This window comes from Streptomyces sp. NPDC007189, from assembly GCF_040703635.1.
Lineage (GTDB): Bacteria > Actinomycetota > Actinomycetes > Streptomycetales > Streptomycetaceae > Streptomyces.
The window spans coordinates 55,654-112,497 of the sequence record NZ_JBEYEY010000008.1; the positions used below are offsets into that span (position 1 = coordinate 55,654).

At 70.8% G+C, this 56,844-nt stretch carries 50 protein-coding genes and 5 pseudogenes (2 of these 55 cut by a window edge); 19 read left to right on the forward strand and 36 right to left on the reverse strand.

Annotated features, from left to right (window positions below):
- The 6 genes from AB0950_RS18205 to AB0950_RS18230 all read right to left on the reverse strand — a co-directional run.
- A protein-coding gene (locus AB0950_RS18205) for an FAD-binding oxidoreductase (protein WP_366778915.1) crosses the window boundary here: on the reverse strand, positions 1-1,112 show its 5' portion. 13 nt of this gene lie to the left of the window's left edge; 1,112 of the gene's 1,125 nt are visible here — the first part of the coding sequence; its start codon is at positions 1,110-1,112; its stop codon lies off the left edge, out of view.
- A gap of 145 nt (positions 1,113-1,257) precedes the next feature.
- On the reverse strand, positions 1,258-2,331 hold the full coding sequence (locus tag AB0950_RS18210) for a LacI family DNA-binding transcriptional regulator (RefSeq protein WP_366778916.1): 1,074 nt from the start codon (positions 2,329-2,331) through the stop codon (positions 1,258-1,260).
- Between the two features lie 53 nt (positions 2,332-2,384).
- Entirely contained in the window at positions 2,385-3,155 is a 771-nt protein-coding gene (locus AB0950_RS18215) for an amino acid ABC transporter ATP-binding protein (protein WP_360571911.1), read from the reverse strand.
- Positions 3,152-3,901: an amino acid ABC transporter permease gene (locus AB0950_RS18220; RefSeq protein ID WP_360160659.1), complete on the reverse strand. Its 750-nt coding sequence runs from the start codon at positions 3,899-3,901 to the stop codon at positions 3,152-3,154. Before AB0950_RS18220 ends, AB0950_RS18215 begins: the two co-directional genes overlap by 4 nt.
- A 2-nt stretch (positions 3,902-3,903) precedes the next feature.
- Positions 3,904-4,716, reverse strand: a complete 813-nt coding sequence (locus AB0950_RS18225; protein ID WP_360571913.1) for an ABC transporter substrate-binding protein — start codon at positions 4,714-4,716, stop codon at positions 3,904-3,906.
- A gap of 318 nt (positions 4,717-5,034) precedes the next feature.
- Positions 5,035-5,415 (reverse strand): hypothetical protein, encoded by a 381-nt coding sequence (locus tag AB0950_RS18230; RefSeq protein WP_366778917.1) that lies wholly within the window; start codon positions 5,413-5,415, stop codon positions 5,035-5,037.
- A gap of 631 nt (positions 5,416-6,046) precedes the next feature.
- On the opposite strand from AB0950_RS18230, the pseudogene AB0950_RS18235 reads away from it, so the two are divergent.
- Positions 6,047-6,320: pseudogene (locus AB0950_RS18235) on the forward strand (transposase); the annotation flags it as partial.
- Positions 6,321-6,335: 15 nt separating this feature from the next.
- Here the strand turns inward: AB0950_RS18235 and AB0950_RS18240 are convergent.
- The 13 genes from AB0950_RS18240 to AB0950_RS18300 form a co-directional block, all read right to left on the reverse strand.
- A complete protein-coding gene (locus AB0950_RS18240; protein WP_366778918.1) occupies positions 6,336-7,253 on the reverse strand; it encodes a hypothetical protein in 918 nt (305 codons plus the stop codon).
- Positions 7,254-7,426: 173 nt separating this feature from the next.
- Positions 7,427-8,467, reverse strand: a complete 1,041-nt coding sequence (locus AB0950_RS18245) for a sugar kinase (RefSeq protein ID WP_366778919.1) — start codon at positions 8,465-8,467, stop codon at positions 7,427-7,429.
- Positions 8,464-9,351: an SMP-30/gluconolactonase/LRE family protein gene (locus tag AB0950_RS18250; protein ID WP_366778920.1), complete on the reverse strand. Its 888-nt coding sequence runs from the start codon at positions 9,349-9,351 to the stop codon at positions 8,464-8,466. The genes AB0950_RS18245 and AB0950_RS18250 overlap by 4 nt, the downstream gene beginning before the upstream one ends.
- On the reverse strand, positions 9,348-9,980 hold the full coding sequence (locus AB0950_RS18255) for a bifunctional 4-hydroxy-2-oxoglutarate aldolase/2-dehydro-3-deoxy-phosphogluconate aldolase (RefSeq protein ID WP_366778921.1): 633 nt from the start codon (positions 9,978-9,980) through the stop codon (positions 9,348-9,350). Before AB0950_RS18255 ends, AB0950_RS18250 begins: the two co-directional genes overlap by 4 nt.
- Before the next feature lie 90 nt (positions 9,981-10,070).
- Entirely contained in the window at positions 10,071-10,889 is an 819-nt protein-coding gene (locus AB0950_RS18260; RefSeq protein WP_360160672.1) for a hypothetical protein, read from the reverse strand.
- A complete protein-coding gene (dgoD, locus tag AB0950_RS18265; protein ID WP_366778922.1) occupies positions 10,886-12,031 on the reverse strand; it encodes a galactonate dehydratase in 1,146 nt (381 codons plus the stop codon). Before dgoD ends, AB0950_RS18260 begins: the two co-directional genes overlap by 4 nt.
- A complete protein-coding gene (locus tag AB0950_RS18270; protein ID WP_360571925.1) occupies positions 12,028-12,765 on the reverse strand; it encodes a FadR/GntR family transcriptional regulator in 738 nt (245 codons plus the stop codon). Before AB0950_RS18270 ends, dgoD begins: the two co-directional genes overlap by 4 nt.
- A gap of 40 nt (positions 12,766-12,805) precedes the next feature.
- A complete protein-coding gene (locus AB0950_RS18275) occupies positions 12,806-13,579 on the reverse strand; it encodes an SDR family oxidoreductase (protein WP_360160678.1) in 774 nt (257 codons plus the stop codon).
- A gap of 57 nt (positions 13,580-13,636) precedes the next feature.
- Complete coding sequence (locus AB0950_RS18280) at positions 13,637-15,736, reverse strand: alpha-galactosidase (protein ID WP_366778923.1); 2,100 nt, start codon at positions 15,734-15,736, stop codon at positions 13,637-13,639.
- The gene (locus tag AB0950_RS18285) at positions 15,733-16,581 is read right to left on the reverse strand and encodes a carbohydrate ABC transporter permease (RefSeq protein WP_366778924.1); all 849 of its coding nucleotides are present in this window, start codon (positions 16,579-16,581) and stop codon (positions 15,733-15,735) included. The genes AB0950_RS18280 and AB0950_RS18285 overlap by 4 nt, the downstream gene beginning before the upstream one ends.
- The gene (locus tag AB0950_RS18290; RefSeq protein WP_366779064.1) at positions 16,581-17,519 is read right to left on the reverse strand and encodes a sugar ABC transporter permease; all 939 of its coding nucleotides are present in this window, start codon (positions 17,517-17,519) and stop codon (positions 16,581-16,583) included. Before AB0950_RS18290 ends, AB0950_RS18285 begins: the two co-directional genes overlap by 1 nt.
- Position 17,520: 1 nt before the next feature.
- Positions 17,521-18,810: an extracellular solute-binding protein gene (locus AB0950_RS18295; RefSeq protein WP_366778925.1), complete on the reverse strand. Its 1,290-nt coding sequence runs from the start codon at positions 18,808-18,810 to the stop codon at positions 17,521-17,523.
- A gap of 116 nt (positions 18,811-18,926) precedes the next feature.
- Entirely contained in the window at positions 18,927-21,068 is a 2,142-nt protein-coding gene (locus AB0950_RS18300; protein WP_366778926.1) for a glycoside hydrolase family 27 protein, read from the reverse strand.
- A gap of 279 nt (positions 21,069-21,347) precedes the next feature.
- Between AB0950_RS18300 and AB0950_RS18305 the strand changes: the two genes are divergently transcribed.
- Positions 21,348-25,424 carry a discoidin domain-containing protein gene (locus tag AB0950_RS18305; protein WP_366778927.1) on the forward strand — a complete coding sequence of 1,359 codons (4,077 nt, stop codon included), beginning with the start codon at positions 21,348-21,350 and terminating at the stop codon, positions 25,422-25,424.
- A gap of 482 nt (positions 25,425-25,906) precedes the next feature.
- On the opposite strand, the gene AB0950_RS18310 is transcribed toward AB0950_RS18305, so the two are convergent.
- Complete coding sequence (locus AB0950_RS18310; RefSeq protein WP_366778928.1) at positions 25,907-26,551, reverse strand: dihydrofolate reductase family protein; 645 nt, start codon at positions 26,549-26,551, stop codon at positions 25,907-25,909.
- A gap of 464 nt (positions 26,552-27,015) precedes the next feature.
- Between AB0950_RS18310 and AB0950_RS18315 the strand changes: the two genes are divergently transcribed.
- From AB0950_RS18315 to AB0950_RS18330, 4 genes are all read left to right on the forward strand, one after another.
- Positions 27,016-27,957 (forward strand): DMT family transporter, encoded by a 942-nt coding sequence (locus tag AB0950_RS18315; RefSeq protein WP_366778929.1) that lies wholly within the window; start codon positions 27,016-27,018, stop codon positions 27,955-27,957.
- Positions 27,958-28,724: 767 nt separating this feature from the next.
- The gene (locus AB0950_RS18320; RefSeq protein WP_366778930.1) at positions 28,725-30,191 is read left to right on the forward strand and encodes a serine/threonine-protein kinase; all 1,467 of its coding nucleotides are present in this window, start codon (positions 28,725-28,727) and stop codon (positions 30,189-30,191) included.
- A 277-nt stretch (positions 30,192-30,468) separates the two neighbouring features.
- Positions 30,469-30,669 carry a hypothetical protein gene (locus AB0950_RS18325; RefSeq protein WP_366778931.1) on the forward strand — a complete coding sequence of 67 codons (201 nt, stop codon included), beginning with the start codon at positions 30,469-30,471 and terminating at the stop codon, positions 30,667-30,669.
- Positions 30,670-30,902: 233 nt separating this feature from the next.
- Positions 30,903-31,691: an AAA family ATPase gene (locus AB0950_RS18330; protein ID WP_366778932.1), complete on the forward strand. Its 789-nt coding sequence runs from the start codon at positions 30,903-30,905 to the stop codon at positions 31,689-31,691.
- Positions 31,692-31,941: 250 nt separating this feature from the next.
- Here AB0950_RS18330 and AB0950_RS18335 read toward each other — a convergent pair.
- Positions 31,942-32,225 (reverse strand): annotated as a pseudogene (locus AB0950_RS18335) (ATP-binding protein); the annotation flags it as partial.
- 87 nt (positions 32,226-32,312) lie between these two features.
- On the opposite strand from AB0950_RS18335, the pseudogene AB0950_RS18340 reads away from it, so the two are divergent.
- A pseudogene (locus tag AB0950_RS18340) lies at positions 32,313-32,864 on the forward strand (epoxide hydrolase); the annotation flags it as partial.
- Between the two features lie 953 nt (positions 32,865-33,817).
- On the opposite strand, the gene AB0950_RS18345 reads toward AB0950_RS18340, so the two are convergent.
- A complete protein-coding gene (locus AB0950_RS18345) occupies positions 33,818-34,639 on the reverse strand; it encodes an alpha/beta hydrolase (RefSeq protein ID WP_366778933.1) in 822 nt (273 codons plus the stop codon).
- Between the two features lie 112 nt (positions 34,640-34,751).
- On the opposite strand from AB0950_RS18345, the gene AB0950_RS18350 reads away from it, so the two are divergent.
- Positions 34,752-35,177: a MarR family transcriptional regulator gene (locus AB0950_RS18350; protein ID WP_366778934.1), complete on the forward strand. Its 426-nt coding sequence runs from the start codon at positions 34,752-34,754 to the stop codon at positions 35,175-35,177.
- Between the two features lie 118 nt (positions 35,178-35,295).
- Here the strand turns inward: AB0950_RS18350 and AB0950_RS18355 are convergent, their stop codons facing one another.
- On the reverse strand, positions 35,296-36,258 hold the full coding sequence (locus tag AB0950_RS18355) for a zinc-dependent alcohol dehydrogenase family protein (RefSeq protein ID WP_366778935.1): 963 nt from the start codon (positions 36,256-36,258) through the stop codon (positions 35,296-35,298).
- A gap of 168 nt (positions 36,259-36,426) precedes the next feature.
- Here AB0950_RS18355 and AB0950_RS18360 point away from each other — a divergent pair, with 168 nt between their 5' ends.
- The 3 genes from AB0950_RS18360 (at position 36,427) to AB0950_RS18370 (ending at position 38,517) form a co-directional block, all read left to right on the forward strand.
- The gene (locus AB0950_RS18360; protein WP_360160702.1) at positions 36,427-37,071 is read left to right on the forward strand and encodes a helix-turn-helix domain-containing protein; all 645 of its coding nucleotides are present in this window, start codon (positions 36,427-36,429) and stop codon (positions 37,069-37,071) included.
- A gap of 213 nt (positions 37,072-37,284) precedes the next feature.
- On the forward strand, positions 37,285-37,878 hold the full coding sequence (locus tag AB0950_RS18365; RefSeq protein WP_366778936.1) for a hypothetical protein: 594 nt from the start codon (positions 37,285-37,287) through the stop codon (positions 37,876-37,878).
- Positions 37,879-38,166: 288 nt separating this feature from the next.
- Positions 38,167-38,517: a hypothetical protein gene (locus tag AB0950_RS18370; RefSeq protein ID WP_366778937.1), complete on the forward strand. Its 351-nt coding sequence runs from the start codon at positions 38,167-38,169 to the stop codon at positions 38,515-38,517.
- Between the two features lie 506 nt (positions 38,518-39,023).
- Here AB0950_RS18370 and AB0950_RS18375 read toward each other — a convergent pair.
- From AB0950_RS18375 to AB0950_RS18390, 4 genes are all read right to left on the reverse strand, one after another.
- On the reverse strand, positions 39,024-39,758 hold the full coding sequence (locus AB0950_RS18375) for a dienelactone hydrolase family protein (RefSeq protein WP_360571945.1): 735 nt from the start codon (positions 39,756-39,758) through the stop codon (positions 39,024-39,026).
- A gap of 326 nt (positions 39,759-40,084) precedes the next feature.
- On the reverse strand, positions 40,085-40,312 hold the full coding sequence (locus AB0950_RS18380; RefSeq protein ID WP_366778938.1) for a phosphatase PAP2 family protein: 228 nt from the start codon (positions 40,310-40,312) through the stop codon (positions 40,085-40,087).
- 10 nt (positions 40,313-40,322) lie between these two features.
- A complete protein-coding gene (locus tag AB0950_RS18385; RefSeq protein ID WP_366778939.1) occupies positions 40,323-40,541 on the reverse strand; it encodes a hypothetical protein in 219 nt (72 codons plus the stop codon).
- 527 nt (positions 40,542-41,068) lie between these two features.
- Positions 41,069-41,530, reverse strand: coding sequence for a pyridoxamine 5'-phosphate oxidase family protein (locus AB0950_RS18390; protein ID WP_360158266.1), 462 nt, complete (start codon positions 41,528-41,530; stop codon positions 41,069-41,071).
- A gap of 333 nt (positions 41,531-41,863) precedes the next feature.
- On the opposite strand from AB0950_RS18390, the gene AB0950_RS18395 reads away from it, so the two are divergent.
- Positions 41,864-42,283 (forward strand): hypothetical protein, encoded by a 420-nt coding sequence (locus tag AB0950_RS18395; protein WP_366778940.1) that lies wholly within the window; start codon positions 41,864-41,866, stop codon positions 42,281-42,283.
- Between the two features lie 354 nt (positions 42,284-42,637).
- On the opposite strand, the gene AB0950_RS18400 is transcribed toward AB0950_RS18395, so the two are convergent.
- On the reverse strand, positions 42,638-43,090 hold the full coding sequence (locus tag AB0950_RS18400) for a phage holin family protein (RefSeq protein ID WP_366778941.1): 453 nt from the start codon (positions 43,088-43,090) through the stop codon (positions 42,638-42,640).
- Between the two features lie 165 nt (positions 43,091-43,255).
- Here AB0950_RS18400 and AB0950_RS18405 point away from each other — a divergent pair, with 165 nt between their 5' ends.
- Positions 43,256-44,869: a right-handed parallel beta-helix repeat-containing protein gene (locus AB0950_RS18405; protein WP_366778942.1), complete on the forward strand. Its 1,614-nt coding sequence runs from the start codon at positions 43,256-43,258 to the stop codon at positions 44,867-44,869.
- A gap of 148 nt (positions 44,870-45,017) precedes the next feature.
- Here the strand turns inward: AB0950_RS18405 and AB0950_RS18410 are convergent, their stop codons facing one another.
- Positions 45,018-45,971 carry a LysR family transcriptional regulator gene (locus AB0950_RS18410; RefSeq protein WP_366778943.1) on the reverse strand — a complete coding sequence of 318 codons (954 nt, stop codon included), beginning with the start codon at positions 45,969-45,971 and terminating at the stop codon, positions 45,018-45,020.
- Positions 45,972-46,072: 101 nt separating this feature from the next.
- Between AB0950_RS18410 and AB0950_RS18415 the strand changes: the two genes are divergently transcribed.
- Positions 46,073-47,161, forward strand: coding sequence for a zinc-binding alcohol dehydrogenase family protein (locus AB0950_RS18415; protein ID WP_366778944.1), 1,089 nt, complete (start codon positions 46,073-46,075; stop codon positions 47,159-47,161).
- A 95-nt stretch (positions 47,162-47,256) separates the two neighbouring features.
- Here AB0950_RS18415 and AB0950_RS18420 read toward each other — a convergent pair.
- Positions 47,257-47,631: pseudogene (locus AB0950_RS18420) on the reverse strand (IS982 family transposase); the annotation flags it as partial.
- Between the two features lie 70 nt (positions 47,632-47,701).
- On the opposite strand from AB0950_RS18420, the gene AB0950_RS18425 reads away from it, so the two are divergent.
- The gene (locus tag AB0950_RS18425) at positions 47,702-48,091 is read left to right on the forward strand and encodes a hypothetical protein (protein WP_366778945.1); all 390 of its coding nucleotides are present in this window, start codon (positions 47,702-47,704) and stop codon (positions 48,089-48,091) included.
- 359 nt (positions 48,092-48,450) lie between these two features.
- Here AB0950_RS18425 and AB0950_RS18430 read toward each other — a convergent pair whose 3' ends face one another.
- A complete protein-coding gene (locus AB0950_RS18430; protein WP_366778947.1) occupies positions 48,451-49,017 on the reverse strand; it encodes a phosphatase PAP2 family protein in 567 nt (188 codons plus the stop codon).
- A 290-nt stretch (positions 49,018-49,307) separates the two neighbouring features.
- Here AB0950_RS18430 and AB0950_RS18435 point away from each other — a divergent pair, with 290 nt between their 5' ends.
- Entirely contained in the window at positions 49,308-49,925 is a 618-nt protein-coding gene (locus AB0950_RS18435) for a hypothetical protein (protein WP_360571962.1), read from the forward strand.
- A gap of 191 nt (positions 49,926-50,116) precedes the next feature.
- Here AB0950_RS18435 and AB0950_RS18440 read toward each other — a convergent pair.
- Positions 50,117-50,263: pseudogene (locus AB0950_RS18440) on the reverse strand (NADPH:quinone reductase); the annotation flags it as partial.
- A gap of 150 nt (positions 50,264-50,413) precedes the next feature.
- Here AB0950_RS18440 and AB0950_RS18445 point away from each other — a divergent pair.
- From AB0950_RS18445 to AB0950_RS18455, 3 genes are all read left to right on the forward strand, one after another.
- Positions 50,414-51,193 (forward strand): DUF1206 domain-containing protein, encoded by a 780-nt coding sequence (locus AB0950_RS18445; protein WP_360571964.1) that lies wholly within the window; start codon positions 50,414-50,416, stop codon positions 51,191-51,193.
- Positions 51,194-51,451: 258 nt separating this feature from the next.
- Positions 51,452-52,450 (forward strand): aldo/keto reductase family protein, encoded by a 999-nt coding sequence (locus AB0950_RS18450; RefSeq protein ID WP_366778948.1) that lies wholly within the window; start codon positions 51,452-51,454, stop codon positions 52,448-52,450.
- A 655-nt stretch (positions 52,451-53,105) separates the two neighbouring features.
- A complete protein-coding gene (locus tag AB0950_RS18455) occupies positions 53,106-53,558 on the forward strand; it encodes an SRPBCC family protein (protein WP_360158299.1) in 453 nt (150 codons plus the stop codon).
- A 182-nt stretch (positions 53,559-53,740) separates the two neighbouring features.
- On the opposite strand, the gene AB0950_RS18460 is transcribed toward AB0950_RS18455, so the two are convergent.
- The 4 genes in view from AB0950_RS18460 to AB0950_RS18475 are tightly spaced (at most 57 nt apart) and all read right to left on the reverse strand, a layout consistent with a single transcriptional unit that may run on beyond the window.
- Positions 53,741-54,883, reverse strand: a complete 1,143-nt coding sequence (locus AB0950_RS18460) for an LLM class flavin-dependent oxidoreductase (RefSeq protein WP_361987160.1) — start codon at positions 54,881-54,883, stop codon at positions 53,741-53,743.
- A 36-nt stretch (positions 54,884-54,919) separates the two neighbouring features.
- Positions 54,920-56,104 carry an SfnB family sulfur acquisition oxidoreductase gene (locus AB0950_RS18465; RefSeq protein WP_360571970.1) on the reverse strand — a complete coding sequence of 395 codons (1,185 nt, stop codon included), beginning with the start codon at positions 56,102-56,104 and terminating at the stop codon, positions 54,920-54,922.
- A gap of 4 nt (positions 56,105-56,108) precedes the next feature.
- Positions 56,109-56,663 carry an NADPH-dependent FMN reductase gene (gene ssuE / locus AB0950_RS18470; protein WP_360158308.1) on the reverse strand — a complete coding sequence of 185 codons (555 nt, stop codon included), beginning with the start codon at positions 56,661-56,663 and terminating at the stop codon, positions 56,109-56,111.
- Between the two features lie 57 nt (positions 56,664-56,720).
- Positions 56,721-56,844 carry the end of an acyl-CoA dehydrogenase family protein gene (locus AB0950_RS18475; RefSeq protein ID WP_366778949.1) on the reverse strand. 1,094 nt of this gene lie beyond the right edge of the window, so only the last 124 of its 1,218 coding nucleotides appear in the window; the start codon falls outside the window, past its right edge; its stop codon occupies positions 56,721-56,723.

Below are 56,844 nucleotides of genomic sequence, written 5' to 3' on the forward strand. Positions count from 1 at the left end.
CTGGGCCGGAACGCCGCCAGCAGCGGGCTGCGCTCGCCGGTGGTGATCTCCTCGGCCAGCAACTCGCCGGCGATGAGGGCGAGCGTCGCGCCGCTGTGCGTGAACGCGATGAACAAACCCGCAACCTCGTCGAGTTCGCCGAAGACCGGCTCGCCGTCGCCCGGGATCGGCTTGCGACCGACGCCGTAGGAGTCCAGTTCCAGCTGCGGACCACCGGCCAGCACCGCCGTCGCCTCGCGCAGCAACTGCTCGACGGTGGAGTGCTTGACCTCGTAGCTGCCGTCCGCGTGGCCGATCACCTCGGCCGCCGAGGCATCGGAGTCCATCACCAGCGCCCCGCCCGGGGCGGGCCGCAGCGCCACACGCGGGGTGTTCAGCGTGACGCGCAGGGCCGTGTCGACCGGCTTGGTCCGCACCAGCAGCGCCTGCGGCGTCGCATCCGGGATCTCCACCCCGAAGGGGCGCACCATGCCCGGCACGTCGGCGCCCGTCGCCAGCAGGACCGCGTCGACATCGATCCGCTCCCCCGCGCCCGTGCGCACGGCGACCGCCCGGCCCCCCTCGACCACCACACCGGCGGCGCCGCCACCAGCGAGGACCACGCCGCCGGCCTCGGTGAACTCACCGGCCAGGTGCTGGACGAGTGCGACCAGATCCACCCAGCCCTCGCCGGGGTTGAAGATGGCACCCTCGTCGGGAATCGCGGCCGGGTTCACGCCGGGCGCCCACTGCGGGACCTCGTCGCGGCTCAGCCACACGGCGTCGTAGCCGTTGCGCCGCATGTGCTCGAACGCCACGCGGTGCGACTCCTCCCCCGGCGCCGCCCAGGTCAGTCCGCCGTCGAACTTCAGGCAGTCGAAGGACGGGGTCCGGGCGGCGAACGTGCGGTAGCGGTCGATGCCCAGGAGCCGCAGATGATGGTAGGCCTCGGAACGCATGCCGCCGAAGGAGTTCAGCCAGGACAAAGAGCGGCCCGATGCCCCGTCGGCCAGTCCGGCCTCGGTGACCAGGACCACCTGTGCTCCACGGCGGGCGAGCTGCGTCGCGGTCGCCACCCCGATGACACCACCGCCCAGGACAGCAACACGGGGACGGGAAAGGGAAGTACGCATGGAAAACCTCTCGATGTTCCGATGGAGGGCATGGACAGGGCGCCCGTGCAGGCGCAGCGCTTGCCGTGGGTCGACTGCGGTGCCCCGAAGGCTCCGGCCGAAGATTCGGGTGCGGTGGATCAGCCGCCGACTCGGGTGCGGTGGATCACAGGGAATGCCGGCCCGCGCCGGGGCTGTGCACGGCAGTGCTGGAGCGGACGATCAGCTCCGTCGGCAGCACGATCCGCTCGGCCGGGGCGTCATCGCCCTTGATCCGCTCGAAGAGCCGCACCGCAGCGGCGCGGCCCATGTCCAGCGGAGACTGAGCCACCACGCTGAGCGGCGGGTCGACGAGCGTGGTCCAGTCCAGGTCGTCGAAGCCGACCAGGGAGACGTCTGCGGGGATCGCCAGCCCGCGCCGGCGTGCCGCCATGAACAGGCCCTGCGTGGTGACGTTGTCGGTGGCGAAGACCGCCGTGGGCGGCTGCGGCTGTGCCAGCAGGTCCTCCGCCTCGCGCTGGGCCCGTGCCGCGTCGCTGAGCGGTGTGTACTGGATCAGCTCTGCCGACGAGGTCGCCTGGTAGTCGTCCACGGCTGACAGGTAGCCCCGGATACGGTCGATGGACGGGCGGGCCGCGCCCCGTACAGTGAGCCGTCCCGTGCTGGTCCGCGCCACCAGCTCGGGACTCTCCGCGGGGTCGACGCAAGCGAGCAGACCGACCCGCCGGTGGCCGAGCTGGAGCAGGTGCGAAACCGCCTCGTAAGCGGCCGCCTCGTTGTCGATCACGACGCTGTCGGCTTCGAGCGCACCGATGTGCCGGTCGAGCAGGACGATGGGCACGCCCAGCTCCTTCGCCCGCTTAAGGTGGGCGACGTCGGTGACCGAGGTCGGCGCGACGACGATGCCCTCGACCTGCTTGTCCAGCAGGACGTTGACCGCGGCGCGCTCCACCTCGAGCCGGTCGTCGCTGTTGGCCAGGATCGGCTCGTAGCCCTGTTCGCGGGCCACGTCGCAGATGCCGCGCATCGCGGTGGCGAAGTAGGGGTTGGAGATGTCGGCGCCGACGAAGCCGATGCTGCGCGTACCGCCGGAGCGCATGCTGCGCGCCACGGCGTTGGGCGAGTAGCCGAGCCGTTGTGCGGCCGCTTGCACCTGCTCCCGCAGATCGTCCCTGACCCGGCCGTAGCTGCCCAGCGCCCGGCCGGCCGTGGCCACCGAGACGCCCGCCTCACGGGCCACGTCGGCCACCGTCGGACGCCGGCGCCCACGCGCGGCCCCTGTGCCGGCCGGCATCACAGCACCTGCGACAAGAAGGTCTTCAGCCGCGGGGACGCGGGCGCGTCGAAGATCTGCTCGGGCGGCCCGGACTCCACCACGACTCCCGCGTCCATGAACACCACCGTGTCGGCGACCTTCCGGGCGAACCCCATCTCGTGGGTCACGACCACCATGGTCATGCCGCCCCGGGCCAAGTCTGCCATCAACTGCAGGATGCCTTTGACCAGTTCCGGGTCGAGCGCGCTGGTGACCTCGTCGAAGAGCATCACCTGCGGCTCCATGGCCAGAGCCCGCGCGATGGCGACCCGCTGCTGCTGACCGCCGGACAGCTGGGTCGGGCGGTGTCCTGCGCGGTCGCCCAGTCCCACGTCCCGCAGCCGCTGCCGGGCCATGGCCTCCGCCTGCTCCTGGGGCATCTTCTTCACATGACGCAGGGCGAGCGTGATGTTCTGCGCCGCCGTCTTGTGCGGAAACAGGTTGAAGTGCTGGAAGACCATGCCGACCCGTTGGCGCAGCACGTTGACGTCCATCGTCGAGGTGTCCTCGCCGCCCAGCAGGACCTGGCCCGCCGAACGGGTCTCCAGCCCGTTAAGGCAGCGCAGCAGCGTCGACTTCCCCGAACCGGAGGGGCCGATGACGCACACCACCTCGCCGGCCGGGGCGAGAAGGTCCGCGCCGCGCAGGACCTCGACCGGCCCGAACCTCATCCGCACATCGCGGGCTTCCAGGGAAGCGCCTTCGTAACGCTGCCAGTCGGAGGGGACTGTCACATCCGGCGTCGTCATACCAGCGCCTCTTTCGGGTCGACGAGCGACGGCTGCTCGGCCGCCGTGGCGGGGCGGGACCCGTCTCGCAGCCGCCGGTCGATGTGGTTGACCAAGTGGGTCAGCGGGACGGTCAGCAGCAGGTAGCACAGACCCGTGGCCAGCAGCGGGGAGAGGTTGCCGGTCGTCATCGCGTCGTCCTGACCGATGCGGAACAGCTCCCGCTGGCTGGTGACCAGGCCCAGGAAGTACACCAGGCTGGAGTCCTTGATGATGGCGATGAACTGGTTGACCATGGCGGGCAGGACCCTGCGGACACCCTGGGGAACCACCACCAGACGCAGCGCCTGGCCGTGGGTGAGCCCCAGGGCCCGGCATGCCTCGCCCTGCCCCTTGTCCACGCTCTGGATGCCCGAGCGGAAGATCTCGCCGATGTACGCACCCGACATCAGGCTCATCGCCAAGATGGCCACCGGGTACGGCGAGGTCAGCCAGCTGACCTGCGCGGAGAACACTCCCTCGCCGACGATCAGGATGGTCACAGCCGCGGGCAGACCCCGGAAGAGGTCGGTGTAGATCCGGGCGGGCAGACGCAGCCACCAACGAGGCGACAGACCCATGATCGCCAGCACCATGCCGATGACGCTGCCCAGCACAGCGGAGGCCACCGCGAGAACCAGGGTGTTGCGCAGCCCGTAGGTGAGCAGGTCCGGCAGCACCTGGCCGATCAGTTGCCAGTCGAAGAAATTGTGCAGGAATGCGTTCATGGCTATCCCTTGGCGGTGTACGGGGGCAGCTGGCTGCCGGTGGGCACCGGGTCCTGCGGGAAGTACTTCTTGTACAGCTTCAGCCAGGTGCCGTCGCCGACCAACTGCTTGAGCGCGCTGTTGAGCTCGCCGGCCAGCTCCGTGTTGCCCTTGCGCACCGCCCACCCGGCGGGGAAGGCGGTGGCGGGGAGGGTGATCGGCTGCTTCAGGTGCAGGTCCGCGTACTTCTTGACGATGCCGAGGTTCGGTTCGAAATCGTTGAAGAACCCGGCGACTCGGTTGTCCTTCAGCGCGAGGTCGGCGGAGTTGTCATCGGGGAACCGGACGATGTCCGCCCCCGGCAGGAACGTGGCCGCGTTGGCGTCCTCGATGGAGCCCTGCAGCACGGCGATCCGCTTGCCCTTCACGCTCGCGACAGAGGAGGTGATCCCGCTGTCCGGCCTGGTGAGGACGCCGAAGTAGCCGGCGAGATAGCCGTCGGAGAAGTCGACCATCTTCTTGCGCGGCGCAGTGATGCCGATCGCCGCGGCGGCCACGTCGAACTGCCGGTTGCCGACCGCCGGCAGCAGCGCCGAGAAGTCCAGGGACACGATCTGCGGCGCGAGCTTCAGCTTGCGCGCGGCTGCCGAGATGAGGTCGACCTCGAAGCCGGTGAGTCTGCCGTTCTCCTCGTACGCGTAGGGCTTCATGTTGTTCGAGGTGCCGATCTTCAGTACGCCCGCTCGGCCGACCCCTTGCGCCTGCCCGGCAGAGCCCGCCCCGCCGGACTTCCCCCCGGAACCACAACCGGTCACCGCGAGCAGCAGCACGGCCACCGCGGCAACCCCTCTCTTCGCTGGACGGGCCTTCCCCATAACTCCTCCATGCATGCCGGGACACTCTCGCGTGTGCTGGGGTCCGGATCCGACTGATCGACCCGGACGAGAGGACAGGTGGGACAGATGCCGACGAGGCCGAAGGGGGCCACGCCCGGCGGTGGATGTGGGCCAGGGACTCTCCCGGCAGCACCCCAGGCGAAGTGACGCACGTGCATCACTCCCGCCCGCCGGAGAGAGAACGTTCTCTCCAACGGATTGAGAGAACGTTCTCACCGGGATCGTCGAGCGTCAATACCTTCAACCGCGGATGCCGGCTCATGGCCGGGGACGATGGGGGTTCAGCGGGACGATGACGATCGCGTCGTCCCAGGCGGTCACGAACTCGGCTGATGCGCGTTCGGCGGTGGTCTCCCGGAGGAGCAAGGCTGTTCGGTCATGTGACTTCCTCATAGCGTCGCGCTCGGTGTGGCCCCAGGACGGCACGGGACGTCGGCGGGCGGCGACCGGTGCGGCCGGGCGTACGGCGGCGCGGCGCACGGCGCGGCGTACGGTGCGGGCGCCGGGCGCGATGAGCAGGCCGAGGGCGACCGCGACCACCCACAGCACGAACGCAGCCGCGGCGGCGAGCAGTTGCACGGCGAGGACCGCCCGGTCGATCAGGGTGATGAACAGGGTGGCGGCGTCGTAGAGGATCATGCGCCCGGCTCCAGGTGCTCGCAGTCCCCGACCGCCTGGCGCTGGGAACCGGGCGCCTGGCCCGGCCAGTGCATCTGCCATTTGCGCCTCGGCGTGCCGCCGTCCGGCGGATGTAGCGGTCAACCACTGCACAACGCCGCCGGCCGTCTGCGGAGTTGTGCCCGACCCTTGCGGTCTCTCCCGTCACCACCCCGGGGACCGCATCCTCCTCCCGCTCGCTGGAGGGCGGTCAGCCGGGCCCGTCGGCGCATCTCCTGATCGATCCGCACCACCTCGTCGGCGGCTGCCTGGTCCCGCCTCATCCGCCCCTCGAGATCGCCTGGCCACGCCTGGCCCCGGGAGGCAGCCGCGGCAACGCCCTCTGACTCACGGTGCGGCCCCGGGCCTTCGCCACGACTTGGCCACGCACCGTGCTCAGCTGCGGATAGTCGAGCAGCGCCAGCCGTCCCCCGCCGGCCACCCGTTTCAATGACTCCTGCCCTTGCGGCCGAGTCGTGGCCTCGCTCTGACCTCCGCGCTCAGACCAGGAACGGGCCGAATAGATCGGACCGCAGGCCGGTGAACGTCTTCACCGCCAGCAGATCCACCCCACGAGCTCGTAACAGGCCGACCACGCCATCGGTCGGTCCCGTCGCGGACGATCCGCGACCACCTGCGCAAGCGCGGTATCCGAGCGGTGATTCCCATCCCGGCGGACCGGCGAGGCCACCGGATGCGACGCGGCAGCCGGGGCGGTAGGCCACCGGCCTTCGATCGCGAGGCCTACAAGCAGCGCACCACTGTCGAGCGGTGCATCAACCGCCTGAAGCAATGGCGCGGTATCGCGACCCGCTGGGAGAAGACCGCGACCATCTACCCGGCCGGACTCCACAATCGCCGGCATCTTCCTCTGGTCCGCCCGCTGATCCAAACGAAGGCCCCTAGCCGATCAGGCGGCGGCGCCAGTCCAGGGGGGTGACGGTGATGGCCCGGCCGGGGTCATGGTCCCACTCGGCGTGGAGACCGACCGCTTCGAGTGCGGCCACGACCTCGTGGCCGATGGCTGCAGTGGTCTCGGACGAGCCATCGAAGCCGCCGTAGAGGAGCATCAGTCCGTGGCCGGCGGCGGCAGAGTCCGTGCACTGGGTGTGAAAGTAGACGAAGCCGCGGGCGTCGGGCCCGCCTTCACCACCGATCTCGGACTGGCCACAGTTACGGCAGCAGGTGAAGTTCTCACGGGCCGTGATACCGGCGTCCTGCAGCGCGGTGAACGCGCGGGTCAGCCGCTCAGGGTCTGTCTCGCCCTGCCACTCGGCCTGCTCCGCGACCCGCTCGAGCCACAACCGGTCGGCCAGCGCCTGTGCCTGCTCGCGCGAGACGGGCCGGCGGTCATCGGTGACCAAATACTCCTCGGCGAGCTCGGCCAGTTCGGCGCGAGAGGCGTAGCCGCCAACCAGCACCTCACGGACGCGCTTCTCCAACTCCTTGTGCTCGTCTTCGCCGAGGTCGAGCGGCGGCACCTCGCGGGCGGGGCCCATGTCCAGCAGCGACCAATCCAGACCACCGTCCCATCCGGCCTCCTGGCGTGCCCAGCCGGTAATCGCCGCAATCACGACCTCGGGCCCGTCGACGATCGTCTGGAACTGCCGGTCAGCGGCACCGTCGCGGTACTCCAGCGTGTAGTCACCACCGGCCTTGTGCCACACCTGGGCGAAGACGTCAGGCAGGTCGGGTATCCGCTGGACCACCAGGAACCGGTCACCGTCACCACCGATCCGCCGGACCAGCCCTGCGAGCTCCTCGGCGGACACACGGACGTGCCGTTCCCAGTTCTCCGTCTTCACCACGATCTCGAGCATGCGAAGACTCTGACATACCCCGATGACTGCGGACCTCCTGGGACCCGCGACGCAACTGCACTTCCTGCTCCGCATCTCAGGGGAGACTGCGCGCTTTCCGTCCTGGCGATGGGACGCCGCCGGAGCAAGATTGATCCCCCCGCACGACAATGGGCGACGGTGATCCGGCTGTGCTAGGCCAACGCCGGTCCTCCCCATGGCCCACACCTGGCCCCGTCCGACGCGGACCTCGGTGTCTCCTCGTACGCCTGCCATTCCTCGTCCGAAAGTCCGAGGAGTCGGTCGAGGCAGCGGTGCGGCGGGAGCGGGCCGCGGTCTCCGGTCACCTTCAGGGCGGAGACCGCGGTGATGTGGCCGAGGCGCAGGGCGCGGTCCACGGGTTCACCGCGCAGCAGGCCGGTGAGGAAGCCGGCCGCGAACGCGTCGCCCGCGCCGACGGGTTCGACGACGGCGGCACGCAGCGCCGGCACGGTGACGGCGCGGGACGCCGTGTAGGCCGTCACCTCGCGGGAGCCGTCCTTGACGACGAGGACGCGCGGGCCGGGCAGTAGTTCGCGTACGGCCGCCGGGGTCAGGTCCGCGCCCCACAGGTCCTGGGCCTCGTCCAGTCCGACGAGGACGATGTCGGCGCGTCCGGCGAGGTCGCGCAGCACGTCCGGGGCGGTGCCCCGCGGCCAGAGCGGGGCGCGGTGGTTGACGTCGAAGCTGATGGCGTACCGCCGTTCGGCGGCAGGGACGGCGAGCGCGTGGGTGACCAGTTCTTGGCAGGACGCGGACAGGGCCGGGGTGATGCCGGTGAAGTGCACGAGAGCGGCCGTGCGCAGCGCCTCGTGGTCGAGCAGGTCGGGGCCGAGGGCGGAGGCCGCCGAGCCCTTGCGGTAGTAGTGCACGCGGGTGCCGGTGGGTGTCGGGTCCTTCAGCATCAGGCCCGTCGGCCGGTCGGGGTCGGTGCGCACGTGGGCGACGTCCACCCCGGCGGCGGCGACGGCCGACCGCACCCGCGCGCCCAGCGGGTCGTCACCGAGCGCCGAGAGCCAGGTCGCCGGGATGCCGTGGTCCGCCAGGTACATCGCCACGTTGGACTCGGCTCCCGCGACCGACAGCCGCACATGGCCGGCGTCGGCCAGTGGCCGGGGCGGGTCGGGAGCGAGGGCGGCCATGGTCTCGCCGACGCAGACCACGCGTCCCGGTGCCGGGCGCCAGGTGTCCGTCACGCGAGGTCTCCGGCCACCGGTGCGGAGGGGGCGAGCCGGAAGGCGGGCGTGGGTGTGCCGGGCACGTCGACGGGCACCGTGAAGACCGCGCCGTCGTACGGTCCGGGCGCGTCGAGGCCCACCGTGGCGGTGGTGACGTGCAGCAGCGTGCCTTCGAGGCAGACGCCGGCGGGCTGTCCGGCGGGGAGGCGGACGACCCGGCCGAGGGTGCCGTCCGGGAGGTACCGGCGGACCGTTCCGGTGCCCCAGACGGCGCACCACAGGGCGCCCTCGGCGTCGACCGTCATGCCGTCGGGGGCGCCCTCGTCCACGGTGAGGAAGTCCTCGGGGGTGCCGACGCGGCCGGTGTCGGGGTCGACCGGGTAGCGGCGGACGATGGCGTGGGCGCTGTCGGCCAGGTACATGGTGCGGCCGTCGGCGGTGAAGGCGGGTCCGTTGGGGATGGTGATGCCCTCGACGGCGAGGGTGACGGTGCCGTCGTGGTCGACGCGGTAAAGGGTGCCGGCGCCCTCGGTGTTGTCGTAGGCCATGCTGCCCGCCCAGAAGCGGCCCGAGGGGTCCGCGACACCGTCGTTCATGCGCATCTCCGGTCCGGGGCGGTCCTCGGGTGTGGCGAGCCAGGTGAGTGCGCCGTCGGGGCCGAGGAGGCAGATGCCGGTGCCGGCGGCGGCGATCCACGTGCCTGCGCGGCCGGCGACGGGCGCCACCGCGCCCAGCGGGACCGGCAGTCGGAGTATTTCGCGCAGCGCGGCCCCGGGGTCGTCGGGGGTGGCGAGCAGGCGTCCCTGGAGGATGTCCACGAGGACGACGCCGTCGCCGGTCCAGCGGATGCCCTCGCCGAGTTGGAGGCGGTCGGGACGGGTGGGCAGGAGCGGCTCGGTCATGCCGTGGTCTCCTCGGCGGCGGCGCGGAAGGCGCGGGCGCGCTCGCGCAGGCCGGGCAGGCTTCCGCCGTCGGCGGCGTCCGCGACGAGCGGGGAACCGACGCCGACGGCGGTGGCGCCGGCGACGAGGTAGGCGCGGGCGGCGTCCAGGTCCACGCCACCGACGGGCACGAAAACGGTGTCGGGGAAGGGGGCCCGCAGGGCCTTGAGGTAGGCCGGTCCGCCGGCGTCGGCTGCAGGGAACAGCTTGAGCGCGTCGGCGCCCTGGGCGCGGGCGGCGATGATCTCGGTGGGGGTCATGACGCCGGTGAGGACCGGCAGGCCGAGGTCGCGGGCGGTGTCGGCGCCGGCGCCGAGGCCGGGAGTGACGGCGAAGGCGGCGCCGGCGTCCCGCGCGGCGCGCGCCTCGTCGGCGGTCAGGACGGTGCCCGCGCCGATCGGCCGGTCGGGCCCGAGTTCCGTGGCGGCCCGTGCGATGACGCCGAGTGCGTCGGCGCCGCTGAGGGACACCTCGATCAGGTCGATGCCCTCCTCCGCGAGCACCAGTACGGTGCGCAGGGCGGCGTCCGGGTCACCTCCGCGCACGATGGCGAGGAGGCGGCGGTCGGCCAGGGCGGCTCGTAGGTCCACGGACAGGGGCTCCTTCTGTGTCGGTTCGGTGCTGCGGCGCCCTCTCGGTGGGTGCGCCCGGGGCCGCTGGGCGGGGCGGCGGTCGAGGGGTCAGGGGCAGCGGCAGCCGGCGATCAGGGTGAGCCGCCAGCGGACCTCGCCGGAGGCGGGGACGCGGGCCGCGTCGTCGGGGCCGGCGTCGGCGAGGTCGAAGGCGCGGCCCAGCATCGGTTCCACCCCGGTGCTGCGGTAGGGGTCCTGCTCGGGGAAGCCGCCCAGGTTGCGCCACAGGGCGACGGACACCGGCTGCCCTGCGGCCTCGACGGCGAGGGCGAGCCGGTCGGGCCCGTCGTGGACGCAGACCCGGCCGTCCGCCAGGACGGCGCCGGCCGCGGTGCCGTCGTCGGGGCCGAACCGGTCCAGGCGCAGTCCGCGCGGTGCGGGCCAGTCGCCCTCCACCCAGGGGGCGCCGTCCGGCCAGAGGCCGTCGAGCAGAGGTGCCGCCTCCGGGAAGACGCGGGTGGCTGTTCCCGTAGCGGCCCGGAGTTCGGCCCGCTCGGAGAGGTCGAACAGGGCGTGGGCGGCCCAGATGAAGCGGTAGCCGGGGTCGGCGGTGAGCGTGTAGTCGGCCTCGACGCCGTCGGCGGTGGTCCGGACGGTGCGGGTGAGGGTGAACGCGTCGCAGTCGACGCGTTCGGTCCCGCCGTCGCGGGTCCAGGGCCGGGACCAGGCGTCACCGTGGTCGGGGGTGCCGCGCACGGTGGGGACGCACTCCTCCAGGCCGCCCGCGTCCACGAAGGCGTCGCCGGGTGCGACGCCGTTGCGCGCGGGGTCCGGTCGGTGCCACAGCCATTCGCGGTCGCCGGCGCGCAGCGAGGTCCAGCGTCCGCCGTGCGCGGGGTCGGTGGTGAACGCGAGGGGCACGCTCACCACTCCGTGAAGGAGCCGTCGGCGTGCCGCCACACCGGGTTGCGCCAGGCGTGCCCGGTGCGGTCGGCGGCGCGTACGGCCTTCTCGTCCACGGTGATGCCGAGGCCGGGGGCGTCGCCCCGGTGGGCCTGTCCGGCGGTGAAGCGGAACGGCTCGGGGTCGACGACGTAGGAGAGCACGTCGGCGTCCTTGTTGTAGTGGATGCCGCGGCTCTGTTCCTGGATGAGGAAGTTGGGCGTGGCGAAGGCCACTTGGAGGCTGGCGGCGAGCGCGATGGGGCCGAGCGGGCAGTGCGGGGCGAGCAGGGCGCCGTACGTCTCGGCGAGGGAGGCGATGCGGGTGACCTCGGAGATGCCGCCGGCATGAGAAAGGTCGGGCTGGGCGACGGCGATGCCGGCGTTCAGCGCGGGCAGGAACTCGGCGCGGGAGAAGAGGCGTTCGCCAGTGGCGAGGGGGACGGAACTGACGGCGACCAGGCCGGGCAGCAGGTGGCCCTGCTCGGGCAGGACGGGCTCCTCCACGAACAGCGGGTGCAGCGGGGCGAGTTCGGTGAGGGCACGGCGGGCCGAGGCGGCGCCGAAGCGCCCGTGGAAGTCGACGGCGACGTCCCGGTCGGGGCCGAGTACGTCACGGGCGGCGGCCACGCGGGCGACGACGGCCGCGGTCTCGGCGACGGTGGCGACGGGCGAGGTCGGTCCGGCCGCGTTCATCTTGACGGCGGTGAAGCCCGCCTCGACCTGTTCGGTGACCTGCTCGGTGAGCTGGGCGGGCTCGTCGCCGCCGACCCAGGCGTAGACGCGGACGCTGTCTCGGACGGGGCCGCCGAGCAACGCGTGCACGGGGGCGCCGTACGTCTTGCCGGCGATGTCCCACAGGGCCTGGTCGAGTCCGGCGACGGCGCTGGACAGGACGGGGCCGCCCCGGTAGAAGCCGCCCTTGGTGAGGACCTGCCAGTGGTCCTGGATGCGCAGCGGGTCCTGGCCGACGAGGTACTCGGAGAAGACCTCGACGGCGCTTCTGACGACCTCGGCGCGGCCCTCGACCACGGGTTCGCCCCAGCCGACCACGCCGTCGTCGGTCTCGACGCGGCAGAACAGCCAGCGCGGAGGGACCAGGAAGGTTTCGATGCGAGCGATCTTCACTTGCCGCCGCTGCCTTTCGTGTCGTCGGGGGCGTCGACCCGGTCCAGGTCGCGGCCGGCCTGGTCGAGCAGGGCGCGCATGGCGGCCTCGGCGGCCTGCGGGTCACGGTCCCGTACGGCGTCCAGGACGGCGCGGTGGGCGGGGACGGGGTCCTCGCTGTGCGGGGAGCTGTGCACGATCCGGTCGCGATGGGCGAGGCCGGACTCGATGACCATCTCCATGCGTTCGAGGAGCTCGTTGTGGGTGGCGGCGAGCAGCGCCCGGTGGAAGGCGAGGTCGGCGTCGACGGCGTGCGCCGGGTCGGGCTCGGCGCGGTCCATCGCGGCGAGCGCGTCGTCCAGGGCGGCGAGGTCGGCGTCGGTGCGCCGTTCGGCGGCGAGCCGTACGGCGGCGGGTTCGATGATGGCGCGGACCTCGGCGAGGTTGCGCAGCAGGAGCCGGTCGGTGTCGCCGGTGCTGCCGCCCTCGAACTGCCAGCGCAGCACGTCGGCGTCGAGCAGGTTCCAGTCGGCGCGGGGGCGTACGAAGGTGCCGCGTTTCTGGCGAGCGTCGACCATGCCCTTGGCGGCGAGCACCTTCAACGACTCGCGCAGGGCGGTGAGGCTGACGTCGAGTTCGCTCTGCAGCGCCACGAGGTCGAGTGTGGCCCCTTCGGGGATCTCCCCGCCCAGGATGCGGCGCGCCAGTGCCTCCACGGTCTGGCCGTGGACACCTCGGCGGGCGTAGGGCGTCATGTCGTAGACCCTTTCTTGGTTCGCGGGCGGTCGGCGGTGCTCACGCGGAGGACTTGACGACGCTCCAGCCGCCGTCCACGAGGAGGTGGGACCCGGTGATGTAGCCGGCCTCGTCGGCGCTGAGGAAGGCGATGGCGGCGGCCACCTCCTCGGGGGCGCCGAAACGGCCGGCGGCGGTCTCCGCGACGCTGCGGGCGCGGTCGGCCTCGGAGACCCGGTCCCAGGCGGCGGTCAGGATCGGTCCGGGCAGGACGGCGTTGACCCGGACCTCGGGGCCGTACTCGACGGCGAGCTGCCCGCACAGGGAGAGCAGCGCGCCCTTGGTGGCCGCGTAGGCGGGGTGACCGGGGATGCCCTTGTGGGCGTGAACGGACGAGGTGAACACGACGGCACCCCGACGCTCGCGCAGGTCGGGCAGCGCGGCGCGAAAGCCGAAGAAGCCGCCGGTGACGTTGACGGCGAGCTGCCGCTGCCAGGACTCGGGCGTCATCTCGTGGGCGGGGCGGACATCGACGGTGTAGGCGTTGGAGATCAGGACGTCGACCGGACCGAAGGCGTGGGCCGCGTCGACGACGCGGGTCCAGTCGCCCTCGCTGGAGACGTCGGCGTGGACGTAGGCGGCCCGACCGCCGTCCTTGGTGATGCGTTCGGCCACGGCCTCGCCCCGCTCGTCCGCGATGTCGGCGAGCACGACGGCGGCTCCCTCCTGCGCGAGGCGTTCGGCGGTGGCCGCTCCGATGCCGGAGGCGGCTCCGGTCACCACGGCTGTGCGGCCGGTGAAGCGTGCACCGTACCTTCGTGCGGGCTGGTACATCGTGGGGTTCGGCTCCTTCGTGGGTGGTGGGGGGCTTCGGAGCGGGCCGGCGCCTGCCTAGCCGCGGGTCAGTATGACGAGCCGGGCGTCGTGGTCGGCGGTCCAGGCGAACGGCAGACCGTAGTGCAGCAGGTGGGCGCCGCTGTAGTCGGTTCCGGTCTCCTCGTCCCGGTAGGCGGCGGCCGGGTCGAGTCCGCGCAGCCGGAGCCGGGCGGGGCGGCCGGGGACGCGCGGGGCGCCGTCGAGGACGCCGGTGCTGAACGCGGCGACGACGGTGCGCGGGCCGCATGCCTCGGTGTACTGGACGCCGCAGCTCGCCTCCTCGGGGCTGCCGAGGAGGCGGGCCTCACCGTGGTGGACGACGTCCCGGATCTGCTTGTAGCGGTCGATCCAGCGAGCGGCTTCGGCGCGCTGTTCCGGGTTCCAGGAGCGCAGGTCGGCACCGATGCCGAGGACGCCGCACATCGCCAGCACGAACCGGAAGGCGAGCGAGCGGGGCCGGGGGTCGAACACGCCGGGCGAGTCGGTGACCCAGGAACTCATCACGTGCGGGGCATGCGCGTGCAGGAAGCCGTACTGGATGCGGAGCCGGTCCAGGGGTGCGGTGTTGTCGCTGGGCCAGACCACGTCGGTGCGGGCCAGGGTGGCGTGCTCGATGCGTGCGCCGCCGCCGGCGCAGCCCTCGACGGTGACGTGCGGGTGGGCGTTGCGCAGGTGGTCCAGGACGCGGAGGTAGCCGGCGACGTGTCCGGCGTCCAGGTCGAGCCGGTCGGCGGGTCCGGCGCCGGGCCGGCCTCGCTCGGTGGGCGGTCGGTTCATGTCCCACTTGAGGTACTCGATCGGGTACTCGGTGAGCAGCCGGTCGAAGGTGCCGATCACGAAGTCCTGCACGTCGGTGCGGCCGAGGTCGAGCAGGAGCTGGTTGCGGACAAGGCGGCTGGGGCGGTCCTCGACGCGGTAGACCCAGTCGGGGTGTTCGGCGTGCAGGCGGCTGTTCGGGCTGACGGCCTCGGGTTCGACCCACAGTCCGAAGCCGAGGCCGAGGGCGCGCACGTCGTCCACGAACCGGCCGAATCCCTGCGGGAACTTCGCCGGGTCGGGGTACCAGTCGCCGAGGCCGCCGGTGTCGTCGGCGCGGCCGGTGAACCAGCCGTCGTCCACGACGAACAGTTCGGCGCCGATCTCGGCGGCCGCCTTGGCGAGTTCGAGCTGGTCGGCCGCGTCGACGTCGAAGCCGGTGGCCTCCCAGGAGTTGTAGAGGACCTTGCGGGTGCGGTGCAGGCGGTCGCCACCGAGGTGCCGCTCGTAGCGGTGCCAGACGCGGGCGAGGCCGTCGCGTCCCTCGGGGCTGAACGCGCAGGCCAGGCGTGGGGTGGTGAGGGTCTCGCCAGGCGCCAGGACGACGGCGCCCTCGTGCGGGACGCGGCCGGCGCGGACGCGGACGGCGCCGCCGGGTTCTGCCTCGGCGGTGATGTGCCAGTTGCCCGACCACTCCAGGGCGATGCCGTAGGTCGGGGCGGTGCCGTCGTCGGGCAGGGCCGCGTCCTGGACGGCGAGCCAGGGGGCGTAGGCATGGCCGGCGACGCCCTGGGTGCTGCCCATGGTGAATGTGCCGCGCCTGAGGTGGAGTTGCGTGTGCGTGAACTCCTGCGACCACTGTCCGGTGAGGCAGGTCAGCCGGGCGCCGTCGGCGACGGGCACGGTGATCGCGCCCGAGTCGAGGCGTTCCAGGCGGAGTTCGCCGTCGCCGGTGCAGGTCAGCTCCGTCCAGCGCAGGATGACGTCGGTGCCGGGCACGGTGGCGTAGCACAGGGTGGTGCGCAGTCCGGCGACGTCGTCGGTGAACGCCAGGCGCAGGCCGTCCGCGTCATGTTCGGCCCCGGCGAACTCCCACCACACGCCGCGCTGGTCCCCGGAGTGCCCGACGACGAGGTCGGCGCCGGTGAAGGGGCGCTGGCCCTGCGGCAGGTACTCGGCGGGGGCGGCGTCGGCCGGGGTGACGAAGTGGGTGCGCCGGGACCAGTCGAGCGCGGACGGGCCGTCCTCCGCGCCCAGGGGTCCCCAGGCGTCGAGTTCGGCCCAGGGGCCGTCCGGGGAGAGCCGCACCGTGTAGCTGGTGCGTTCCGTGCGGAGAGTCCAGCGTTCGTAGGGGGTCATTTCACCGCTCCGAGGTTGAGGCCGGCCACGAAGTGACGCTGGAACCGCAGGAACACGGCGACCGTGGGGGCGGCGGCGATGACGGATCCGGCCGCGATCACGTTCCACATGGAGACGTACTGTCCCTGCAGGCCGATCAGCGCGGCCGTGATGGGCATCTTCGTGTCGCTGCGCAGGACGGTGATGGCCCAGAGCAGGTCGTTGAAGATCCAGGTGAAGGCGAGTGCGCCGAGGGCGGCGAGCGCGGGGCGGGTGAGCGGGAGGATGATCCGCCAGAAGATCTGCCAGGGGCCGGCGCCGTCGACGACGGCGGCCTGCTGGATCTCGTTGGGGATGGCCCGCATGAAGCCGTGCAGGACGAAGACGTAGAAGCCGACGCCGAAGCCGATCTGCACGCCGATGAGGGCGGGCAGGGTGTCGTAGACGCCCATGATCTCGCTGAGCTTGGACACCGGGATCAGCAGGATCTGCGGGGGCAGCAGGTTGCCGCCGAGCATGAGCAGCAGCAGGGTGCGGCGCAGCGGCATCTCGTAGCGGCTGAGGGCGAACGCGGCCATGGCGGCGAGTGCGAGGGTGATCAGCACGCAGGGGACGGTGACGATCAGGCTGTTGATCAGCGCGCGCTGCTGGCCGCCGTCGACCCAGGCCTGGCGGAAGTTGCCGAGGGTGAAGGAGTGCGGGAGGCTGCCGAGCCCGTTGGAGGCGATGTCGTCGAACGAGCGGAGGCTGGTGACGAGGACCAGGGCGATGGGCAGCAGCCAGAGCACGGACAGCAGTCCGGCGCTGAGGTGGAATCCGGCGGTGGCGGCCCGCCTGCGCTTCAGGGCGGTGGAGTTGGCGGACATCAGTCGGCTTCCCGGAACGCGCGGACGAGGTAGGAGCAGATGACGCCGAAGGCCAGCACGAAGATGACGACGGCGAGGGCGGAGCCGTAGCCGAGCCGCAGGGACTGGAAGGCTGTGGAGTACATGTAGGTGCTCAGCAGTTCGGACGAGTGGTAAGGGCCGCCGCGGGTGAGTGACCAGACGACGTCGAAGGAGCGCAGCGAGTCGATGACGATGACGGACAGCACGACGGCGTTGACGCTGCGGAGCTGTGGAAGCGTCACGTGCCGGAAGCGCTGCCAGTGTCCGGCGCCGTCCATCTTGGCCGCCTCGTACAGCGAGGGGTCGATGCCCTTGAGGCCGGCCAGGTAGAGCACCATGACGTAGCCGATCTGGCGCCACAGGGCAGGCACGATCACCGCGTACAGGGCGGTGTCCTGGTCGGCGAGCCAGGCGTGGCGGAGGCTGCCGAGGCCGACGCCCTGGAGGATCTCGTTGAGCACGCCGTCGGGCTGGTAGATCGCCTGCCAGACGAGGGCGGTCGCCACCAGGGAGAAGACGACGGGCAGGAAGAGGGCGGCGCGGTAGAAGCCGACGCCGCGGCGTTCCTGCTGGAGCAGCAGGGCGGCGCCGAGGCCGAGGATCGCGGAGAGTCCGCCGAACAGCACCAGCCACAGGACGGTGTCGATCGCGGCGGTCCGGAAGACCTCGTCGTGCACCATCTCCTGGAAGTTGCCGAGGCCGACGAACCGGGGCGGGGAGACGCCGTCCCATGAGGTGAGGGCTAGGTAGAAGCCCTGGAGGGCGGGCCAGAAGACCCAGAGGGCCTCGGCGAGCAGGGGGATGAGGACGAAGGCGAGGACGAGCGGCGGGGTGCGGCGGACGGGTCCCCGGCCGCGCCCGCCGCTGGGCGGCGTGTCGGCCGGGGGCTTGCGCGCGGTGGTGGTCAGCACTGCCACCTCAGGCACCCCAGATCTTCTGGGCGTCGCGCTGCCAGGTGGTGAGGATGGAGCCGACGTCCTTGGGCTTGGCGATGAACTTGGTGAGCGCGGTGTCGGCCGTGGGCTGGAGGGCGTCGCTGGAGTCGCGGTTGAAGAACTGCGTGATCTCGGCGGCGGACTCGATGTGCGCGCGGCCCTTCTTCACCAGGGCCGTGCCGGCGTCCTTGGCGTCGGGATTGCAGGGCAGAACGGTGCCGGAGGAGCCCTTGATGTAGATCTCCTGGGCCTCGGCGGTGGCGAGGTACTTCAGCAGGTCGCCGACCTGCCTGGCACGTCCGCTGCGGGCGCTGGCGAAGTAGCCGTCGGTGGGGGCCTCTTCGGCGAGCGGGACCTTGGGGTCGATGACCGGGAAGCGGAAGAAGTCGATGTCGTCCAGGGCGTCCTTGGGTGCGGCGTCGGCGAAGAAGGTGCCGATGAGCATCATGCCGGAGCGGCCGTTGAGCAGCGCGGTGGTGGCGTCCTGGAAGGCGACGGCGGTGCCGTTGGGGTCGAAGTAGGGCAGGACCTCGGTCCAGCGGTCGAAGACCTTGCGCACCTCGGGGTCGTCGAAGCGGTGTTTGCCCGCGAGCAACTGGCGGTGGTAGTCGGCGCCGTTGATGCGGATGTTCAGGTAGTCGAACCAGGCGGAGGCCACCCAGGGGGTGTTGCCGCCGGCGCCGAGGCCGATGGGGGCGACGCCCTTGGACTTGAGCTTGTCGCACAGGCCGAGGAACTCGTCCCAGGTCTTGGGCTCCTTGACGCCCCACTTGGCGAAGTGGGACTTCCGGTAGAACATGCCCCACCAGTAGTAGGTGGAGGGCACGAACACCTTCTTGCCGGAGCTGGAGGTGCACAGCGAGTTCAGCGCCTTGGAGTAGCGCTTGAGGTCGGGCGAGGAGGCCCAGACGTCATCGAGGTCGAGCAGCAGGTTCTTCTTCGCGTAGGCGTCGGCGACCGAACCGGGGTACCACGTGTAGACGTCCGGCGGGTTGGCGGACGTGAGGTACGTCGGAAGCTGGGTGCGGAAGGTCTCGGCGGCGACGGTGTTGAGGCTGACGCGCTCGGACCCCTTCTTGGCGTAGGCGGCGGCCAGGTCCTCCATCGCGGCCTTGGCCTGCGGCGCCGAGAGGTTCGACTGGAGGGTCACCGCTCCCTTGGAGGAGGTCTTGGCGTCGGAAGTGGAGGTGACACAACCACTGAGCAGAACCGCCGTTCCGGTGGCACCGAGTCCGGCGAGGAAACGCCGACGGCTCGTCTGAAGGTTCGTCATGAAGGGCTCCCTGGGGATTCACGCGGCGGGGCCGTGGGGCCGGGGCCGGGCGCGGCCCCGTCGCGGCGAATCAAGGTTCGCGTGGCACTCACACCACGTCAAGATTAATTACTAATTTATTTGAACTGGATACGGTGGACCGTGCCGTCGACACCGCGGTAGACCGCGTCGACCGTGCCGCCCGGGCCCGCGACGGCGCCGAGGGAGCCGTCGAACGCGGCGCTCGGGAACTCCTCGCGCTTGCTCCAGCCCTGCCAGGCGCCGGCGTCGTACCGCTGCTGCCAGAGCGTGTAGTCGCCGGCGCGGACGTAGAGCAGCACGCCGGCGCCGGAGGCGACGAGGGTCGGGCTGCCGCTGACCGTACCGCCGACCGAGGCCCAGTCGGACCACGCGCCGCCCGCCGAGCGGGTGCGGGTCCAGATGTCGTCGGCGGCGGAGCGCACGGCGACGTGGACGCGGCCCTCGGAGTCGACGGCCGCCGACGGCCTGCCGTACGCCGGGCGGCTGCCGGGCGCGCCGAGCGAGGTCCACCCGGTGCTCGCGCCGCGCTGGACGACCTGTCCGTCCGCGCCGGTGGCGAACAGCGTCCAGTGCGCGGGGTCGGTGAAGGCGACACTCGGGGCGTCGGCCACCGTGCCGCCCAGGCTCTGCCAGTCGCTCCAGTGACCGCCGGTGTAGGCGCGCCGGTAGACGCGGGAATCGGCGCCGCGTACGAAGACGTCGATCCGGCCGCCGGCCGAGGCGTACGCGGCGGGCTGGCCCAGGATGCCGGCGCGGACCGGGCCACCGAGGTCGCGGACACGGTTGCCCTTGCCCTCGGAGGTCTGCTGGAGCAGAGTGCCGCGCGGGCCGCGCACGAAGGTGCTCAGCGCCGAGCCGGTACGGACGGCGGCCGGGCTCGCCGTGGCGGGCAGGCCGAGCTTCTCGCCGGGTAGCGCGTCCTCCCCGGTGAGCCGGAGGAAGGCGGTGCCGTGCGCGGGGACGGTGACGGTGTACGACCCGGTGTGCGTGCCCCGGTCGGCGCGGGCCCGCAGGTCGCGGACCTCGACCCGGCCGCCGAGGGCGGCGTCGGAGAACGTCACGGTGCGCTCGGCCGGCTGGTCGGAGCGGTTGAGCAGGACGACCGCACGGCGGCCGTTCCCGGAGAGCACCTTGCTGTAGACGTCGCCGGTGGCGTCGGTGGCCACACGAACGCCCTGGACGCCGAGGCGGTCCTGGTCGACGCCGATGATCTCCGGGTTGCGCAGGGTGGCGAGCATCGACGGCGACAGCGTGCGCGGGTCGGAGCCGAGGATCAGCGGGGAGCCCATCTCCGCCCACATGACGAGCTGGGTGGTCGACTCCTCCTCGGTCAGCTCCAGGGCCCCGTCCGACATGCGGCGCGTCGGGATCAGATAGTCGGGGTCGTTGTAGTGGCCGGGGCCCTGGGCCTCGGGGTGCCAGGCGTTGGCGTCCATGTTGCGCAGAACGTTGGGCCACTGGCCGGGGCTCGGAGTCCCCCAGGCGATGTCGGTGCCGGTGCGCCAGGAGTCCGCGATGGTCGGCGCGTAGGCGTAGGTGTTGTGCGCGTCCTGCTCCGGGGTGTGGGGCAGGCCCCAGTCGTCGGTGAGCGGGTTGCACAGGTTCAGCAGCATCTTGCGGCCGGACTTGGCGACCGCGTCGCTGAACTCCTTGAACGCCGCGCCCGGATCGAGCTTCTCGGCGATGCCGCACAGGAAGTCGACCTTGATGGCGTCGACCTTCCACCCGGCGAACTGCTGGGCGTCCTGCTCGTAGTGGCCCCGGCTGCCGAGGCCGCAGCTCTTGCCGCCGTCGTAGGTACCGGCGTCGGTGTAGATCCCGGCCCGCAGGCCGCGCTTGTGCAGGTAATCGACGAGCGCCGGGATGCCGGACGGGAAGCGCTCGGGACTGGCGACCAGCCGCCCCTGCGCGTCGCGGGGGTTGTCGGCCTGCCAGCCGCCGTCCAGCCACACGATGTCGTAGCCGCTGTCCCGCAGACCGCTGCTGACCAGCTCGTCCGCGACCGAGCGCACCTCCTTCTCGGTGGGCGCGCCGAGGCCGTAGTAGGTGTTCCAGCCCATGTAGGGCGTGGGCGCGAGACCGCTGTCGTAGTAGTCGGGCGCGCCCTGGTCCACGGCCGGGGCAGCGTGGGCGGAGGGCGTCACGGTGGCGGCCAAGGCCACCGAGGTGGCCGCGGCGAGTGCGGTCCGGGTGAACCGGACGCGTCGGTGATCGTGTACGGGCGAGCGTGAAGTCACGTGCCTCTCCCAGAGGTTGGGAAGCGGGATGCCTGACGCGGGCCGCACTGGAGCGGGGGCCTACGGCGTCACGGCGAAGACTGTGACGCCCGTCCGAAACGCTGTCAACATTTATTCCTAATTTACGAGAAGCAAAGCCGAAGCTCGCCTGGCATCTTGACAGCCCTGCGCAGCGGCGGCAGTGTTCGGCAACGTTGTCAGCCCGGCTTTGGCAACGTTGTCACCCCTGATCCCACCGGCCCGCCATTCCCTTGGTCTTCCCTGATCGGAGCCTTGTTCATGTCGGATCAGTCCTCCGCGCCCTCCCGTCGCACCGTACTGTCGGCGGGGTCCACCCTGCTGGCCGGGTTCGGCCTCGGGATGGGCCCGCTCGCCTCCGCCGCAACGGCCGGATCCGGACACCCCGACCGGGCCACTCCCCCGGCCGAACTCGCCGCGTACCGGCCGGTTTCGGTGTCCTCGACCGACTACGCCCCGACGCCCGCCGAGTTCGCCGTGGACGGTCTCGCGGTGCGCGGCGTGAAGGGCAGCTGCTGGCGTGCGGCGGCGGGCGACCCGCAGTGGATCAAGGTGGACCTCCAGGCGCTGTGCGAAGTCTCCTCGCTGCGGCTCGTGTTCGAGGCGACCTCCGACGACCCGCCCTTCAAGGACTCCCCGACCGGCAGCCCGCGCGACAACACCACCGGCCAGGAGATCCTGTCCAGTTGCGCGGTGGCCTTCGTCATCGAGACCTCGCGCGACGGGAAGTCCTGGACGGTGGTGTACCGCACGGACTCCGGCAAGGGCGGCGAGATGGAGATCGCCCTGCCGGACGCGGTCAGCGCGCGCTGGGTACGGATGACGGCCACCGAGCGCTCCAACTCCAACCCGCTCGGCCTCAACGGCCTCCAGGTGTACGGCACCTGCCGCACCCGGCGCCCCGAGGTCACCGGCTGGACCGACTGGGGCACGCGCGAGCGGCACCCCCAGCCGTTGCGGCAGGCCGCCGACGGCACCGTCCCGCTGGAGTCCGGCTGGGACCTGACGATGGACGACTGTGCCGGCGCCGGCGGTGCCGCGCTGTCCCGCACCGGGCACGACACGAGCCGCTGGCTCCCGGCGACCGTCCCCGGCACGGTGCTGACCTCGCTGGTGGACCAGGGGCATCTGCCCGACCCGGTGGCCGGGTTCGACAATCTGCACGTGCCCGAGGCGCTGTCCCGGCATTCCTGGTGGTACCGGCGGGAGTTCGCCCTGCCCAGGGGTCTGCAGACCGGCGCGGGACGGCACCTCTGGCTGGAGTTCGACGGCGTCAACCACGACGCCGAGGTCTGGTTCAACGGCACCAAGGTCGGCGCCTTCTCCAACCCGTTCTCGCGTGCCTCCTACGACGTCACCGAGCTGCTGGCATCCGGCGAGCAGGCGCTCGCGGTGAAGATCACCCCGATGCCCTTCCCCGGCAGCCCGGCCGACAAGGGCCCGGCCGGCCTCGCGTTCGTGGACGCGGGCGCCACCATGATGAACCGCAACTCCCCCACCTACCTTGCCTCCTCGGGCTGGGACTGGATGCCCGCGGTGCGCGACCGGGCGGCCGGCATCTGGAACCACGTCCGGCTGCGCTCCACCGGCGCCGCCGTCATCGGCGACCCGCGAGTGGACACGCTGCTGCCCGGCCTGCCCGACACCCGCACCGCCGAGCTGACCGTCGTGGTCCCGGTGCGCAACGCCGACTCCGTCGACAGGCGGGTCACCGTCACCGCCGCGTTCGACACCGTCAAGGTCACCCGGACCGTGACGGTGCCCGGCGGCAGGAGCACCGACGTCACCTTCGCCCCCGCCGACTTCCCGCAGTTGCGCCTGCGCGACCCGCAGCTGTGGTGGCCCAACGGCTATGGCGAGCCGAACCTGCACGACCTCACGCTCACCGCTGCCGTGGACGGCCGGGAGAGCGACCGCCGCACCACCCGCTTCGGCATACGCCAGTTCGGCTACGAGTACGGCGCGCTGCCGATGACGTTCCGGTGGAGCAGCGACATCTTCACGCAGACCGTGGACTTCACCCGGCAGAAGGCCCGGTACGTCCGCATCCTGTGCCACACCCGCGCCACCCAGTGGGGCTTCTCCATGTGGAGCCTGTCGGTCCTGAACAGCTCCACCCCCGGCGATGACCTGGCTCTCGGCAGAAAGGCCACCGCGTCCTCGGTCGACGACCCCTCGCGCGAGGCGGGCAACGTCACCGACGGCAACGGCGACACCCGTTGGTCGTCCTCCTTCGACGACGAGCAGTGGGTCCAGGTCGACCTCGGCTCCTCGGTCTCCTTCGACCGGATCGCGGTCGACTGGGAGCAGGCGTACGCGAAGACGTACACCGTGCAGGTCTCCGACGACGGCTCCGCCTGGACCGGCGTGAAGGACGTGGACAACGCCGCCGCACCGCTGCCGTTCCACACCGCCGGCTCGGCGAGCATGCAGAACGTCGAGTTCGACGCGGTCACCGCGCGGTACATGCGCGTGTTCTGCCGGACCCGCGCCACCGGCTGGGGCTTCTCCATGTGGGACCTCGCCGTCGTCGACAGCGCCAGACCGGGCATCAACCTGGCGCTGCGCAAGCCAGCCACCGCCTCCTCCGAAGGTGAGGGCACGGTCGCCGGCAACGCGGTGGACGGCGACGTCAACACCCGCTGGACCTCGGTCTACGAGGACGACAGCTGGATCCGGATCGACCTCGGTGCCCCTGAACGGTTCGACCGGGTGGCGATCACCTGGGAGCAGGCGTATGCGCGGACCTACACCATCCAGGTCTCCGACGACGGCACCGACTGGAAGGACGTCACGTCGGTCGACAACTCCATCGCGCCGCTGAAGATCAGCGTCAACGGCGTGCGGGTGTTCTGCCGGGGCGGCAACTGGGGCTGGGACGAACTGCTGCGCCGGATGCCTGCCGAGCGGATGGACACGGCGGTGCGGATGCATCGGGACATGAACTTCACGATGATCCGCAACTGGGTCGGCAGCAGCAACCGCGAGGAGTTCTACGCCAGTTGCGACGAGCACGGCATCCTGGTGTGGAACGACTTCCCGAACGCGTGGGGCATGGACCCGCCGGACCACGACGCGTTCAACAACACGGCACGCGACGTCGTGCTCCGCTACCGCATCCACCCGAGCATCGTGGTGTGGTGCGGGGCCAACGAGGGCAATCCGCCCGCCGCGATCGACGACGGCATGCGCGACGCGGTCCGCACCGGGGCGCCGGGCGTGCTCTACCAGAACAACTCGGCCGACGGCATCGTCACCGGCGGCGGCCCCTACGGCTGGGTGGAGCCGGAGAAGTACTTCTCCGCCTCCACGTACGGCAGCAAGAACTACGGCTTCCACACCGAGATCGGCATGCCCGTGGTCTCCACGGCGGAGACCGTGCGCCGGTTGGTCGGTGACGAGCCCGAGTGGCCCATCGGGGGCGCCTGGTACTACCACGACTGGAGCACCAGGGGGAACCAGGCCCCGCAGAACTACCGCGCGGCCATCGAGTCCCGGCTCGGCACGGCGAAGGACCTGGACGACTTCTGCCGCAAGGCGCAGTTCCTGAACTACGAGAACCACCGCGCCATGTTCGAGGCGTGGAACGCCAAGCTCTGGGACGACGCGAGCGCCCTGCTGCTGTGGATGTCCCACCCGGCCTGGTACAGCACGGTCTGGCAGACGTACGACTACGACTTCGACGTCAACGGCGCCTACTACGGCTCCCGCAAGGCCTGCGAGCCCGTGCACGTGCAGGCGAGCCCGGTCGACGGTCAGGTCATCGCCGTCAACCACACCCCGCGTGCCATGCGCAGGGCCACGGTGACCGCCCGCTGGTACGACCTGGACGGCCGCCAGGTGGCCGACGAGCAGAAGGCGACCGTGGACGTGGCCGCGTCCGCGACAGCGAAGGCGTTCACCACCGGCCCGAAGGACTCCCTGCCCGACCTCTACCTGCTGCGCCTGCGGCTCACGGACGAGCACGGCCAGACGCTCGCGGAGAACACATACTGGCGGTACAAGACCCCGGAGGCCATGCAGTCGCTGAACACGGCGCGACGGACCAGAGTCTCCGTGGACATCAACGGTTCGCGCGGTGTCTCCGGCGGGCGACGGGAGCTCACCGCGAAGGTGACCAACCAGGGTTCTTCTGTAGCGGCAATGGTACGGCTGTCCCTCGTGGACACACGGTCCGGGCACCGGATGCTGCCCGCCGAGTACGGTGACAACTACCTGTGGCTTCTGCCGGGCGAGTCCCGAACGATCACCGTGTCCTGGCCGGACCACACCGTAGAAGCGCGGCCGGGGCTCAAGGTGGAGGGCTACAACGTGCCCGAAGTGACGGGTCGGCCCTAGCGGGGGCCGCCGGCAGCTGAGCGGAGAACTTGGCGCTGTAGGTGCGGGCGAACTCCTCGATCGGCTTCCGGCGTGCGTGCGGTCTTCGGCGTTGTGGATCTCCTGCATCGCCTTGGTCGTGCGTGCAGAACTCACACGGGGACGGGTGAACATCCCGCGCCGGACGGCGTCTCGCGCGGTCCCCCCGCGGTCCGGCTTGGGACGTCCAAGGTCAGAACGCACCGCGTACAGCACCATGCCGCCGGAACCCGCTTGCCCCTCCAAGTCCCCGTGCCCGAGCGGGCAGGATTAAGGAGGGCGTTGTAAGGGGCGGGCACTGGTTTCTCCGGCGCGGCCCCTGTGGGAAGCCCGGCCGCAGGGGTCGTGGCGGGTTGGTTGAGGGGAGCGGGAGCAGATGATGGCCAGCAGCCGGCAGTGGCCGGCCCGCTACGGCAGGCAGGCCCCCCTCGCCGGCGCAGCCTGAACTCAAGTGGGCCCTCGCGTCACCTTCGCCAGAACAGGTGATGCGTCACCCCGCTCGGGCTGGGCACGACCTCCAGGTGGAACCGGTCGAGCAGCTCATCGGGGGACTCCCACAGGCGCAGACCGGACCCGAGCTTCACCGGTGAGACCGCCACGTGCATGGTGTCGACGAGGCCGGCATCAAGGAACTGCCGGATGGTGGTGACGCCGCCGCCGAGTCGGACGTCCTTGCCCCGCGCTGCTTCCCGCGCCCGTTGGAGGACCGTGGCCGGGTCGCCGTCAACGAAGTGGAACGTGGTGTCGGAGAGCGTGAACGACGGACGCATGTGGTGGGTCATCACGAACACCGGCGTGCGGAACGGGGGCTCCTCCCCCCACCAGCCGCGCCACTCATGGTCCGGCCAGGGCCCGCGCTGGGGTCCGAACTTGTTGCGGCCCATGATCTCGGCACCGATGTTGCGCGCGAAGTCCCGCGTGAAGTAGTCGTCGAGGCCCCGGCTCCCCCCAGGATCGGTACGCATGGGCCAGCTCGCCGTGGCTCCGGCCCAGGCGAAGAGCCTCTCGGGATGGTCGTGGCCGAACGGCCGCTCGAGGCTCTGGTGCGCACCGGCACCGATTCCGTCACTGGAGATGCTGAAGTTCATGACTTTCAGTAGTTGATCCACGGGTTTCCTCATCAGGTCCTGTCGCGTCATCGTGCGGCGAGACGCCGCACACCATGACGTCGAACGGGACCTGGCCGGATCGACAGCGGCCCGAAACTTTTTTCCAAGGCACGTCAGAAGCGGCCCCATTGTCGGTGCGGTCGTGGCGGACGCAGACGGCATCGAGGCGGCCGGGGTGTCCGCCCGCGACCACTCACCTGCGTCGCAACGGATGCCACCGGACAACCCGGCGCACGTACGAGCGCGCGACGTCGCTTGCGTCACCGGCGCCGTCAGCTGACTCCTCGACACATGCGAACCGGTCGGCGAGGTACGCCCCGGCCGCGACCCCGGCGATGTCATCATGCTCATGAGTGTGTCCGGAGCCATTCGGCCGGTGTTCCGGTCCGCTCTCGCCGGGTGCTCACGGCGTCCGGCACACGTGAACCCGCGGTGCCCCCAGACGTGGCGAGGAGTGATCCATCGTGTCCCGTCCGACCGGCGGCCGGCAGGCGTCCGCTTCCCGGGAGAACGGGCGGGCCGGTGGTTCCCGGTTGACGCGGTATCCGGCGTGGACCATGGCGATCGGGGCGCTGTCCGTGTCGGGATCAGCCATCCTTCTCGATCTGTCACACACCTCGCCGGGCACGGCCTCCTTCTACCGGTGCGTCCTGGCTCTGCCGGCGCTGCTCGTCCTCGCGGCCGCGGAACGCCGTCGCACGGGCGCGTTCCCGCGTCCACGGTACGGTCTTGCGCTGTTCGCGGGAGCGCTGTTCGCCGGTGACATGCTGCTGTGGACACAGGCGATCGGCGAGATCGGGGCAGGTCTGTCAACCGTGCTGGTCAACGTGCAGGTGGTGCTGGTACCGCTGCTGGCCTGGGCGGTCGACCGCGAACCGGTGCCCCGCCGCTTCCTGTGGTGGCTGCCAGTTCTGCTCGTGGGAGTGGTGCTTACTGGCGGAGTGTTCGAGCCAGGTGGATCTGTCGGTTCCGATCCACCGCGGGGTACCGTCCACGCGGTGCTGGCGGCAGTGTGCTACTCGGGGTTTCTGTATCTGCTGCGCCGCGGGGGCCATGCCGGGCCGGTACGGCAGACGTACACGGCGGTCGTTGCCTCAGCGGCGGCCGTCTCACTGGCCATGGGTCTGCTCTGGTACGGGTTCGACCCGACGCCCGGGTGGCGGGCTCTCGGCTGGCTGCTGGCGGTGGCCGCCTGCAGCCAAGTCGTGGGATGGCTGCTGGTCGCAGCCGCCTCACCCAGACTGGCCAGCCACGTCGGTGCGGTCCTGCTGCTCCTCACCCCGGTCGGCGCGGTGGCCCTGGGAGCGGTCGTACTGGGCGAGCGTCCCACTCCGCTGCAACTGGCGGGCTGCCTACTGATCCTGGTCAGCGCGTACGTCACCACGGCCCGAGGCGGCAGACGGTAGCCACGACGGCGCGAACGCCGATGCCGACGGGACCTGCGTGGCCGCAGCACACTGGTGCGAGCCGGAAGGTGCTCCTCCAACCTCCCTGCCATCCGGGCCGCCGCCACCAGCGCCGCCCCGCAGCTTCCGTGATCTTCCAAGCTGATCGGCACCGAGCCCTGGCCGAGCAGGTTGGCCAGACGTTGCAGCCAACCTCGTGTGCTCCATATGGCGGAACCGCGGTTACGGACAGCACGGTGGGACGTTGAACATGTATGAGCGGAAGTCGTAGACGCAAGCGATCAAGGTCGCAAGCCTTCGATCAGGTGCAAGCGCAGTTGGCTCGTGCGGCCGCCGCGATGGCCGTGTCGAAGAAGCCGCCGCGACAGGAAGCGGAAGAAACGGTTCACCCTCCGCTTGGGAAGCCAGGCAGTGGCGGTGGTGAGGCGTCACCGGGCACGACGGATCCGGTTGCAGCCGGCGGCCCTCAAACGTGAACGCCCACGGCAGCCCGGCGAACGGCCCCGGATGCAAGATCTTCATCGCTGCCACAGGAAACCTCAGACCCACGAGCGGGGATGAGATGGGGGGCGTACGCGATGGCCGACGTCGACGGCCATGGATGCCCGCGCGCGTGATCGGCCGTCTGACTGCGCCGAGCGACCAGTAGGCCCCGACGCCATCAAGGAGGTGTCGTCGTACGGATATCCGGGACGGCCGCGGGGTACCCGCCGCGCAGCACGGCTCATGGCCGAGTCCGGTACGCGGTGACAGCAACGGAGAACCAGATGAAGGTCCGCCGATCAGCAGCCCGGCCAACTCCCGCGCCGGCACTCGCAGGTTCGCAGTCCGCTGACGTCCTGTCCGGCCGTTACCGGCTGGGCGGGAAGATCGGATCGGGAGGCATGGCCGACGTGTACGAAGGCGTCGACACCCGCCTTCGGCGGCCAGTGGCCGTCAAAGTCTTCCGGCCGGGCCCCGATCCACAGACCGAGGACCGTCTCGCCACGGAGGCCGTCCTCCTCGCCCGCCTGCAGCATCCCGGACTGGTCACCGTCTACGACGCCGGCTGCCACGACGGCCGCGCCTACCTGGTCATGCAACTGGTCGACGGCACCACACTGCGCGGACTCCTGGCGCGCGGAGCGCTGCCTCAGCGGCGTGTGCCTGCTCTGGGCACCGCTCTCGCGTGGGCGCTCGCCCACGTCCACCGGGCCGGCATCGTGCATCGCGACGTCAAACCGTCGAACGTCCTGCTGGACACGGCCGGTGAACCGCATCTCGCCGATTTCGGCATCGCACGCCTGGCGAACGCCACACGCCATACCGCACCTGACGTGCTGACAGGCACCGCCGCCTATCTCGCGCCCGAACAGGTCCAAGGAAGGCAGGTGGGACCGGCTACCGACATCTACGCTCTCGGCCTGGTCCTGCTGGAATGCCTGAAAGGGGAACTGGAGTACCAGGGAAACCCGCTGGAAGCGGCGATCGCCCGCCTCCACCGCCCGCCCACGGTGCCCACCTGGCTCCGACCGGACCTGGGCGCCCTCCTGCAGGCCATGACCGCACAGGACCCCGAGGCGCGACCGGACGCCGAGCACTGCGCGAAGATCCTCTCCTCCCTCAACGCCGGGAGCGACCCGTATCCGGTGCCGCCCTCGCCGCCCTCCGTGGGCCGCCGCCTTCCAGTCCCCCACACCACCCATCCCGATGCCGAGGAGCCCACACGGAAGCAGGCGGTGGCGACCACCCCACGCCGCCTTCCGGGCGACCCCCGGCACAACCGTCGCATGGCGGTGGGAACCGCGCTGGCCGCACTTTCCGTCGCCCTGGGCACGACCCTTGCCATCGCTCCGGGCACCAGTGGGATCAGCGACGACCGCGCCGACACGAATCAGACCGCCCTCCACCCGCCCGACAGCACGGGGATACCGGAAAGCGGGCCCACTGCGGATCCGTCGGCCGAATCTCCTCGGGTCCGGCCCCCCTACGGGACATCCGGCGCCTCGGGTTCAGCAGCCGGATCTCATGCCAGGCCAGTCTCCATGAGCCATGGCTCTTCCAATCAGACGGTCCCGACAGGTCGGGTAGCGGCCCGGCATCACGACGCTGCACGCAGTGAGCCGGCCCCGCATCACCCACACCACCGCCGGCACACGGACGGTCACACCCGCCACACTGCAGACGGCGCTCCGGAACCGCCGGGAAAGGCCGCCAAGCCCCCGCATCACACGACGCGCAAGGAGCAAGGCTGAGGCGAGTGGGTCAAATCCTCAACGAGCGAAACCGGCCGCCCCTGCTCGAGGAGCAGGGTTCGCAGGACAAGGCCACGCAGGCGGCTGTTCGGCCCAATCTTCGCCGCCTCCTCGTTGATCGCTCCCAGGCAGCCTTCGGGCGCCAGGACCCGTGTCTGCTCGGCGAAGCCGCGGGCGTGACTGTCACCTTCGCGGACCTCGGCATGCCGGCCCACGTCCCCTGCCGACCGAGCGCCTCTACGACTTCGGCCTGCTCCGGATCGGCGACGAACGTGACGTGCAGTGCTCCGTCGAGTCCGCTCTCGCGTCGATCAGCGTCGCGGCTCCCAAGGACCCGGTTCGCAAGGATGACCGCGTCACCCTGATGGCGACGGGAGACCAGATCAGCGGCGACGGCATCGCCCCGCTCACCATCCGGATCGCGGACTCGGCGTCCCATGTGCCCACGTGGGACAACTCCGAGGCACCGTCTCGGTGACCTCCGGCGGTGTCACGGGCAGCGCCCAGGTCGTGCGGCATGACATCGGCCGGGGCGTCCCTGAGCTTGCCTCGCCACGGGCCGTCGGCGAGAGACTGTAGCGTGAGAGGACGACGCAGTTTTCGCCTCACGGCCGGGGAGTTCTACGTGGCCAACGACGACGAGCTTTCGCCACCGGGCGGTCCCCGGGCCCCGGCAGCCGCAGCCGCGCACACCAGTGCGGCGTGTGTCTCATGACCTCCGCGTACGGCAGGTTCATTCAGCAGGTCCGGCTGGACCAGGACGTGGACGACAGCCGGTACCCGTTCAGCCTCCCCGCTGTGCGGCAACTCGCCCGTTCTGGCGCACTCACTCTCCCTCGGGGGGTGACGTTCCTGGTAGGGGAGAACGGCGCGGGCAAATCGACGCTGATCGAGTCGATCGCGGTGGCCGCGGGGTTCAACCCGGAGGGCGGTAGCCGGAACTTCCGGTTCGCCACCCGCGCCACCGAGTCCGAGTTGGGTGAGCATCTGATCCTGACCTGGGGAATCCGCAAGCCACGTACCGACTTCTTCCTGCGGGCGGAGTCCTACTACAACGTGGCCAGCGAGATCGAGAGGCTCGACCAAGCCGGAGGACGGCCTCTCCTGCCGGCCTACGGCGGGGTGTCCCCGCACGAGCGTTCCCACGGCGAGTCATTTCTCGATCTGGTCACCCACCGCTTCGGGCCCGCGGGACTGTACCTGCTGGACGAACCGGAGGCCGCTCTCTCCGTCCAGAGCTGCCTCGCCCTCCTGGCCCGCATGCATGACCTTGTCGTACAGGGCAGCCAGTTCCTCATCGCCACGCACTCGCCGATCCTCCTCGCCCTCCCCGGCGCGACCATCATGGAGATCTCCGACGAAGGCGGACTGGAACAGGTCGACTTCGACCAGGCCCTCCCCGTGCGCCTGACACGCCAGTTCCTCGGAGCACCGGACCGGTTCTTGAGGAATCTTCTACGAGCCGAGGAGAACGAAGGCACTCAGGGCGGCTGGCTCTGACCACGTGTGCGGCCCGCTCCGTGCGTGAGCGGGCCGTTTCCTCGCGAGGAGCCGAGGCGCCCGGGAAGGTGCAGCCCCCGGCCCTCGCCACCGCACGTCACACAGCTGCGCTGAAGCTGTACTTGCCCGCCGGAAGACGGTACGTGGCGGTTCCGGAAAGGACTGCCTGTGCGGGCGCCTGGACCGACCGAGCTGGGCTGGGCTGGGCTGGGAGGTGGGTACGACCACGGTGGCGGTGACGTTCACGGAGTTTGAGGTCGCGGACCATGTCGTCGAGGCTGGTGAAGCAGATCGAGTAGCCGGCCCGGCAGGCGGCGACTGCGAAGGCAACGGCGATGTGCGTCTTGCCGACCCAGGGCGGCCCGAGCAGGGCCGCGTTGGCCTTTGTCTCGACGAAGGGCAGAGTAGGCAGGTCCTCGACCATGCGCGGGTCGAGGTCGGGCTGGAAGCAGAAGTCGTACTCGTCAAGCGTCTTATGGTGGGCAGCCTGGAGAACCGCAGGCCCTGCCGGAACCGGCGGTCGTCGCGACGAGCAGCAGCCGCGCGGCGTGCGTCTGTCGGTGTCGGCCACGGCTCAGGGCCTCGGGTCCTGGTGCAGCATGCGGATGACGGCGAGGACCCACGACGTTCGCGGAGGCGCCGCCCGGGTTGACAACGGACGGGCTGACGGTGGTCGAGCGCAAGTGGACCGAGGAAACCCGCGATTTCTGGCGCCACCGCGCGGCGTACGCGAAGCAGCAGGCGACCCGACCGCAGACCATCGGCTACTCGCTCGTCGACTCACCGGTCGGGCTTCTTGCCTGGATCCTTGACAAGTTCGCCGAGTGGTCAGACACCGAAGACAGCCCGTTCGAGACGATTTCCAGGGACCGCGTTCTTGACGACGTCACCCTGTATTGGCTGACAAGGACCGGCGCATCGTCGGCCCGCATTTACTACGAAAGCCACAACTCGCTGGACCCCGAAATTCGCGTCGACGTCCCGTCAGCAATCAGTATGTATCCCCGCGACATCGAGAAGTGTCCGCGCCCCTGGGCACAGGAGCGGTACCGACAGATCGTCCGATGGAGGTCGCCTGAAGTCGGGGGACATTTCCCGTCGCTGGAGGTTTCCGAGTATTTCGTCAAAGATCTACAAGAGGGCCTCGCGGCAGTGCTGGCCGCTAATCGGTGAACGCGGCTGGGTGCCGGCACTCGATCACCGACTGAGTCCGGCTCAAGGCGTTACCCGACGGCTTCCAGACCGAGTTCATCGAGACGGCCGACAGTGGTCGGACAGGGCACGGCGAAGATGGCGTTGAGCATGTCGATGTCTTTCGGATGGTAGCCCTCGACGCCTACCCGCCAACACTCAACTGGCCAAGAGCCGATTGTCTACCTGGGTGACGTGGGGATCTCTCCGCCACCGCACACACTTCCGCAAAACGCCCTGGCAGCTGCGCAGCGGAACACCCCGCGTCGGCGGGGAGGAACCGCTGGGAGCGACGGGACGACATCCACGAAGCCTTTCTCGGCCTCGCCGCGTGCCCCGGTGATGCGGCCGGCGGGAGTGGTGTACAGGCGGCCGTCACTGCCCAGCTTGGGCAGTGACGGCCGTTTCAGACAGGCACCGGAGCCTTCGGAGTTGCCAGTCCTACGAGACAGGTCAGTGCCCCCGGCGGAGGAGGTGCACCGCTCCCCAGACAGCGCCGGCCGCAAGGAGCACGGCGATCACCGCTGACACGATCGCGCCAGCACTCATGCTTCCGAACACGGGACCCTCCAAGTTGTCACGGGCACGAGAAGGCTGATGTTCCAGCGGGGAAACACATGCAAAAGGCAGAGATTCAGCCGTCGTTGCGCCGTCCATTAACGATCTCGGCGGCGCGAAGTTGATATTGGTCTACCGCGGGGAAGATGACAAGCCCGAGCCAGCTCCTCAGAGCAACACTTGAGGGTCGCAGCTGCTGCCTGAACGCGACGCCGCGTTGAACCAAGCCACTCCCTGCGCCGTCAGGGAGGTCGGGGAGGCTGACCGCCACCGCCGGCCCTATCCGGTGACATCAGGACCGCTTTCTCGGGGCCGCCGTCATCCGCAACCGCCACTGCACTGCAGTAGAGATCGGGTCCTGGGGCGATCGGGAGCAGTTACTGGTTCAGGCCGTGGAGGAAGTCGGCGACGATCCGGCTGTACTCCTCGGGGTGGTCGAAGTTGGGGAAGTGCGCGGCGTCGTCGATCACGGCCGTTCGGCCTCGTGGTGCCGTGCGGGCGATGGACTCGGCCATGGCTCGTAGCTCGGGTGCGTCCTGTGCGCCATTGAGGGCGAGCACGGGGACGGTGATCTGGGCGGCCCGGGCACCAAGATTCGCGACCGGAACGCTGTGATCGGGTTCGCCGGGAGTGTGCTTGCTGATGGTTCGCCGGCGCATCTGGCGCAGGCGGGTGTAGATCTCGGGCCGGACGGCGTCCCGCGGCCGCTCGGGGCCGTGCGCCCAGGCGTCGCTCGCGTCGTGCCAGGCCTCGATGTCGCCGGCGGCCAGAGCCTGGAACTGTGCGGCCTGGGCTTGCTTGGTCCACGGCTCGGTGAACTCGCGTTCGTCCGTGCCGCCGCCGGAGATGACCAGGGCCCGGACCAGATCAGGGTGTTCCACCGCGGTCCCCACGGTGATCATCGCGCCCATGGAGATGCCGACGAGGACGGCGGGGCCTGTGCCGAGGTGGTGCAGCAACTCGGCCAGGTTGTCCGCCTGGCGGAATGGGCGGCTGGCGTTGGCGGACCGACCGTGACCGCGGGCATCGGGTGCGATGACGCGGAACTGCCTCGCGAAGGCCGGGACGTGCTCGTCCCACATGGTGTGGTCGAGGAAACCCGCGTGCAGCAGAACGATGGGGAGGCCTGTGCCGCCGGTGTCGCGGTAGGCGAGCTCGCCGTCGGAGGACGCAAAGAAACGGAGTTCGGAAGCACTCATGACAACTAGGTTGTCATGAGCCGGAGGGAATGACAACTCGATTGTCATTTATCATCGGCGGGTGAGCGATACAGAACGCCCGCTGACTCCCGACGAAGCGGGAGCGCGGCTGATGGAGGTCTTCGCCCTGGTCGGACCGCTCTACCGGCGAGTCCAACGGAAGATCGAACAGGAAGCCCCGCGGCAAGGGCTGTCGGTCGGGGTGCGCGCGGTGCTCGATCTCCTGCGCGCGCACGGACCGATGACGGTTCCCCAGATGGGCCGGGCGCAGTCGATCAGCCGTCAGTTCGTCCAGCGGATGGTCAACGACGCCGCGGCGGACGGACTGGTGGAAGCCATGCCGAACCCGGCGCATGCTCGCTCCCCGCTGATCCGCCTGACCGACGCCGGCCACACGGCAATCGGGGCCGTCGTCGCCCGGGAACACGCGCTGCTGCGCCAAGCGGCGGACGACCTCACCACAGCGGACGTGGACACATGCGTCCGCGTGCTCAGCCGGATGCTCGCCCTCTTCGACGACATCGACGTCAACAACTGACCCCCGGGCCGGGTTCCGACCGGGCCGGCAGTTGTTCAGCCCGGCCCGACCGCTGCGACGCCGATCCGCCCGGCGCGCCGAAACGGATCCGCGCCGCGAACCGCGGTCCCTGCCCGGCTCAGGGCGCCAGCACCACCCTGCCGAACACCTCCCCCGCGTCCATCTTGTGGTGGGCCAGGGCCGCCTGGTCCAGGGGCAGCACCTCGTGCACGACCGTGCGCAGGTCCCCATGCGCAGCATCGGCGAACTGGGACGACCGCACGGCCTGCCGGTCAGGGCCAGACACGGTGTCAGAGCTGAACGTGGCGAACGACAACGACCTGCGGAAGGCGTCCATCAGCCGCATGCCGAAGTCCGCCGGCGGCTGCCCGCCGACCACACCGACAGCCACATACCGCCCGTTGGAGTTCAACTTGTCCAGGAAAAGGGGAAGCTGGGGTCCCCCCACGACATCGATCACCACGTCGAAGCCCGCCGGTGCCTCCTGGCCGCCCTCGCCGGAGCGGTCAAGGACATGGGTCGCACCCAGGTCCCGCAGGCGGGCGCCACGCTGAGCCGACGAGGTGGTGACCGCCACCGCGCTCGCACCGTCCCTGGCCGCGAGCTGGACCGCCGTGATCCCGATGCTGCCCGCCGCACCGCGCACGAGCACCGTCTCGCCGAGCCTGAAACGGGCCCGCTCCAGTGCGAAGTGGGCGACCACACCGGAGCCGCCGAGGGTCACCGCATCCGCGACGGTCAGGCCGTCGGGCAGCGCCAGGACGTCCTCGACCGCGGCGACGGCCTGCTCGGCATACCCACCGGACAGGCCGGTGAACGCCCACACCCTCCGCCCGGTCCACGAGGCGTCCACACCCTCCCCCACCGCGGTGACCCTGCCCGCGACCTCGCTGCCCAGGAGATGACCCTCCCGGAAGCCGTAGCCGGCGAGCGTTCCCCGGCGGATCACGGCGTCCACGCCGCCCACCCCGATCGCCTCCGTGGCGATCTTCACCTGCCCCGGGGCAGGAACGGGCGCGGGTACATCGACGACCTCCAGGCCATCGGGGTCTCCGAACGTCCTGATCACGACGGCTTTCATCGCTGCTCCTCGGATCGGTGTGGAAGCACGGAACGCAGTTGCCGCGGCCGTGGGCGGCGAGCAGACCCCCACAGCCCGGGCACCACCGGTGAAAGGCCGGGACGGGGCGGCAGCACCGCCATCGGACCGTAACGGACACCCCCGTCCGCTTGGCTAAAGTGAGAAACGATGACCCACCATTTGCCTCAGACCGCGCGCTCCGACGCCCGCGACAACCGGGCCCGCATCCTGGACGCCGCCCGCGCCGTGTTCGGCGAGGAGGGCCTGAGCGCGCCCATGCGCGAGGTCGCCCGGCACGCAGGCGTCGGCCCCGCCACGCTGTACCGGCACTTCCCGACCAAACAGGCACTGATCGTGGAGACCTTCGCCGAACAGCGGCGCACCTGCCAGGCCGCCGTCCGCGACGCCCTCGCGGACCCGGACCCCTGGCACGGATTCCGGAGCCTGGTCGAGCGGATCTGCGAACTCCACGCCCACAGCCGGGGATTCGCCGACGCCTTCATGACGGCCTTCCCCGAGGCCATCGACTTCGCCGCCGACCGGGAGCAGACTCTGCGCGCGGTCGGCGAACTGGCTCGCCGTGCCCAAAAGACCGGCCGGCTGCGCCCCGGCTTCGTCCTCGACGACCTGATCCTCATGCTCATGGCCCACCGAGGCCTCCAAGATGCGCCGCGTGCCGCCCGGATCACGGCCTCCCGCCGCTTCGCCGCCTACGTGATCGAAGCGTTCCGCGCCGCACCACAGACGGAAGCGCCCACACCGCTGCCGCCGGCACCACACCTGCAGCCCACGCATTCGCCGAGCACACTGTAAACCCGTCACCTGAAGGCTCATCTCCTTGCAACCCGACAGCCCTGTCGGGGGCCCTGCCGCAGCCAGTTTGCAAAGGGTTCACTGAGCCCTCACGTCAGGGCGGCCGAGTACTGCCGCGCCCGCCAATCCGCACCGGACGGCCGGGTCCCACCTCGTCCCCCACCTGCGTCGCCGCTCAGCTCTGACAGATACCCGCCCGCGTGACCGTGCGCCGTGGCGAGCACATCGTCGCCCTGCAACGACCGCGCCACCCGCTCACCCCAGCCGCCGACACCGCCGCCTCACCACCACGCACACCAGCACGCCCCCAAGACCGCACACTGGTTAGTCTTCGACCACGACGACCCGCTGCACTGCCACGCGGCCGGAACCGTCAACGTCCAGCCCTTATGGATCGTCGGCCCCACCGGACTACTGGCCGAGGTCGCCACGCACCGTGACTGCACCACCATCAGCGTCGGTCGCCTCGACGACCTCCTGGCCTGCGTCGCGCTGGAGAACAAGGACGCGATCCTCATCCACTCTCCCCACTTCACCAGCACCAACGTCGCCATCCTCGACAAGTGGATCGCCGGCCGCGACGACATCACCTACGCCAAGCCGGCCGACGACACCGGCACCCTGCGCACCGGCCTGCACCTGGTCGGCCCATTCCTCGACCGCCTGGGCAAGGCCCAACACCCCTCGCACTGCCAGAGCGACCTGACACCGACCCCACGCCACGAGGCGTTATCTCCTCTGCAAGTCCGTGACTGGGCGCTGCTCGCCGGGCTGCCGGCGGCCGGCATGGAACGCGCCACCGCATGACGTGGTCCTAGCCCGAGCCGATGCCCACCGTGGCCGTGGACAGCCGTGTGCTGCCCGCCGGTTGGGCCGTAGCGGCGAAGCGGGACGGTTCTCCGGACTCTCTGGGGTGTCTCAGTCGGGCGCCCGATAGAGGGCTTCCTTGACTGTTCGTGTCGCTACGGGCGGGGGTTCCCGTTCGGCGATGGCGGCACCTAAGGGCGAGGCCAGAAGCGGGCTTCAAAAACTCAACGGTAGAACAGGGACATAACGGCGTCGTTCCCGGAGATCCGGGCGGCGGCCCTGGCGCAGATGCCGGCGGACGCCGGGTTGCACGGCGAGCTGGTGGTGCGGGAGCGGAACCGGCTGGCGTTCGAACGGGTGCAGCAGCGTCTCGCGCGGCGCGGGGCCGGTGCGGCGGACGTGGCGCGCCAGTGGCCGGCGCACCACGTGGCCTCCGACCTGGTCCGCATGAGTGCGGACCTCACCGGCTGGCCGTACGAGCGACGGCGAACGGCACCGGAGACGCTGTTCGCCGACCACGTCCGGCAGGCGCCAGTGACGCTCTGCCCGTCGACCACCGACCCGGCCGTGACGCGAGGCTGGCCTAAGTCGACGGCGGCCGCAGCGGACAAGCCCTACGTCGGAGGCGCCCGGTCGTAGCGGAAGTACAAGATGCGTGTCACCGCCGAGGCCGTGATCGGTGGCGTCACCGGCTCCCGCGCCGCGCCCCGGACGGTGCTGCTGGGCCGATACGACACCGCGGGCCGCCTGCAGTACACCGGCCGCGGCACCGCACTGTCCCAGGCCGCCGGTCGCGCCTTGGCCGACGTGCCGGCCCGCCGACAGACGCCCATCCGCGGGAGCGATGGACGTTCTCGACGCTGGGAACGCAGCGCACGCTCGGTGTCCACCCGGTGCAGCCCGGGGTGGTTATGGACGTGGCCGTCGACGTCGCCCGGAACAGCTCCGGGAGGCGGCGGCACCCGTCCGACCACACCGCATCCGCACGGACGTCGACGTGGCGCAGGTACCGCTGTTCGGTGAGGACGCCCCTTGTCATGAGCCGCCTTCAGGCAGCGGTCGGCTTCGTGGTCGGGCCGACCGCAGGACCGACCACGGCGGGAAGCTCTTGGCGCAGGTCCGGGTTTGGTTTCCGAGCCGGAGCCTCAGCCGTTGCCCAGCGTGCGGTCGAGGAGGGAGAGCAGGCGGTCCCAATGGCGCTGCAGCGCGGCGGGGTTGAAGGCGTCGGTGTCGGACATGGTGAAGCCGTGGGTGGTGCCGGGGTAGATCTCGGAGGTGTAGCCGACACCTGCGGCGTCCAGGGCCTGGTTGAGCTCTCCGAGGGCCTCCGGTGTCAGGTCGCCTTCTGCATGGCCGAAGTGAACCTCGGCAGTGAGCTTGGAGAGGAGGTCGGGCCCATCGGCGCCCACGGGGCCGTGGAATGCGGCTACGGCGGCCACCTGGCCCGGGTGGGCCGCAGCGGTACGCACCGCCAGAAGGCCGCCGATGCAGTAGCCGGTCACCGCGACTGGTCCGGGGCCGGCCTCGGGCTGGGTGGTGAGGAACCTGAGGTAGGCGTCGGCGTCGCGCAGGACACGTTCGGCGGTGTGCGCCTCGATCAAGGGCATCAGCTGGGCCATGACCTGGGGCCGTGCCTCTTCTGCGATGTGCTCGGGAAGTTCGATCACCGGTGCCGGGCCGTGCCGGTAGAAGAGGTTGGGGACGAGCACGTAGTACCCGTGCCCGGCCAGTTCTTGGGCCATCTGCCGCAGCACGGGCCGGACGCCGAAGCCGTCCGCGTACATCAGCACCCCCGGGTGCCGCCCGCCACCGTCGGGGAAGGCGGCGAAAGCGTCGGCCTGGCCGTCCGCGGTGGAAATGTGCAGCGACTTGGTGGGCATGAGTTCTCCTGTCGTGGTTGACGTGTCGAGCTGTGATCAACACGACAGGAGGCGGAGCCCGCGCAGCAGCGCCGGATCCTCGATCCAACAGCGGGCCGGCACCGGCCCGTACGGCGCTCAGAGGAGCACCGGGTCACCAATCCGCGTGTGGCGCAAGGCCGTCCCGGTAGTCATCGCGCACAACGTAGCCCACCGGACAGGATCGATGCCAGCCCTCCCCGGTCCACGGCGCTGTTCCCGAGAATGACGGCCCCAACGGACGACGGGCAGGCGACGCCGGCGATACCGTGATGGGGCGTTCACTTCGTCATTCCTGTACGGCCTCTTCACCACGACAGGCCGCTGCGCAGCCGGTGGCGCAGCAGCAGGCGCGGGGTATGCCGGGTGAGCCAGGCGCTGGCCAGGCCGACATCGGCTCCGGTGGCGACGTCGCTGGGGTAGTGGGCGCCGGACTGCACCCGCTCGAGGGCCACCGTCACTGCGGGCACCGCGCAGAACTCGCCGGCCAGCGGCCACGCGGGGGCGACGGCGGCCGCGGTGTGCCCGGAAGGCACCGAGGACGAATCAGGAGACCAGCTGCGCCACCGCCAGCACCGCAACACCCGACGCGGCAGCGCGTCGGCCGCGCCAGCCCCCGGACACGGCCATCACCATGGCCGCGGCGCACCACAGCTTGCTGCCCTCCGCGGCCTCCTCCAGCGCCGACAGCACCTTGCCCGCCATCGGCGGACAACCGGCAGCCGCCTGTCGTGTCAGCCTCCGGTCAACGTCGAGCATCCCCACCACGCGACCGTGCGGGTCGAGCCCGACGAGGTCTCTCCCGAGGTCATCCTTGTCGCCGGGGCCTGCCCCGCTGCGGCCACGCCTTCGCCCATGCCGAACCTCTCGTCAGCTACCGTCGAGATCCTGCGTGATCAGGTGCAGGGGCCGTGAGCCCTCCCCAGAACGGCACTGCCCCCCGCAGCTCCGGCCACCACGGTGTGCCGGTGAGGGAGGCCAGGGCGTGCAGGTTCTGGCCGACGAGGCGGCCGTCGGCCGTGCCAGGCTGCAGGGTGCGCCAGCAGCCCTCCCCTGCCAGGTCAAACCGGCCGCAAGAAGCGCGGCTCGCACGGTGGCCGGCCGCCGGTGTTCGACAAGAGCGACTACAAGAGCGCCACGCGGTCGAGGACGGCTTCAATCGCCTTGAGCGCCACCGCGCGGCCGCCACCCGGTACGAGAAACTCGCCGTCCGCTAGGAGGCGACAATCCTCCTAGCGGCCATCAACGAATGGGGGCGACCAAGGCATTGGAAATGCACCCAGGGCCCCGGGCTACCCCAGCCACGCCCCCTCGCGCATGACGAGCCTGCCGCGCAGTTCAGGTTCTCCGCGCCAGGCGCGCACTGTCCGCGGCGCCACGCGCAGGTACACGAAGGGGGTTTCTTCCGTACGCGGATCCCAGCCGAACTTGCCCGCGAACGCATCCGCGGCATCTTTTGGCACTTCCCGTGCGGGATAGCACTCGGCCTCTCCTTGCAGCAGCACCACATCGAAGGTATCCGGCAGTGCCAGCCGTACGCGCGGTTCCTTGCGTACATTGCGTGCGGTCGCGGAGTCCGCGCCGGTACACATCCACGCCGCCTGTCCGTCCCACAGAAACCACAGTGGCACCTGGTGCGGGCCATGGTCGGGGTGGGCCGTCGACACCCATATGTCGCGCTCTGAGCCGAGCCGTTCCAGGGTGTCCCGCCTGCGCTCCGCCGCGCTGCGGCGAATGATCTCCGAAGCTTGCATGGGCGCCGACCTTAGCCAGCAGATCGGACGGTGCGCATGGGGCGCAGGTCCTAGTCCGGGAGGCGGACCGTCGCCTGGGCGCACCAGCACGCCAGCAGCTTCACCACGAGCATCCACATGGCGGAAAAAAACACGTCACAACTCGAGCAGGAACGGAAACACAAAAAGACGCCAGGACTTTCGAACACGTCTCTCGAGGTCTCTGAGCCTCAGCCCACCGGGCCGTCGTCGCGCGCAGACCGCGTGCTGCCCCGCCTGGCCAGAGACGTAAGATCACGCCACCAGTGTGAAGGGGGCGGGCGATGAACGGCCGGGGCATGGAAGTGGGCGTTGATGTCGGCCCCGATGGCACTGTCGGTCTCCGCGTGCATGGGATGGGGCGGCTATCCGCTCGCGAAGAACGTCCACGCCTCTCAGCTCATAGGCACCTGGCACGCCGCGGACTGCGAGGCCACGTTGACCTTGAATCCGGACGGATCGGCGTCCGCCGCCGGCATCCCTACTGATACGGACCTCAACGGGAAGGTCACGCAAAGGATCAGTGGGAATGGCACCTGGGAAATCGACAAGTCCGGCGGTGACGAAGAACTCGATGTCACCATACGGGACGAAGTCACCTCGTTCGACCTTTACCGGAACGATGGACACTTGCTGGTGGCTCTGACCATAGGGGACCCCGACGATATGAACTGGTGCGTCCTGACCAGGCAACCGAAATCCGCAACCAATGCCCCAACCGCTGTGCAGCAATGAAGTACAGCAACCAGCGCAACCGTAGGTGACCGTCACACACCTTCCCCCGGCTGACCAGTCCAGGAGACCTCAGCTGACCGAACGGTTGGCGCGCGAAGCGCCGTGGCGGTGACGGCTCATCCTTCGCTTCCCCGGAAGCCGATCGAGCGGTGCGAGACAGGCCACCTCCTCGCCACCGACGTCGGCCTGGCGACGCTGCTGCGCTCCCGCCACTCACGCGATGCCGACGGCACTTCCGGTCGAGTGCGTGTGCTCGGTGTACGGCGGGGTCCTGCTACCAGTTCGCGGCGGCGCCGATGCGGCCAAGGGAGTGCCCCGGCGCGGCCCGTCAATGACCGGGGGCCGGCCGTTCGGTCAGCCGTTCGGCCGGCTTTCCCGCGGGTCCTCCGGGGCCGTGCGGCCGACCACGTCCGCGGTCGCGGGCATCGTCGTATGCCCGTGCTCCAGCGCCTCCGCCGCAGCTTCGGCCGCGGCCCGCATCCGGTTGCGCGCCACCAGGCCCAGGCCCACGGCGGCCGAGGTGTACAGGCCGGCGAGGAGCGCCGCGGCGCGCGCCCTGGGCAGCACCGACTCGGCGGCGCGCAGCACGGTCTCGTGCACCGCCGAGACGGCGAGGATGCCGCACAGTCCCGCGCCCGCGAGCAGCGTGCCGCCCACGGTGAGCCTCCGCAGCCCGGCCATGGCCTCGTCCTGGATCGCCCGGAGCTCCCGGCGCGCCAGGTCCGCGGTGTCCTGCGCCAGCCGGTTCGCCGCGTCACCGATCCGGTCCGCGCCGGACGCCGGGTCGCCCTCTCCACGCGCGCGCATGTCGTCTCCCGTCCCCTCGCATGCGCCTCCGGGTACGGAGGCCGGTCCACCGCCGCAGTGCCCCCCTCGCGCCGCCGACACGGCCGGTGGGCGCGTTCGGGCGCATGCATGCGAGGGGCGGAAGTCCGGTACTCGTCAGCCACCAGCGGCGGTGAGGAGGAGTCGATGTCCACGCCTCTGACGGTCGACGCACACACCTACGGACTGGCCGGCGACGGCACCACCAACGACCAGCCGGCGCTCGCCGCGCTGGTGGACGAGCTCGGCGCGGCCTGCGCCAAGGACGGGCTGGCGCGCCGGATCATGGTCCCGCCGGGCCGCTACGTGATCCTGGACGAGCCGGTGGTGTGGCGCAGCGGCGTGTCGCTGATCGGCGCCGGACGCGGCGCCACCTGTTTCGTGCTGGGCAACCCGAGTCGGCCGTCCGATCCGGTGCCGCTGGCGTGGTTCACCTCGCAGAAGCACGGCGCGGGCCCCGAGAACCATCTGGCCGACGTCGCCTTCGCGCACTTCGAGATCGACGCCTCGGGCGTACGGACGAAGACGTACGACCCGCTGGCCAAGGGCATCGGGCTGCAGTACGTGCTGCGCGGCCGTTTCACCGACCTGTACGTGCACGACGCCGCCGCCACCGGTTTCGGCTGCGACTTCCTGCAGGACACGGTCGTGGAGGCGGTGCTGGCCGAGCGATGCGGGGCGCAGGACCCCGGGGAGAAGATGGGCGGGGCGGGCATTGGGATCGGTGTGGGCGGATGGGGGGACGTGGAGCGGCTGACGGTGACGGCGTGCACGGCGACCGGCAACGGCACGAACGGGATTTTCCTCGAGCTGCAGCAGGAGGAGTGGACGCCGCCGCGGGGCATCCGGATCACCGCCTGCCACGTGGAGGACAACCGCTTCGGCATCTCCGACTGGGGCGCGGACGGGCTGCTGGTGGCGAACTGCACGATGCTCGGCAACCACGAGGCCGGGTTCGACGTGTCCGCGCAGGGGACCTCGGGCACCGGCGGCCGCGGCGGGATCGTCACCGGCTGCGTCATCGACGGGAACGTCCGGGACGGGATCGGATTCGGCAACACGCCGGGGCCGTACGCCTTCCGCGGCAACCGGATCAGCGACAACGGGCGGTACGGGTACTGGGAGCACAATCTCGCGGGCGGCGACCAGGAACCGGCCTCGGACGTCGTACTGGAGTCCAACGACATCCGCGGCAACGCCCTGGACGGGGTCCGGGTGGACGCCGGGCTGCGGGAGCCGGCGATCCTCGTCAACCGGTTCCGCGACAACGGGCGCCGGGCCGCGCCGGCCGCGGCGGGTGGCGGCGACGGGGTGAGGTACCTGGCGCGGTCGGTGATCGACGAGCACGCCGGCTGGCCCGCCGACGGGCATCGCGGCAAGCGGGTGACGGCGGGCGGGCAGAGCGCGGTGGTCCTGCGCAACACGGCCACCGAGCTCGTCCTGGCGCCCTGCCGGCCCGGCGCGGACTCGGCCTGGAGCGAGGGCACGCCCCCGGCGGGAACCGCTTACCGGCTGCCCGACTCCCCCACCCCGCGTGCCGGTCTCACCGTCGCGGCGCCGGTGACCCGACCACATGTGCACGGCAACCGGTTCTGGGACGACCAGGAGCCGCGTACGCAGAGTCACGCCGTGTGGATCACGGCCGACGGCCACTGGGAGGGCGGCCGCGTCACCGACAACGACTTCACCGGCAACGCCGACCGCTCCACCCGCTACGACACCGCCCCACAGGGCGGCCGGTGGCGGGACAACGAGGCGTGAACGGCTCCCGGCGGGTCCCGGAAGCGCAGTCGGCGTGATGGGGCACGCTGCCCTGCCGTGCACCACCGCTCGCTGACGGAGAGTCACCCGGCGCCCGGGCACCGCCCTGCCGGCCACGCCCGATGCAGGTCCAACGGGGGCTGACGGCTCAGTCCTCGCCGTGTGACAGCCTGAGCTCGTGGCGCGAGAGTGCTGCTGCTGGGAAATCGAGCGCGGTCGAAGTGATCGCTCGGGTGACGGCCGTGATCGCCGGGGTGGGGTGGCCGGGGAGGCGTGCCACGAGCACCCGGCGGATCTCGGGGGGTGCGCCGTCGACGCGCAGCAGGCTCACCCCGGGCGGCAGCACCGGTGAGAGCCGGGACGGCACCGTCGTCACGCCGAAGCCGCCGGCGACCAGATGGAGCTTCGTCAGCCAGTCGCGCGCGGAGTGGACGATGCGCGGCCGTCCGGGCAGGCCGGGCCAGACGCCGAGCAGCGGCTCGGAGCTCGATGACGGGGTGGCGATCCACGCGGCGTCGACCAGCTCGTCGACGTGCACCTTGGTGCGTCCGGCGAACTCTCCGGTCGACGGCACCGCCACGACCAGTTCGGTGTCCGCGACGGTCTCGACGTGCAGGCGCGGCGAGTCGCCGTCGAAGGGCCGGTGGGGTGGGCGGGATGTCAGCACGGCGAGGTCGAGCGAGCCCGCGCGCAGCGCCCGGGTCAGGGTGGGCGTGGTGCCCTCGCTGGTGGTGACCGTGATCTGCGGGTCGGCCGCCGCGAGGTGTGCGAGTGCGGCGGGCAGGATCGCCGCGCCCGCGCTCAGGAACACCCCGAGCCGTACCAGTTCGGTCCGGGGGGCGGTGCCGGTGAGCTCACGCTCGGCCGCTGCGAGAGAGGCCAGGATCGTGTGGGCGTGCCGCAGCAAGGTCAAGCCGGCGGGGGTGAGCCGTACCCCGTCCGGGCGGCGTTCGAACAGGGTGGTGCCCGCGCTGCGTTCGAGGGCGGCGGCCTGGCGTGAGACGGCCGACTGGGTATAGCCGAGTCGGGCAGCTGCCGCGGTGAAACTGCCGGACTCGGCGATCTGCCGCAGAACCCGCAGTCCCGCGCTGGAGATGTCCATGCGGCATACGCATACCACGGATGCCAGATCATCGCTTCCCGCATGCTCACCCGGCTCCTAGTGTCGATCCCACGAGCGCGGACGAACACGGAGGTCATCACGTGCGAGCAGCAGTCCTGACGCAGTTCGGCGCCCCTCTCACGGTGCGGGAGATACCCGATCCGGAAGCCGGGGGCGGTGAGGTGCTGGTCGAGGTCCTCGCCGCCAGCGTGGCGCCCTACGCGGCCGAGGTCTTCGGCGGCAAGCGGAACTACCCCCTGATCCCTCCCGTCGTGCCCGGCGTCGGCGGCGTGGGGCGCATCATCCACGTCGGCCCGGACGCCACCCGGCTGCGCGTCGGCGACCTGGTGTGGTGCGACTCGACGGTCCGCTCGCGGGACGACGCACTGACGCCCGACATCACGCTCCAGGGCTGGAGCTCGCGCGGCGAGGGCGGCGCGCGACTCGCCCGCCACCTGCACGACGGTTCGTTCGCCGAGCTCATGCGGGTCCCGACGGAGAACGTCTTCCCACTGCCCGCCGCGGCAGGGGACGACCCGGCCCGCTGGGCCGCACTCACCGTGCACGCCATCCCCTACGGCGGGCTGCTCGCAGGCGGGCTCGCAGCCGGCGAGACGCTACTCGTCAGCGGGGCCACCGGCAACCTCGGCAGCAGCGCGGTCGCGGTCGCGCTCGCGATGGGAGCGGGCCGCGTCATCGCCCCGGGCCGCAACCAGGCCGCGCTCGACCTCCTCGCAGACCGGTTCGGCCCGCGGCTGCTCCCGCTCCCGCTGACCGGAGACGAGGCCACCGACCGGACGGCGATGTCCGCGGCGACCGACGGCCCGATCGACATGGTGATCGACCTGCTCCCGCCGAGCGCACCCAGTTCGGCGTCGCGCGCGGCGGCCATGACCGTGCGCGAGTACGGCCGCGTGGTCCTCATGGGCGGCGTCGGCATGCTCGGTGGCGACGACCTGGCGCTCCCGTACCCATGGATCATGCGCAACTCGATCACCGTGCGCGGACAGTGGATGTACCCGCGCACAGCCAATGTCGGCATCATCCGGCTCCTCGCCTCGGGCGCTCTGGATCTCGCGCCCGAACGGGTCCGGTCGTTCGGCCTCGATGCCGTCAACGACGCCATCGCGTACGCCGCCGCGCACGGTGGCCCGTTCGACCGCACCAGCCTTACCCCATCGGCGGGTTGACACGGCCCACTGATCCCCCCACACACACGCACGACCCGCCACCATCACGAGCAACGGCGGCCATCCTGCTGCTGTTTGGCATGAACGAAGCCAATCGACCCGCCGCATTCCACCGGGGTGGAGTCCACGACCCATACGTCGTCGCTCCACGCCGAGGTGGTGGCGGCCAGGATCCGGTTGACGCTTCGCATCAGACCGACGGCCTTGCGCAGCCGCTTGTTGTAGCCGGGCTGCTGGGGCAGGTAGGGGAAGAGGTGGCGAAGGTGGGCACGGGCATGGCGGAGCCAATTGGCCTCGGAGGTGTAGCCGAGTATGGCCTGCATCGTGGCGAGGGTGACCAGTTCGGCAGCGCTCAGGCGGGGCGTAATGCCGACTGGCGGGCGCCACGGCGCCAGGTCGGGATGCTCCTTCAGCATGTCGTCGGTCGTCACATAGAGTGCTGTCACGAGGGTGTCCACGTCGTTCGTCACAAAACGATCTTGGACACCCTCGTTCTCGTCTCCGCAGGCACCCCTTGGACCACACCACCAGGAGGAACCAGTGTCATACCCGCAACTGCGCACCCCCGAGGAGAAGCTCGCCGACGCGAAGAAGCTGTTGAGCCTCCCGCGTATCGTCGCCATCTGCGGCTCCACCCGCTTCATGACCCAGATGACCGAGGCCGATCTGCGGGAGACCAAAGCCGGAAGGATTGTCGTCAAACCGGGCTGTGACATGAAGTCGCCGCACGAACTTTGGTCCGACCCTGTCGAGGCCGAGGCGCTGAAGGTTCGACTCGACGATCTGCACCGGGCGAAGATCCGGCTCGCTGATGAGGTGCTCGTGGTCGGCGACTACGTCGGAGACAGCACCCGAGCCGAAATCGCCTACGCCCGGTCGCTGGGCAAGCCCGTGCGGTTCACGCACCCCGAAGTCGACCCTGACGCCTGACCGCCCGCTGCCACTTGAAAACCAGGGTCGGCAGCCCGCCGCCTGACCGTCTCGCGGTGGCTTCGGCCGCCGCCCGCCCCACACCCCCTGCAGGCATTCCTTGGAATTGATCATCTAGCCCGAGGGAATCTCAGCCCAGGCACCCACAGAACCGCGCGTAACAGTCTCCTGTCACTCCAAACACAGTTCAGGTCCGCTGGCCGGCTCGCTCACCGGCTCCTGCCCGGTATCCCGGCTGCTTGTGGTGACATACGGCTGCGTGCCCGCCAGAGCGATCACCTCCCGCTCTTCTCGGTCCCGGCCCGGCTACTCACCGCGTCCCGGCCCCACGAGCGCACGAGTACCTCCAACGGGCCGGCTCAGGACCCGTAAAGCACGGGCAGACGGTGGCGGAGCAGCACGCGCGGGGTATGCCGCGTGAGCCAGGCGCTGGCCAGGCCGACAGCGGCTCCGGTGGCGACGTCGCTGGGGTAGTGGGCGCCGGACTGCACCCGCTCGAGGGCCACCGTCACTGCGGGCACCGCGCAGAGCGCGCCGGCCAGCGGCCACGCGGGGGCGACGGCCGCGGTGAAAGCGACGGCGGCCGCCGTGTGTCCGGAAGGGAAGGAGGACGACTGAGGGCGGTCCTCGACCTCCTCGTGCGGGAACCACTCTTTCGGTGGCCGGGGTCGGTCGGCCAGCTGTTTGCACACGCCGTTGGAGGCCAACTGCGCCACGGCCAGTGCCGCAACGCCCGACACCGCGGCGCGTCGGCCGCGCCAGCCCCCGGACACGGCCATCACCACGGCCGCGGCGCACCACAGCTTGCTGCCCTCCGCGGCCTCCTCCAGCGCCGACAGCACCCTGCCCACCATCGGCGGACAACCGGCAGCCGCCTGTCGTGTCAGCCTCCGGTCAACGTCGAGCAACCCCGCCAGCAACCTCATGTACCGCTGGTATCCCCCATCAGCTGCCGGTATGCACAGCGTGCTGCGACGTCCACCCGTGCGTTGCTGCTACACGCCACCGTCCAGGCTCGAAGGACACCAGGTGGCAGGATGGCAGTAAGCCGCCGGCCTCACCGAAATCGGGGTCGTCGACGAAGGCGGTGACGGTCTCTGGGTCGTAGTTGCACCAGTGGGCCGGACAGGGCCCGCGACGACCCCTCTGTGGGCATATTCCGTGGCCTCGCAGCGTCACCACCGCGTAGGGTCACCGCGTCCCAGGAGGTGAGGCCGTGACCACGTACGGCACGATGTTGATTCCCGTGCCGCTCGAACAGGCGGCCCCCGTCCTGCGCGAGGTCTGCGCGGCGGGCTACGCGATCCCTGCCGGGCCGAGCTTCTGCCTCGTCCATCCGGACCGGTCCGTCGTCGACAACAGTGTCTTCGCGCTCGCCGGGCCGATCAGTGCCGAGTTGGGCGCCCCCGTCCTGGCCGCCTTCCAGTACGACGGCGACCGACTGGAGTTGGAGGTCTGGCGGGACGGAGAGCGCGCCCACCGCTACGACTCCTGGCCGGTCCGGGACGATGAGAGCGCCGACGACGCGCCCCTGGGCGCCGACCCCGCTGCGTTCCTGGACTTCGCCGCCGGGCCCGTGGACAGCCACCGCTTGGCCTCCGCGCTCGCGGACACCCCGATCGACGTGCAGGACATGGACGTCGACGGCGAACCGGGCTACGTCTGGGCCCAGGCCCTGCACTGGGACGTGTTGTGCGCGCTCAGCCACCCGGACCAGGTGATCCACCGCGCACAGTGGGACTACTTCCACATGCGCGGCGCGCCGCAGACGCTCGCGGAGATGATGGACAGATCCGAACTCGTCATCCTGGGCACGGCCGAGAGCCCGTTCTAGCGCCTCGCCCACGCGCCAGAGCAGTCCCCTGACGACGAGGCGGCACGGCACACGGAGTGTCGTCTCACGCTTCATCGACACAGGTCAGGCGGCGGTCGCGGGCCGAGGTCGACAGTTGGTCGAGATCGGTGTCGGTCGGCTCCGTTGCCACCCGTCGGCCACCTCCAGGCATCCGGAGCGTCTTCCCTGGCCGCCGCAATGGTGCCGATCATGTCGTAACCGGGCACGAAGGAGAAGGGTGGCTGGTCGTACTAGCGGCCGCGGCGCATCTGCTGCTCGGCGAAGGAGACACCGGTCGCCTCCATGCGGGCCACGACCTGACCCCGGTCGGCGGCCGGCGCGGTCCCCCTGCCGACCGCCGCGTGCACTCGGACCCGGCGCTCCCGAGGTGTCGGGTTGGAAGCCCGGGGCATCGGCGATGTATGGATGCACTGTCATGGGCACTCAAGGGGCGGGGCCGGGCCCGCCGTGTGGCGGACGGTCCGGCGATGGCCGTGGCGGCCCGGGCGGGCTTCGCCGCCCGCGGACTGATCTACCTCCTCGTCGGCGTGATCGCCCTGCAGATCGCCTTGGGCCACGACAGCGACGGGCGGCAGGCCGACCGTGGCGGCGCCCTGGAAGAGCTGGCCGGGAAGCCCTTCGGTGCGGCGTTGCTGTGGATCGCAGGGGCCGCGCTCGCCGGTATGGCGCTGTGGCGGCTGTCGGAGGCGGTGTTCGGCGGGCCGGGGCCGAAGGGCGCCAAACCGTCCAAGCGGGCGGCGGCTGCCGGTCGTTGCGTCTTCTACGTCCTTGCGTCCTTCTCCGTGCTGTCCTTCGCGGCCGGGGACCGGGGCAGCGGAAGCGGCTCCTCCGACCGGCGTACGCACGACGTCACCGCCATGGTGCTGAGCTGGCCCGCCGGGCAGTGGCTCGTGGGAATCGCCGGTGCGGCCGTGGTGGTCGCCGGCCTGTGGATCTCGGTACGGGCGATGAGACGCAGGTTCCGCGACAATCTGCGGACGGGCGCGATGTCGCAGCGGGCCCGGCGGATGACCGACCTCTTCGGTGTGGTCGGTGGGGTGGCGCGCGGTGTCGTCTTCGCCGTGGCCGGCGGATTCGCCGTCGCCGCGGCCGTCCGCCACCAGCCCGGCAGGGCGAAGGGCATGGACGACACCCTGCGTTCGTTCCGCGATCTTCCGGCCGGCCCGTGGCTGCTCGCCCTGATCGCGCTGGGCTTGGCCGCGTTCGGTGTCTTCTCCTGGTGCAGCGCGCGCTGGCGCAGGCTCTGACCACCGGCGTTCGGTGCGCCGGCCCGGACCGGTGCGGCACCGGTCCGGCAGGGTCTCCCCTGGCGCACACCCGGCGGCCGGCGCAGGGGCGCGTGCCCGGGCGTGGTGGAGCCGCCGCGAAACGCCGGACGGAGGCACAATGCTGCTGCCCCGACGATCGACCCGGCCGACCCCGACTCCTTCGGCCTCGCCCCGCGGCCGGCAGCCGACCGCCTGCCACGCCGGCACCTGTCCGTCCCACCGAAACAGGGAGCAACCATGCGGTACCGCAAGCTCGGCAGCTCGGACCTTGAAGTCTCGGAGATCTCGCTCGGGTCCTGGCTCACGTACTCCGGCGGCATCGAGGCGGACGCGACCCGCGCCTGCACGGAGGCGGCGTTCGAGGCGGGCATCAACTTTTTCGACACCGCGAACGTCTACGGCCGAGGAGCCGCCGAGGCGGCCTGGGGAGAGATCCTCGCGGCCCACCCCCGAGACTCGTACATCCTGGCGACCAAAGTCTATTTCCCCATGTCGGACGACCCGGCCGAGCAGGGCCTGTCCCCCGCGCAGATCGCCCGGCAGATCGACGCCTCCCTCACCCGCCTGAAGACCGACTACATCGACCTGTACCAGGCGCACCGCTTCGACCCGTCAGTGCCGATCGAGGACACCGTCGAGGCGTTCCAGAAGGTCGTCGAGCAGGGCAAGGCCCGTTACATCGGCTTCAGCGAGTGGACCCCCGAGCAGATCCAGGCCGCGATCGACATCGCCGGGCCCGATCTGTTCGTGTCCTCCCAGCCGCAGTACTCCATGCTCTGGCAGGCTCCCGAGGCCGAGGTCTTCGGCCTCTGTGCCGCCAACGGCATCTCGCAGATCGTCTGGTCGCCGCTCGCCCAGGGCGTCCTCACCGGGAAGTACAAGCCCGGGCAGCCCGTCCCGGAGGGAAGCCGGTTCGCCTCCGCCGACATGGCCGTCTCCCAGGACCTCGTCTACAGCGACGCCACGCTGCAAGCGGTTCAGCGCCTCGTCCCCATCGCCGAGGAGGCCGGGATGAGCATGCCCACCCTGGCCCTCGCCTGGGTCCTGCGCCGCACCGAGGTCGCCTCCGCCATCACGGGCGCCTCCCGACCCGAACAGGTTCACGCCAACGCGGCCGCCTCCGGTGTGAAGCTGTCCGACGACCTGCTGACCGCCGTCGACCAGGCCCTCGGTGACGTCCCCGTCACCGAACCGACCCTCGCTCCCGGCGCCCAGGCAGGCGTCAGGCATCGCTGACGTGAGCCGTTCGGGCCGGTGGTTCCTCCCGTTCAATGCCCGGTAGTTCCTTCAGCCACTGCTGGGCGGCCGACACGGTAGGGAGAGGAAGTCACCCACCACCGTAAGGGTGCCGCCACATGCTCCCGGGCACCGTGCGGCAGCGGAGAGGGTGCGGGCCAGACCACCGACGGTCGGTTCCATGGGCGCTGTGCCCGTCGACCACCGAGGCCGACGTCGTGCACGAGTGGAAAGTCGGTCCTGTGAGACTTCCTGCGGCAGCGTCACCTCACGGGAATCGCCCGACGGGTCGGCCGAAGCGACCGCAGTCGCCCGCACCACTCGAGAGAACAGTGACACAGCAGACGTCCGTACGGTACGCGCGCAGCCAGGTGGGAACCCGCACGCAGTGGGGTTCGGAAGGCAAGCCCCATGTGGGTCCTTCTGGGGGCGCCTCCCGGAGGACTCGCCTGTGGGGTATCCGTTACGGCTGAGGACTGACGACCCGTCCGCCCGTCACCAGGTGGGCCGGCCGGGCGTCCAGCGCAGCCGTTCGAGCCGCCCAGGACGCATCCACCAGTGCGCTCGGGGCAGCCGGAACGCCATCACCGAACAACACCACGCAGGACACGGCCATCCGGCCGACCGGCATCGCGCACCAGAAGGGAGATCACTTTTGTCTCAGATAGAAGAGTCCATCGAGGTCGACGTCCCGGTCCGTACCGCCTACAACCAGTGGACCCAGTTCGAGGACTTCCCCCATTTCATGGACGGAGTCGAACGCATCGAGCAGCGCACCGACACCCTCACCCACTGGGTCACCAGGATCGGCGGAGTCGAGCGCGAGTTCGACGCGGAGATCACCGAGCAGATCCCCGACGAGCGCGTCGCCTGGACCACCGTCAACGGTGAAGCCAAGCAGGCCGGCGTCGTCACCTTCCACCGCCTGGAGGAGGCCCGCACCAAGGTCATGCTGCAGATGGACTACGAGCCCGAGGGCCTGGCCGAGACCGTCGGTGACAAGCTCGGCTTCGTCAAACGCCAGACCACCGGCGACCTGAAGCGGTTCAAGGAGTTCATCGAATCCCGCGGCGGCCTCGAGACCGGTGCCTGGCGCGGCGAGGTCTGAGCCGCCAACCACAGACCGGTGTTTCTGGCCTCAGGCTCAGAAACACCGGTCTCTGCGTCGGCAGGTGGGTGTGACGCTGGGCTGCTCGGTAACCCCGCTGCCCGTATCGGTACACCTCGTCACGCAGCAGGGGTCAGGCCTCTGCACGACAACGCCTGGCTGTCCTCAGCGCCGCTCTGTCTTCAACTCGCGAACGGCACCTGCGCCGTCTGCTCGGGCCGGGGGTCGTACGGGTGGTGCCACAGGCCCTGCGCGGCCAGCCGCGGCAGCACTCCCTCACCGAACCAGTACGCCTCCTCCAGGTGCGGATAGCCGGACAGCACGAACTCGTCGATGCCAAGGGCGTGGTACTCCCGGATCCGTTCGACGATCTCGTCGTGGCTGCCGACCAGCGCGGTGCCCGCGCCACCGCGCACGAGGCCGATGCCGGCCCAGAGGTTCGGGTGGATCTCCAGGCCCTCCCGACTGCCTCCGTGCAAGGCGAGCATGCGCCGCTGTCCCTCCGACTCGCTGCGGGCCAGCCCGGCCTGCACCGATTGCACCGTCCGCGGGTCGAAACCCGCCAGCAGGCGGTCCGCCTCGGCCCATGCCTGTTCGGAGGTGTCACGGGTGATGACGTGCAGGCGGATGCCGAAGCGGACGGTACGGCCCTCCTGCGCGGCCAGCGCCCGGATCCAGGTGATCTTCTCGGCCACCTGTGCGGGCGGCTCGCCCCAGGTGAGGTACACGTCGGCGTGCCGTGCCGCGACCTCCCCCGCCACGGGGGACGAGCCGCCGAAGTACACCTCGGGCACCGGGTCGGGCACCCGGGCGAGCTTCGCCTCCTCGACCCGGAGGTGCTCCCCCGCCAGGTCGACGGTCTTTCCGTCCCACAACTCCCGCACGATCTGGAGGAATTCACCGGTACGGCGATAGCGGCCGTCCTTGTCGAGGAAGTCCCCATAGGCGCGCTGCTCGTGGCTCTCGCCGCCCGTGACGACGTTGAGCAGGAGCCGTCCACCGGTCTGCCGCTGGAAGGTGGCGGCCATCTGCGCGGCGAGGGTGGGCGAGACGAAGCCGGGGCGGAAGGCGACCAGGAACTTCAGGCGCTCGCTCTGCTGGGAGACCATGGCCGTGGTCAGCCACGCGTCCTCGCACCAGGCGCCGGTGGGGGTGAGCGCACCCACGAACCCCAGGTCCTCGGCTGCACGGGCGATCTGGCTCAGGTAGGCCACGGTCGGCGGCCGGTCCCGTCCCGACGCGGTGGCCGGGGTGCCGTGGCCGCCGCCGACGACATGGCGGCTGTCGCCGTTGGTCGGAAGGAACCAGTGGAAGGTGAGGGACACGTGAGGTCTCCGATCTGATGGTGCTGCCCACGGCCGTCAGAGCAGGCCGTGGCGCGGTGGCCGGGTGCCGTTCAGCACGTATCTGCCGATGTGCTGGATCTTCCAGCGGGCCGGGTCGTGCAGGGTGTGGGTGCGGGCGTCACGCCAGTGGCGGTGGAGGTTGAGGGAGTTGAGCGCCGAACGGGTGCCGGCGACCTCGAACAGGGCGCCGGTCACCTCGACGGCGGCGTGTGCCGCGTGGGCCTTGGCGGCGGCCACGGCGATCGACGCCTCGGCCGCCGAGTCGTCGGTGAGGTCGGCGCGCGCCGCGTCCACTGCGCGGGCCGCCTCGCGGAGCAGCGCCTCGGACGCCCGCAGCTGCACGGCGAGTTCACCGAACCGCTGGATCAGCAGCGGGTCCTCGGCAGCCGTCTCGGCCCCGCTTTCGAACCAGGGGCGGCTCTTGGTACGCACGAACTCCGCGGCTTCGGCCAGGGCTCCCCCGGCGATTCCCGCGTCGATGGCCGCGTGCAGCAACTGTGCGAGCGCGCCGTGGAGTTGAGGTCCCCGGAAGGTGAGGTGATGGGGCAGGACGTGGTCGGCCGGGACGGGCACGGCGTCGAGCCGCACGGTTCCGCTGGCCGTGGTGCGCTGGCCCATTCCGTCCCAGTCGTCGACCACCGACAGGCCGGGGGCGTCCCGGGGGACGTACGCCACGTGCAGGTTCTCGTCCTCGGCACGGGCTAGGACCGGGATCCAGTCGGCGAAGAGCGCACCGGTGGCGTATTGCTTGACGCCGGTGAGGACGTAGGAGTGGTCGGGGCGCGGTTCGAGGCGGGTACGGATGTCCTGCACGTGTTTGGTGCCCGCCTCGGACTGGGCGTTGCCGAAACGGCGTCCGGCGAGCACTTCAGCGAAGAAGAACTTCCGCTGGTCCTCGGTACCCTGACGGCGTATGACGTTGACGTACACGAAGTGGCTCTGCGGGATCTGGGCGAGGCTGCCGTCGGCCGAGGCCAGCAGCCGGAAGATCTCGGCGAGGGTGAGCGCGCTGACGTCCGCACCGCCGTGCTCGGCGGGGACGGTGACGGCGAGGAGCCCCGACGCGGACAGTCTCTCCACCTCCGCCCGCGGGAGCCTGCGTTCGGCGTCGCGTGCGCCGGCCCCGGCGCGGAACTCCTCGGCCAGCGCGGTGGCGACGGCAAGGGCTTCGGCGTCGTCGGCGATCACATGCACGGACATCTGCTCAGCCCGCCACGGCCAGGACCGGGCTGCGCCCCAGGGCCGTCGAGAACTGGTCGACCACCCGGGTGAGGGCCTGGGCCGCACTCGCCGCGACGGCCAGGGAGCCGTCGTCCCGCACGGTGATGTCCTTGTCGAGGGTGAACCAGCCCTGCACGATGTGGGCCGCGCCCATGGAGCTGAGGACGGGGCGGAGTGCGTAATCGATGGCCAGGACATGGGCCGTCGAGCCGCCGGTGGCCAGCGGCAGCACGGTCTTGTCGGCGAGGGCGTACTGCGGGAGCAGGTCGAGGAGTGCCTTGAGGACTCCGGAGTACGACGCCTTGTAGACGGGGGTGCCGATGACGACGCCGTCCGCGCGGGCGAACAGTTCGGTGGCCTCGACGATGGCGGGGTGCCGGAAGTCGGCGCCGAGCAGGGCCTCGGCGGGGATGGTGCGCACGTCCAGCGGGATCACCTCGTGGCCCTGTGCGACGAGCCGGTCGTCGAGGTGGCGGAGCAGGCGGCTGGTGCGGGAAGAGGCGGAGGGGCTGCCGGAGACGGACAGGACGGTGGCCATGGGTCCTCTTTCGGGGAGCAGGGGCGCCCGCGTACGGCGGGCGCCCCCGGGGAAGTGTCAGGAGTACCAGGTGGGTTCGGGCAGTGCGCCTTCCAGGACCCAGCGGCCGACCTCACGGCGCTTGTAGGCGACGGGGTCGTGCAGGGTGTGGGTGCGGACGTTGCGCCAGAAGCGGTCCAGC

What these genes read in the sequence shown, in the direction of transcription:
- AB0950_RS18375 (WP_360571945.1), bottom strand. Translation starts at nt 39,758, where the DNA reads ATGCCCACCAAGTCGCTGCACATTTCCACCGCGGACGGCCAGGCCGAC.
- AB0950_RS18295 (WP_366778925.1), bottom strand. Translation starts at nt 18,810, where the DNA reads ATGACGAACCTTCAGACGAGCCGTCGGCGTTTCCTCGCCGGACTCGGT.
- AB0950_RS18280 (WP_366778923.1), bottom strand. Translation starts at nt 15,736, where the DNA reads ATGACCCCCTACGAACGCTGGACTCTCCGCACGGAACGCACCAGCTAC.
- AB0950_RS18450 (WP_366778948.1), top strand. Translation starts at nt 51,452, where the DNA reads ATGCGGTACCGCAAGCTCGGCAGCTCGGACCTTGAAGTCTCGGAGATC.
- AB0950_RS18215 (WP_360571911.1), bottom strand. Translation starts at nt 3,155, where the DNA reads ATGACGACGCCGGATGTGACAGTCCCCTCCGACTGGCAGCGTTACGAA.
- AB0950_RS18400 (WP_366778941.1), bottom strand. Translation starts at nt 43,090, where the DNA reads ATGCGCGCGCGTGGAGAGGGCGACCCGGCGTCCGGCGCGGACCGGATC.
- AB0950_RS18270 (WP_360571925.1), bottom strand. Translation starts at nt 12,765, where the DNA reads ATGACGCCCTACGCCCGCCGAGGTGTCCACGGCCAGACCGTGGAGGCA.
- AB0950_RS18330 (WP_366778932.1), top strand. Translation starts at nt 30,903, where the DNA reads ATGACCTCCGCGTACGGCAGGTTCATTCAGCAGGTCCGGCTGGACCAG.
- AB0950_RS18445 (WP_360571964.1), top strand. Translation starts at nt 50,414, where the DNA reads ATGGCCGTGGCGGCCCGGGCGGGCTTCGCCGCCCGCGGACTGATCTAC.
- AB0950_RS18405 (WP_366778942.1), top strand. Translation starts at nt 43,256, where the DNA reads ATGTCCACGCCTCTGACGGTCGACGCACACACCTACGGACTGGCCGGC.
- AB0950_RS18465 (WP_360571970.1), bottom strand. Translation starts at nt 56,104, where the DNA reads ATGTCCGTGCATGTGATCGCCGACGACGCCGAAGCCCTTGCCGTCGCC.
- ssuE (WP_360158308.1), bottom strand. Translation starts at nt 56,663, where the DNA reads ATGGCCACCGTCCTGTCCGTCTCCGGCAGCCCCTCCGCCTCTTCCCGC.
- AB0950_RS18410 (WP_366778943.1), bottom strand. Translation starts at nt 45,971, where the DNA reads ATGGACATCTCCAGCGCGGGACTGCGGGTTCTGCGGCAGATCGCCGAG.
- AB0950_RS18430 (WP_366778947.1), bottom strand. Translation starts at nt 49,017, where the DNA reads ATGAGGTTGCTGGCGGGGTTGCTCGACGTTGACCGGAGGCTGACACGA.
- AB0950_RS18285 (WP_366778924.1), bottom strand. Translation starts at nt 16,581, where the DNA reads ATGTCCGCCAACTCCACCGCCCTGAAGCGCAGGCGGGCCGCCACCGCC.
- AB0950_RS18370 (WP_366778937.1), top strand. Translation starts at nt 38,167, where the DNA reads ATGCCGGCGGACGCCGGGTTGCACGGCGAGCTGGTGGTGCGGGAGCGG.
- AB0950_RS18350 (WP_366778934.1), top strand. Translation starts at nt 34,752, where the DNA reads ATGGAGGTCTTCGCCCTGGTCGGACCGCTCTACCGGCGAGTCCAACGG.
- AB0950_RS18240 (WP_366778918.1), bottom strand. Translation starts at nt 7,253, where the DNA reads ATGCTCGAGATCGTGGTGAAGACGGAGAACTGGGAACGGCACGTCCGT.
- AB0950_RS18230 (WP_366778917.1), bottom strand. Translation starts at nt 5,415, where the DNA reads ATGATCCTCTACGACGCCGCCACCCTGTTCATCACCCTGATCGACCGG.
- AB0950_RS18355 (WP_366778935.1), bottom strand. Translation starts at nt 36,258, where the DNA reads ATGAAAGCCGTCGTGATCAGGACGTTCGGAGACCCCGATGGCCTGGAG.
- AB0950_RS18220 (WP_360160659.1), bottom strand. Translation starts at nt 3,901, where the DNA reads ATGAACGCATTCCTGCACAATTTCTTCGACTGGCAACTGATCGGCCAG.
- AB0950_RS18395 (WP_366778940.1), top strand. Translation starts at nt 41,864, where the DNA reads ATGTCGGCCCCGATGGCACTGTCGGTCTCCGCGTGCATGGGATGGGGC.
- AB0950_RS18390 (WP_360158266.1), bottom strand. Translation starts at nt 41,530, where the DNA reads ATGCAAGCTTCGGAGATCATTCGCCGCAGCGCGGCGGAGCGCAGGCGG.
- AB0950_RS18320 (WP_366778930.1), top strand. Translation starts at nt 28,725, where the DNA reads ATGAAGGTCCGCCGATCAGCAGCCCGGCCAACTCCCGCGCCGGCACTC.
- AB0950_RS18275 (WP_360160678.1), bottom strand. Translation starts at nt 13,579, where the DNA reads ATGTACCAGCCCGCACGAAGGTACGGTGCACGCTTCACCGGCCGCACA.
- AB0950_RS18250 (WP_366778920.1), bottom strand. Translation starts at nt 9,351, where the DNA reads ATGACCGAGCCGCTCCTGCCCACCCGTCCCGACCGCCTCCAACTCGGC.
- AB0950_RS18345 (WP_366778933.1), bottom strand. Translation starts at nt 34,639, where the DNA reads ATGAGTGCTTCCGAACTCCGTTTCTTTGCGTCCTCCGACGGCGAGCTC.
- AB0950_RS18305 (WP_366778927.1), top strand. Translation starts at nt 21,348, where the DNA reads ATGTCGGATCAGTCCTCCGCGCCCTCCCGTCGCACCGTACTGTCGGCG.
- AB0950_RS18360 (WP_360160702.1), top strand. Translation starts at nt 36,427, where the DNA reads ATGACCCACCATTTGCCTCAGACCGCGCGCTCCGACGCCCGCGACAAC.